This window comes from Micromonospora saelicesensis, from assembly GCF_900091575.1.
Lineage (GTDB): Bacteria > Actinomycetota > Actinomycetes > Mycobacteriales > Micromonosporaceae > Micromonospora > Micromonospora saelicesensis.
Genome location: NZ_FMCR01000005.1, coordinates 457,590 through 515,260 on the forward strand (window position 1 = coordinate 457,590; position 57,671 = coordinate 515,260).

General features: G+C 68.6%; 38 protein-coding genes and 2 pseudogenes (2 of these 40 cut by a window edge). 18 read left to right on the top strand and 22 right to left on the bottom strand.

All coding sequences use genetic code 11. The annotated features are described in order from the left end of the window. The 4 genes from GA0070561_RS23300 to GA0070561_RS23315 all read left to right on the top strand — a co-directional run. Positions 1–3,004 carry the end of a Tc toxin subunit A-related protein gene (locus tag GA0070561_RS23300; RefSeq protein ID WP_208603837.1) on the top strand. The gene continues 6,395 nt to the left of window position 1, outside the view, so the window shows 3,004 of its 9,399 coding nt (coding positions 6,396–9,399); the start codon falls outside the window, past its left edge; the stop codon is at positions 3,002–3,004. A 9-nt stretch (positions 3,005–3,013) separates the two neighbouring features. Then, positions 3,014–10,666, top strand: a complete 7,653-nt coding sequence (locus GA0070561_RS33955; RefSeq protein ID WP_091404760.1) for a SpvB/TcaC N-terminal domain-containing protein — start codon at positions 3,014–3,016, stop codon at positions 10,664–10,666. Positions 10,667–10,705: 39 nt separating this feature from the next. After that, positions 10,706–11,545, top strand: coding sequence for a helix-turn-helix domain-containing protein (locus GA0070561_RS23310; protein ID WP_244166396.1), 840 nt, complete (start codon positions 10,706–10,708; stop codon positions 11,543–11,545). A gap of 67 nt (positions 11,546–11,612) precedes the next feature. Further along, complete coding sequence (locus GA0070561_RS23315) at positions 11,613–12,194, top strand: dihydrofolate reductase family protein (protein WP_091404763.1); 582 nt, start codon at positions 11,613–11,615, stop codon at positions 12,192–12,194. A 607-nt stretch (positions 12,195–12,801) separates the two neighbouring features. Here GA0070561_RS23315 and GA0070561_RS23325 read toward each other — a convergent pair. From GA0070561_RS23325 to GA0070561_RS23340, 4 genes are all read right to left on the bottom strand, one after another. Next, positions 12,802–13,725, bottom strand: a complete 924-nt coding sequence (locus GA0070561_RS23325) for an aldo/keto reductase (protein ID WP_091404768.1) — start codon at positions 13,723–13,725, stop codon at positions 12,802–12,804. A gap of 146 nt (positions 13,726–13,871) precedes the next feature. Beyond that, positions 13,872–15,395 (bottom strand): PfkB family carbohydrate kinase, encoded by a 1,524-nt coding sequence (locus GA0070561_RS23330; protein WP_091404771.1) that lies wholly within the window; start codon positions 15,393–15,395, stop codon positions 13,872–13,874. Between the two features lie 1,507 nt (positions 15,396–16,902). Continuing rightward, positions 16,903–18,087 (bottom strand): serpin family protein, encoded by a 1,185-nt coding sequence (locus tag GA0070561_RS23335; RefSeq protein WP_208603838.1) that lies wholly within the window; start codon positions 18,085–18,087, stop codon positions 16,903–16,905. Positions 18,088–18,322: 235 nt separating this feature from the next. Further along, positions 18,323–18,982, bottom strand: coding sequence for an MSMEG_1061 family FMN-dependent PPOX-type flavoprotein (locus tag GA0070561_RS23340; protein ID WP_091404778.1), 660 nt, complete (start codon positions 18,980–18,982; stop codon positions 18,323–18,325). Between the two features lie 98 nt (positions 18,983–19,080). On the opposite strand from GA0070561_RS23340, the gene GA0070561_RS23345 reads away from it, so the two are divergent. The 3 genes from GA0070561_RS23345 (at position 19,081) to GA0070561_RS23355 (ending at position 21,300) form a co-directional block, all read left to right on the top strand. Then, a complete protein-coding gene (locus tag GA0070561_RS23345) occupies positions 19,081–20,328 on the top strand; it encodes an FAD-dependent oxidoreductase (RefSeq protein ID WP_091404781.1) in 1,248 nt (415 codons plus the stop codon). Positions 20,329–20,336: 8 nt separating this feature from the next. Further along, complete coding sequence (locus tag GA0070561_RS23350; RefSeq protein WP_244166397.1) at positions 20,337–20,825, top strand: MarR family winged helix-turn-helix transcriptional regulator; 489 nt, start codon at positions 20,337–20,339, stop codon at positions 20,823–20,825. An 82-nt stretch (positions 20,826–20,907) separates the two neighbouring features. After that, entirely contained in the window at positions 20,908–21,300 is a 393-nt protein-coding gene (locus GA0070561_RS23355; protein ID WP_091405325.1) for a nuclear transport factor 2 family protein, read from the top strand. Between the two features lie 255 nt (positions 21,301–21,555). Here GA0070561_RS23355 and GA0070561_RS23360 read toward each other — a convergent pair whose 3' ends face one another. Then, positions 21,556–22,395: an NAD(P)H-binding protein gene (locus tag GA0070561_RS23360; RefSeq protein WP_091404791.1), complete on the bottom strand. Its 840-nt coding sequence runs from the start codon at positions 22,393–22,395 to the stop codon at positions 21,556–21,558. Between the two features lie 108 nt (positions 22,396–22,503). Between GA0070561_RS23360 and GA0070561_RS23365 the strand changes: the two genes are divergently transcribed. Both GA0070561_RS23365 and GA0070561_RS23370 read left to right on the top strand, forming a co-directional pair. Beyond that, positions 22,504–22,866, top strand: a complete 363-nt coding sequence (locus GA0070561_RS23365; protein WP_091404795.1) for a winged helix-turn-helix transcriptional regulator — start codon at positions 22,504–22,506, stop codon at positions 22,864–22,866. A 982-nt stretch (positions 22,867–23,848) separates the two neighbouring features. Beyond that, the gene (locus tag GA0070561_RS23370; RefSeq protein WP_091404798.1) at positions 23,849–27,034 is read left to right on the top strand and encodes a penicillin acylase family protein; all 3,186 of its coding nucleotides are present in this window, start codon (positions 23,849–23,851) and stop codon (positions 27,032–27,034) included. Positions 27,035–27,182: 148 nt separating this feature from the next. On the opposite strand, the gene nhaA is transcribed toward GA0070561_RS23370, so the two are convergent. From nhaA to msrB, 5 genes are all read right to left on the bottom strand, one after another. After that, complete coding sequence (nhaA, locus tag GA0070561_RS23375) at positions 27,183–29,099, bottom strand: Na+/H+ antiporter NhaA (RefSeq protein ID WP_091404801.1); 1,917 nt, start codon at positions 29,097–29,099, stop codon at positions 27,183–27,185. A 153-nt stretch (positions 29,100–29,252) separates the two neighbouring features. After that, the gene (locus tag GA0070561_RS23380; protein ID WP_091404805.1) at positions 29,253–29,681 is read right to left on the bottom strand and encodes an OsmC family protein; all 429 of its coding nucleotides are present in this window, start codon (positions 29,679–29,681) and stop codon (positions 29,253–29,255) included. 538 nt (positions 29,682–30,219) lie between these two features. Beyond that, positions 30,220–30,876, bottom strand: coding sequence for a TetR/AcrR family transcriptional regulator (locus tag GA0070561_RS23385; RefSeq protein ID WP_091404809.1), 657 nt, complete (start codon positions 30,874–30,876; stop codon positions 30,220–30,222). 321 nt (positions 30,877–31,197) lie between these two features. Next, the gene (gene msrA, locus GA0070561_RS23390; RefSeq protein WP_091404815.1) at positions 31,198–31,704 is read right to left on the bottom strand and encodes a peptide-methionine (S)-S-oxide reductase MsrA; all 507 of its coding nucleotides are present in this window, start codon (positions 31,702–31,704) and stop codon (positions 31,198–31,200) included. Continuing rightward, positions 31,701–32,192, bottom strand: coding sequence for a peptide-methionine (R)-S-oxide reductase MsrB (gene msrB / locus GA0070561_RS23395; RefSeq protein ID WP_091404820.1), 492 nt, complete (start codon positions 32,190–32,192; stop codon positions 31,701–31,703). Before msrB ends, msrA begins: the two co-directional genes overlap by 4 nt. Positions 32,193–32,676: 484 nt before the next feature. Between msrB and GA0070561_RS23400 the strand changes: the two genes are divergently transcribed. Beyond that, the gene (locus GA0070561_RS23400) at positions 32,677–33,594 is read left to right on the top strand and encodes an NADP-dependent oxidoreductase (protein ID WP_091404823.1); all 918 of its coding nucleotides are present in this window, start codon (positions 32,677–32,679) and stop codon (positions 33,592–33,594) included. Between the two features lie 131 nt (positions 33,595–33,725). On the opposite strand, the gene GA0070561_RS23405 is transcribed toward GA0070561_RS23400, so the two are convergent. The 3 genes from GA0070561_RS23405 to GA0070561_RS23410 all read right to left on the bottom strand — a co-directional run bounded on the left by GA0070561_RS23405 (position 33,726) and on the right by GA0070561_RS23410 (position 43,116). After that, a complete protein-coding gene (locus tag GA0070561_RS23405; RefSeq protein ID WP_091404825.1) occupies positions 33,726–39,914 on the bottom strand; it encodes a S8 family serine peptidase in 6,189 nt (2,062 codons plus the stop codon). Between the two features lie 14 nt (positions 39,915–39,928). Then, positions 39,929–40,081: a hypothetical protein gene (locus tag GA0070561_RS33730; protein ID WP_167362475.1), complete on the bottom strand. Its 153-nt coding sequence runs from the start codon at positions 40,079–40,081 to the stop codon at positions 39,929–39,931. Between the two features lie 80 nt (positions 40,082–40,161). Continuing rightward, positions 40,162–43,116 (bottom strand): ATP-binding protein, encoded by a 2,955-nt coding sequence (locus tag GA0070561_RS23410; protein WP_091404829.1) that lies wholly within the window; start codon positions 43,114–43,116, stop codon positions 40,162–40,164. A 342-nt stretch (positions 43,117–43,458) separates the two neighbouring features. Between GA0070561_RS23410 and GA0070561_RS23415 the strand changes: the two genes are divergently transcribed. From GA0070561_RS23415 to GA0070561_RS23425, 3 genes and pseudogenes are all read left to right on the top strand, one after another. After that, a complete protein-coding gene (locus GA0070561_RS23415; protein WP_091404834.1) occupies positions 43,459–44,469 on the top strand; it encodes a mechanosensitive ion channel family protein in 1,011 nt (336 codons plus the stop codon). 30 nt (positions 44,470–44,499) lie between these two features. After that, positions 44,500–44,771 (top strand): annotated as a pseudogene (locus tag GA0070561_RS34635) (DUF6766 family protein). 213 nt (positions 44,772–44,984) lie between these two features. Next, positions 44,985–45,521, top strand: coding sequence for a DUF1345 domain-containing protein (locus GA0070561_RS23425; protein ID WP_244166398.1), 537 nt, complete (start codon positions 44,985–44,987; stop codon positions 45,519–45,521). Positions 45,522–45,586: 65 nt separating this feature from the next. Here the strand turns inward: GA0070561_RS23425 and GA0070561_RS23430 are convergent, their stop codons facing one another. The 6 genes and pseudogenes from GA0070561_RS23430 to GA0070561_RS23455 form a co-directional block, all read right to left on the bottom strand. After that, a complete protein-coding gene (locus GA0070561_RS23430) occupies positions 45,587–46,309 on the bottom strand; it encodes a hypothetical protein (protein ID WP_091404841.1) in 723 nt (240 codons plus the stop codon). A gap of 61 nt (positions 46,310–46,370) precedes the next feature. Then, entirely contained in the window at positions 46,371–46,778 is a 408-nt protein-coding gene (locus GA0070561_RS23435) for a DUF2267 domain-containing protein (protein ID WP_279616378.1), read from the bottom strand. A gap of 73 nt (positions 46,779–46,851) precedes the next feature. Then, positions 46,852–47,481, bottom strand: a complete 630-nt coding sequence (locus GA0070561_RS23440; protein WP_091404847.1) for a TMEM175 family protein — start codon at positions 47,479–47,481, stop codon at positions 46,852–46,854. A gap of 198 nt (positions 47,482–47,679) precedes the next feature. After that, positions 47,680–48,854 (bottom strand): annotated as a pseudogene (locus GA0070561_RS23445) (zinc-dependent alcohol dehydrogenase). After that, complete coding sequence (locus tag GA0070561_RS34365; protein ID WP_091404850.1) at positions 48,851–49,849, bottom strand: SRPBCC family protein; 999 nt, start codon at positions 49,847–49,849, stop codon at positions 48,851–48,853. Before GA0070561_RS34365 ends, GA0070561_RS23445 begins: the two are co-directional and overlap by 4 nt. 306 nt (positions 49,850–50,155) lie before the next feature. Next, on the bottom strand, positions 50,156–50,737 hold the full coding sequence (locus tag GA0070561_RS23455; RefSeq protein ID WP_091404855.1) for a type 1 glutamine amidotransferase domain-containing protein: 582 nt from the start codon (positions 50,735–50,737) through the stop codon (positions 50,156–50,158). Between the two features lie 207 nt (positions 50,738–50,944). On the opposite strand from GA0070561_RS23455, the gene GA0070561_RS23460 reads away from it, so the two are divergent. The 3 genes from GA0070561_RS23460 to GA0070561_RS23470 all read left to right on the top strand — a co-directional run bounded on the left by GA0070561_RS23460 (position 50,945) and on the right by GA0070561_RS23470 (position 53,604). After that, positions 50,945–51,787, top strand: coding sequence for an aldo/keto reductase (locus tag GA0070561_RS23460; protein WP_091404861.1), 843 nt, complete (start codon positions 50,945–50,947; stop codon positions 51,785–51,787). Positions 51,788–51,943: 156 nt separating this feature from the next. Next, entirely contained in the window at positions 51,944–52,432 is a 489-nt protein-coding gene (locus GA0070561_RS23465) for a hypothetical protein (protein WP_091404864.1), read from the top strand. Further along, positions 52,429–53,604, top strand: a complete 1,176-nt coding sequence (locus GA0070561_RS23470) for a zinc-dependent alcohol dehydrogenase (protein WP_091404866.1) — start codon at positions 52,429–52,431, stop codon at positions 53,602–53,604. The genes GA0070561_RS23465 and GA0070561_RS23470 overlap by 4 nt, the downstream gene beginning before the upstream one ends. A gap of 26 nt (positions 53,605–53,630) precedes the next feature. Here GA0070561_RS23470 and GA0070561_RS23475 read toward each other — a convergent pair whose 3' ends face one another. Next, complete coding sequence (locus GA0070561_RS23475; RefSeq protein ID WP_091404870.1) at positions 53,631–54,758, bottom strand: hypothetical protein; 1,128 nt, start codon at positions 54,756–54,758, stop codon at positions 53,631–53,633. A gap of 382 nt (positions 54,759–55,140) precedes the next feature. On the opposite strand from GA0070561_RS23475, the gene GA0070561_RS23480 reads away from it, so the two are divergent. Continuing rightward, positions 55,141–55,410 carry a hypothetical protein gene (locus GA0070561_RS23480; protein ID WP_091404873.1) on the top strand — a complete coding sequence of 90 codons (270 nt, stop codon included), beginning with the start codon at positions 55,141–55,143 and terminating at the stop codon, positions 55,408–55,410. 201 nt (positions 55,411–55,611) lie between these two features. On the opposite strand, the gene GA0070561_RS23485 is transcribed toward GA0070561_RS23480, so the two are convergent. After that, entirely contained in the window at positions 55,612–56,373 is a 762-nt protein-coding gene (locus GA0070561_RS23485; protein ID WP_244166399.1) for a helix-turn-helix domain-containing protein, read from the bottom strand. 118 nt (positions 56,374–56,491) lie between these two features. Here GA0070561_RS23485 and GA0070561_RS23490 point away from each other — a divergent pair, with 118 nt between their 5' ends. Next, complete coding sequence (locus GA0070561_RS23490) at positions 56,492–56,908, top strand: cupin domain-containing protein (protein ID WP_091405328.1); 417 nt, start codon at positions 56,492–56,494, stop codon at positions 56,906–56,908. Positions 56,909–57,327: 419 nt separating this feature from the next. On the opposite strand, the gene GA0070561_RS23495 is transcribed toward GA0070561_RS23490, so the two are convergent. Further along, positions 57,328–57,671 carry the 3' portion of a carbohydrate-binding protein gene (locus GA0070561_RS23495; protein WP_091404879.1) on the bottom strand. Its footprint extends 985 nt past the window's final position, so the window shows 344 of its 1,329 coding nt (coding positions 986–1,329); its start codon lies beyond the right edge, outside the window; the stop codon is at positions 57,328–57,330.

Consider the following 57,671-nt stretch of genomic DNA (forward strand, 5'->3'; position numbering starts at 1 on the left):
CTACGGCACCCTGTCGTACGGGGTGAGGTTCGCGAACTTCTATCACCCGCTGCTGTGTTTCCTACGGGCCACTGTCTACCGGTCGGGCGTGCCGGCGTTGCTGAGTCGGACCACCCAGCTCACCAACACGGGGTTCGACTTCGCCGCCACCTACCAGCCGGCGCCGGTGGTCGTGTCGCCGTACCCGGTGGAGGACCTGGACTTCGCCGCGGACGGCGCGTACGCGGGATACAACTGGGAGCTGTTCTACCACCTTCCCTTCGACATCGCGCTGCGGCTCAACCGGGACCAGCGGTTCGCCGAGGCGCGGAACTGGTTCCACCACATCTTCAACCCGGTCGGCACCGCCGACGGCGCCTCCGCCCCGCAGAAATACTGGGTCACCAAGCCGTTCTTCCAGACCGGCGTGCCCGAGCTGCTCAACCAGCGGATCGGCGACATTCTCACGGCGATCGCAGCCGACCCGTCGGGGGCCAGCATCACCGACCTGAAGTTCGCTGTGGAGCAGTGGCGGGCGAAGCCGTTCAACCCGCACGTGGTGGCCCGCAGCCGGCCGGTCGCCTACCAGCTCGCCGTGGTGGTCAGCTACATCAAGAACCTGGTCGACTGGGGTGACCAGTTGTTCCGGCAGTTCACCCGGGAGTCCGTCACCCAGGCCACCCAGCTCTACATCCTGGCCGACAAACTGCTCGGACCGAAGCCGAGCGTGGTGCCGCCGCTGGTCACCCCGGCTCCGGCCACCGTCAACCAGCTCCAGGCCAAGGTGGACCTGTTCGGCAACGCGCTGCTGGACCTGGAGAACCTGATCCCCGACCTGGACCTGCTGCCGCACGGCGGGGCGGAACTGCCCAGCCCACTGAGCTACTCGGCGCTGTACTTCTGCATACCGCCCAATGAGGAGATGCTCCGGCTGTGGGACCTGATCGCCGACCGGCTGTTCAAGATCCGCAACTGCCAGAACATCGACGGGGTGGAGAGCATGCTCGCCCTGTTCTCGCCGCCGATCGATCCGGGAGCGCTGGTCCGGGCCGCCGCCGCCGGCATGTCCGTCTCGTCGTTCCTGGCCGGGCTCGGCGCGCCGCTGCCGAACTACCGGTTCCGGGTGCTGGCCCAGAAGGCCACCGAACTCGTCGGGTACGTCGGTGAGCTGGGCGGCGGGCTGCTCGCAGCCATGGAGAAGCGGGACGCCGAGCAACTCGCCCGGCTGCGCGCCGGCCAGGAGATCGCCCTGCTCGACGCGGTACGGGCGGTGAAGGTCGCCACCATCGCGGAGGCCGAGGGCAACGTCGCGGCGTTGGAACTGAGTCGCAAGGTGGTGGAGGAGCGGCAACGCTACTACGCCGGCCGGCCGTACATGAACGCCTGGGAGATCACCGCCACCGCGTTGTCCGGGGTGTCCCTGCTCGGCGAGACCGCGATCGCGGTGGGCTACATCCTGTCCGGCGGGCTGAAGCTGATTCCCAACTTCACCGCCGGCGGCGCCGGCTTCGGTGGCTCACCCACTGTGACCCTCACCCTCGGCGGGGACAAGGTCGGTGCCGCCGCCGACTCGGCGGTGATGACCCTGGAGGCGATCGCCCGGGCCCTGGACAAGGCCGCCGGGATGGCCGCCAACCAGGGCGGCTACCGCCGCCGGATGGACGACTGGGAACACCAGGCGGCGCTGGCCGGTCTCGAACTGACCCAGCTCGACCAGCAGCTCCTCACCGGGCGGCTGCACGTGGCCATGCTCACCGACGAGCTGGCGGCGCACGACCGGGAAGCCGACAACGCCCAGGCCACCGAGGAGTACCTGCGCGGCAAGTACACGAACACCGAGCTGTACCAGTGGATGGTGAGCCGGGCCAGCTCCGTCTACTTCGGGGCGTACCAGCTCGCCTTCGACGTGGCGAAGAAGGCCGAGCGGTGCTTCGCCCACGAGCTGGGCAGCGATGCCACGTTCCTGCAACCCGGCTACTGGGACAGCCTGCGCAAGGGGCTGACCGTGGCGGACGCGCTGCGCCACGACCTGAAGCGGATGGAGGTGGCCTACCTCGATCAGCACAGCCGCGAGCGGGAGCTGACCCGGCACGTCTCGCTGGCACAGCTCGACCCGGCGGCGTTGATCGAGCTGCGGGCCACCGGCAGTTGCGTGGTCAACGTGCCGGAGGCGCTGTTCGACCTGGACCACCCCGGGCACTACTTCCGCCGGCTCCGCACGGTCAGCCTGTCCATCCCGTGCGTGGCCGGCCCGTACACCCCGGTCACCGCGAAGCTCTCCCTGATCGGCAACCGGTACCGGACCGCCACCGCGGCCCGGCAGGGCGCCACCAGCGCCAAGGACAAGTACACCGAGGTGCCCGGCGACGAGCGGTTCGCGTACAACGTGGGCGGGATCGAGTCGATCTCGACCAGCAGCGGCCTCAGCGACAGCGGCATGTTCGAGCTGAACTTCGCCGACGACCGCTACCTGCCGTTCGAGGGCAAGGGCGCGATCGGCACCTGGCGGCTGGAACTGCCGACGGCAGTCCGCCAGTTCGACTACGACAGCATCAGCGACATCATCCTGCACCTGCGGTACACGGCCCGCGACGGCGGCTCGACGCTGCGCGGCCTGGTCGAGGACTCCCTGCGGGAGGTGCTCAACGAGATGCTGGTCGACGCCGGCCGGACGGGGTTGTACCAGGCATACAGCCTGCGCCACCACTTCCCGGACGAGTGGTGGCAGCTCACCCAGCAGCAGAGCACCGAGCTGACCGTCGGGCCGGAGCACCTGCCGTACCTCGCCCGCGACCACCAGCCGGTGGTGGACCAGGTGACCTGGTATGCCCGGGTGGACGGTGATCCCGGGACGTACGACCTCACGGTGGCCGGTGACCCGGTGACGTTGAACCGGGACGCCGACCTGCGGCAGTGCGTGGGTCAGTCCGATCCGCTGGTTCTCGGCACCCCGGTCACGCTGGCAGCCGACCCGGACGGCCTGACCGACCTGGTCGTCCTGCTGCACTACCGGCTCGACGGCTGAGGGGGCGCGGTGACGACCAGCTACCCGGTCGGCGGTGGATCGTGGGGGCCGGGGCCCGGCTCCCGGTGGCGCGGCTCCGCCGACCCGACCGGCGCCGGCACTCCCGGCGGAGCGGGTGGGGCATTCGGACCGGGCGGGCCGCCGACCGACGCGACCGGCGCCGCGCCGCCGCCGGCCGGTCGGGGCACGACCGGACCGGGACTCGGCGGACCGGCGATCAGCCTGCCCACCGGCGGCGGCGCGATCCGGGCCATCGGCGAGACGTTCGCCGCCCACCCGGTCACCGGGACCGGCGGCATGTCCGTTCCCATCCCGGTCAGCGGCGGCCGGTCCGGGTTCCAACCCGACCTGACGCTCAGCTACGACTCGGGAGCCGGAAACGGCCCGTTCGGCCTCGGCTGGCAGCTGCCCGTGCCGGCCATCAGCCGGCGCACCGACCGTGGCCTGCCCCGCTACGACGACACCGACACCTTCCTGCTGTCCGGAGAGGACGACCTGATCCCGGTGCCCGGCGGCACTCCGGTCGCCGGGCACACGGTGCAGCGGTTCCGGCCACGGATCGAGGGGGCGTTCGCCCGCATCGAGCGGTGGACCCGGGACTCCGACGGTGACGTGCACTGGCGCACCCTGTCCGGGTCGAACCTGCTGGCCGTGTACGGCCGCGACGGCAGTTCCCGCATCGGCCTGGGCGGGCGGGTGCACACCTGGCTGCTCTGCGAGACCCGCGACGATCGGGGCAACGGTGTCACCTACACCTACAAGGCCGAGGACGCCGTCGGCCTGGACCTGGACCGGCCGCACGAACGGCACCGCACCGACCGGAACGCCAACCGCTACCTCAAGTCGGTGCGTTACGGCAACACCGTGCCGCTGCTCGACCCCGACGGCCGACGCCCGGTGGACCTGACGCCGGCCCAGATCGCCGACGCCGGTTGGCTGTTCGAGGTGGTGCTCGACTACGGCGAGCACCACCCGGACACCCCGTCACCTGCTGACACCGGGGACTGGACCTGCCGGCCGGACCCGTTCTCCACCTACCGCGCGGGATTCGAGGTCCGCACCTATCGGCTGTGCCGCCGGATCCTGATGTTCCACCACTTCCCGGACGAGCCGGAGGTGGGCGCGGACTGCCTGGTCCGCGCGGTGGAGCTGGAATACGCCGCCGGGCCGGTGCTGTCCACCCTGGTCGAGGTGACCCAGCGCGGCTACGCCCCGGCCGCCGGTGGCGGGCACACCAGCGCCGCACTGCCCCCGGTGACCTTCGAATACACACCGGCCACCATCGCGGCGACCACCCGGGAACTGGAGCGGGGCAGCCTGGAGAACCTGCCGGCCGGCGTGGACGGGCGGACCGAGCTGTGGGTGGACCTGGACGGGGAAGGACTCGCCGGGGTGCTGACCGGGCACGAGGGCGCCCTCTACTACCGGCCGAACCTCGGCGCCGGCCGGATCGGTCCGGTCGCCGCGCTGCCCACCGTGCCGTCGCTGACCGACCTGGCCGGCGGACGCCAGCAACTGGTCGACGTGAACGGTGACGGCCGGATCGAGCTGGTCCAGCTCGGCACCGTACCGGCGGGTTTCGTCCGCCGCACCGACGACGCCGGCTGGTCCGGCTTCCAGCCGTTTCGCGAGCTGCCCGCCGTCGACTGGGCCAGCCCCGACCTGCTGTTGCTGGACCTCACCGGGGACGGCCGGGCCGACCTGCTGATCGCCGGCGACACCGTGCTGGCCTGGCACGAGTCGTTGGCCGAGGCGGGGTACGGCCCGGCGCGACCCGCGCTCTGGCCCGCGGACGAGGACCGTGGGCCGCGGCTGCTGCGCTCCGACGACCGGCAGAGCATCTTCCTCGCCGACATGTCCGGAGACGGGCTCACCGACCTGGTCCGGGTCCGCGACGGTTCCGTCTGCTACTGGCCCAACGTCGGCTACGGACGATTCGGCGCCACTGTCGAGATGGACGACGCGCCGTGGTTCGCCGGGCTGGACGAGTTCGACCCGGCCCGGGTGCTCCTCACCGACGTGGACGGCACCGGCGCGATGGACCTGTGCTACCTGGGCCGGCGGGAGATCCGGCTCTGGTACAACCAGTCCGGCAACAGCTGGTCGCCCCCCTTGGAGCTGCCCGACCTGCCGCATGTCACGCCCGATTCGACGGTGACCGTGACCGACCTGCTGGGTGCCGGCACCGGCTGCCTGGTGTGGTCGTCACCGCTGCCCGGCGACGCCGCCGGCCCGGTGCGCTACCTGAATCTGGCCGCCGACGGCAAGCCGCACCTGCTCACCCGGGTGGTGAACAACCTGGGCGGCGAGACCACCATCCGGTACGCCGCTTCCACCGCCTTCCAACTGGCCGACCGGCGAGCCGGCCAGCCGTGGGTCACCAGGCTGCCGTTCCCGGTGCAGGTCGTCGAGCGGGTGGAACAGGTGGACCGGATCACCGGGACCCGGCTGGTCACCGCCTACCGCTACCACCACGGGCACTACGACGGCGTCGAGCGGGAGTTCGCCGGCTTCGGCATGGTCGAGCAGATCGACGGCGAGTCGTTCGTGGACCACGTGTTGGGCGTCGAGGCGGTCGACGGGAACCAGGACACCTCGCCCGAGCTGTTCCAGCCACCTGTCACCACGAAGACCTGGTACCACACCGGCGCCCCGGTCGACCTGTCCGCCGAGTGGTACTCCGGCCGGCACCTGCCCACCGCGGAGCTGCCGACCGGAGTCTCCGCCACGGAGCTGCGGGAGAGCCGGCGGGCGTTGCGCGGCCTGCCGCTGCGGCAGGAGGTGTACTCGTACGACGGGAGTGCCGCGCAGGAGCACCCGTACGGGGTGGTCGAGCAGACCTACCAGGTGCAGCGGCTGGACGCGCGGGTGTTCGTCGCCGTCGAGCGGGAGGCGGTCAGCCTCTCCTACGACCGGGAGCCGGACGAGCCTCGGATCAGCCACCGGCTCAACCTGGTCCTCGGCCCGTACGGCACCGTCGTCCAGGCCGCCGCGGTGGTCTACGGCCGCACCACGCCCGACCCGGAACTGCCCGCCGAGGTGACCGCCGAACAGCGGCGCCGCCACGTCACGTACGGCGAGCAGCGGTACACCCCGGACATCGACGAGACGCTGCCGGTGCCGGCGTACCGGATCCGCGCCGCGTACGAGGCGGTCGGGCACGAACTCACCGGGCTGGCCCCGGCCGGCCCACTGTTCACCCGCGCCGAACTGCTCGCCGGGTTCACCGCGGCCACCCCGATCGGGTACGAGGTGGTGGCCGACGAGGTCAGCGCGCAGCGGCGGTTGCTGTCCCGGTCGCAGGTGCGGTTCCGGGACAACGTGCTGACGCCGCTGCCGGCCGGTCAGTGGGACAGCCTGGGGCTGGGGCACCAGACGTACCACCTTGCCTTCACCCCGGCCGCGCTGGCCGCCGGCTACGGCACGGCGGTGACGGGCGCGGACCTGACCGCCGCCGGCTACGTGCACCTCGACGGCGGCCCGGACTGGTGGATACCGTCCGGCGAGCTGCGCTATCCCGCCGATCCCGCCGCGCACTTCTACCTGTCCAACGGGGCCCGGGACGCGCTGGGAATGGCGACGGCGGTCACCTTCGACGGCTACCACCTGCTCACCGAGCGGGTGACCATCGACCAGGCGGCCTGGTCGGTCACCACCGCGGTCAACAACTACCTGGTGCTCGGCCCGAGCCTCGTCACCGACCCGAACGGGCAGCGCCGCGCGGTGCGCTACGACGAGTTGGGTCGGGTGGTGGCCTCGGCGCTGCTCGGCCGGCCCGGCGCCGGGGACGGCGACACGCTCGACGATCCGACGTTGACGTTCACCTACGACCCGTTCAACTGGATGGTCAACGGCCAGCCCGCGTACAGCCGGGGCCGGCACCGGGAACGGCACGGCCCGACCAACCCGCGCTGGCTGGAGAGCTACGAGTACAGCACCGGCACCGGTGGTGTGGCGATCACGAAGTCGCGGGTGCATCCGGGCAAGGCCCTGGAGGTGGGTGAGGACGGGGTGGCCGTCGAGGTGGACGCCGACCCGCGCTGGGTCGGCACCGGCCGTACGGTGGTCAACAACAAGGGCAACCCGGTGAAGCGGTACCAGCCCTACTTCAGCACCACCCACGAGTACGAGGACGCGGCGGCGCTGCGCGAGATCGGCGCCACCGCGATCCGCTACTACGACCCGCTGGGCCGGGCCGTGCTGACCCGCTATCCGGACGGCACCCTCAGCCGGGTCGAGTCCACGGCCTGGTCGCACCGGTTGTTCGACGCCAACGACACGGTGCTCGACAGCCAGTGGTACGCCGAGCGGGGCAGCCCGGCCATGTCCGATCCGGAACCGACCGACCCGGCCACCCGCGCCGCGTGGCTCGCCGCCGGGCACGCCGGCACGCCCTCCGTGATCCACTTCGACAGCCTGGGCCGGGCCGTCTACACGGTGGCCGACCGGGGCGCCGGTCAGCGGTTCGGCGTTCGCACCAGGGGAGACCTCACCGGCCGGTCCTCGGACGGGTACGACGCGCTGGGCCGGCACATCGCCAACGCGGTTACCGCCATGCACGGCGCGGGAGTGCGGTCGTGGAGCGCGGAGAAGGGCGAGCGGTGGGTGTTCCAGGACGTTCTCGGCGGGGTGCGCCGGATCTGGGACGAACACGGCCGGACCTTCCGCACCACGTACGACGCCCTGCACCGGCCCGTCGGCCTGTACGTCAGCGAGTCCGCCGGCGCGGAGCGCTGCGTGCAGTACGTGGTCTTCGGCGACCGGCATCCGGACGCGGTGACGCTGGGCCTGCACGGCGTGCCGTACCTGGTGTTCGACCCGGCGGGCCAGGTGCGGGTGCCCGAGGTGGACTTCAAGGGCAACCCGCGCCGCGCCGAACGGAGACTCGCCACCGATCACGTCGACGGCCCGGACTGGTCGCCGGTGGCCGCCGCGCCCGACCACGCCGCGCTGCTGGCCGCCGCGGCGCCACTGCTGGAGAGCGAGGTCTTCGGCACCGCCGCCGAGTACGACGCGGTGAACCGCCCGACAGTGGTCACCCTGCCCGACGCCACCGAGCTACGACCGACCTACCTCGAGGGCGGCATGCTGGGCCGGCTCACCGCCCGGCTGCGCGGCCAGGGCGCGGAGGTGGAGTTCCTGTCCGAGCAGGACTACGACGCGCTGGGCCGGCGGCGGTTCGCCCGGCACGGCAACGGGCTGGTCACCGAGTACTTCTACGACCCGACAACGTTCCGGTTGGAACGTCTGCTCACCGCCGGGGTGCGCGACCTGCGCTACACCTACGACCCGGTGGGCAACCTCACCCGGGTGGCCGAGCCGGGCACGCCCACCTTCTTCGGCAACGCGGCGGTGCCGGCCGCCAGCGACTACGCGTACGACCCGCTCTACCAGTTGATCCGGGCGAGTGGACGGGAGCTGGCCGGGGCGCCGAACGACGCGATCCGCGACCAGACCGACGTGCCGCCCGCCGGAAGCCTCACCGATGCCGGCGCGGTACGTGCCTACACCGAGGAGTACGAGTACGACCCGCTGGGCAACCTCACAGTGCTCCGGCACCGCTTCCGGACGCAGGCCGGGGTGGGTGCCGGCTGGACCCGGCACCACCGGTACGCGTACCAGGACGACCCGGCCGACGCCACGAACCGGCTGGCGGCCACGAGCCTGCCCGGCGACGCCGACGGCGGCCCCTACTCGGCCTTGTACGCGCACGACGCCGTCGGCAACCTGACCGTCATGCCGCACCTGCCGGCCCTGGAGTGGAACGTCCACGACCAGCTCCGCCGGGTCGACCTCGGCGGCGGTGGCGAAGCCCGGTTCGTCTACGCCGCGAGCGGGCAGCGGCTGCGCAAGGTCGTGGACCGGCCGGGCAGTGTCCAACTTGAATGGATCTTCCTGGGTGCCGTCACCGTGTTCCGGCGGCGCAACCGGGTCACCGGCACCCTCCAGCACGAACGGTGGACCACCACGATCGCCGACGACACCGGCCCGGTGGCTCAGGTGGACGTCAAGACCGTCGACGTCGGCGGCTTCGACCCGGCCAACCCGCTCGGCGTTCCGCTGATCCGTTACCAGCTCACCAACCACCTCGGCTCGGCCACGCTGGAGACCGACGCGGCCGGGGTGCTCATCTCCTACGAGGAGTACCACCCGTACGGCACTACCGCGTACCGCTACGGCCGGCCGGGCGCCGACCTCAGCCTGAAGCGGTACCGCTTCGGCGGGCACGAGGTGGACGAGGAAACCGGCTTCTGCTACGCCGGGGCCCGGTACTACGTGCCGTGGCTGGGCAGATGGGCGAGCAGCGATCCGGGCGGCTTCGCCGACGGGGGCAACCTGTTCCGGTACTGCCGCAACAATCCGGTGGGAATGGTCGACCCGTCCGGGTTCAAGCCCACCACTGTCAAGGGGCCGGAAACCCACGACATCTCCATCACGGAGTCCCACTTCACCGGGTCCGAGAACCCCACGGTGGAGGACTTTCGCCGCTATCTCAGCAGCCACGGCGCGACCCTCGATCCACGGATCAACAACAAGAACTCGGTCATCTACTACCAGGCCAACGTCACCCTCAACCTGGAGGGAGGCAACTGGTCCGAGCACCCGGGCGGCACCTGGGTGCTGCACGCCGTACTGCCGCCTCCGGCACCACCGAAGCCGAAACCGGCGCCGCCTCCGCCGCCACCGGAGCCGCCACCGGCCGAGCCGCCGCCACCCGCGCCGGCCCCGCCACCCGAACCGCCGCCGGCCGCGCCGCCGGCCGACTCCGCCGGCAAGGCGCCGGCCGCACCCGGCGCCGTCGGGGGGGCCGCCGCGCACACCGCGCCCGCCGCCGAGAAGTTCATCTGGAACTTCAAGTTCAAGGGCGGCCGGGGGACGTTCCGCGGCAACATCCTCGAATGGCTGTACGGCATGCCGTGGCGCGACAACACGGCGAACTTCGACCTGGAGACCAGCACCGCGGTCAAGCAGATCAAGTCGACCGACAGGTACGGCAAGGCCGGCGACATCGCCCGGTCGGCGACCCGGGACGCCGACCGGGCGGTCCGGGCCAACCCGAGCATGGCCGGCAAGCGATCCCAGGCCGTCATCATCACCGAGACCGACGCACCGGCCAGCGCCGGAAACGCGATCCGCACGGCGACCAACCCGGGACGCGGGCGGAAGATCCCGGCCAGTGCCACGGCACCGGAGCACGTGCGTGGACTGCCGGGCCGGACCGGCATGCTCGGCAAAGGGCTCGGCGTCGTCGGGTTCGGCCTGTCGGCGTTCGCCCTGTGGGGCGACTACCAGCACGGCGACTGGGAGATGGGCGTCGGTGACGCGCTCGGCGCGGTCGGCGGTGGCCTTGAGCTGTACGCCATCGCCGTGCCCGGTGCCACTGTCGCCACCGTCAGCGCGATGACCGCCGGACTGGTGATCGGTGGCATCGGTCTGGCCGCCGTCTCGTACGTCAGCATGAACCGGGCCGCCGAGGCCGGCGACACGCCCGGGGTGGTGGCCGGTGGCGTCGGCATCGGGGCGGGTCTGGCCATCGCCGCGGGTGCCATCGGCATCGCGGCCGGCAGCGTGGTGATCGCTCCGGTCGTGCTCGTGGTCGGCATCGTCGCCGCCATCGGCGTGGGGATCTTCCACGCAGGCCGCTACTTCGACTGGTGGTGACCCAGGTTTCCCGGGGGCCACGTCGGCGATACTGTCGGCGTGGAGTACGTGTCCAGAGTGCCGCGACCGCCGCTGGACGGGCTGATCGACGACCTTTACTACCTGGAGGGTGCGCGGCCGTACGCCCGGCTGACGCTGCCGGCAAGTCCGGCGGCGTTCCTCATCGTCAACCTCGGGGCACCGTTTCGCATTCGTGCCGGCACCGACGTCGAGACGGCCGAGTACGCCGACGGCTGCGTGGTCACCACGCCCACCCGCGCGTTCGAGTTCGGCTACCCACTCCGGACCCGGTCCGTCGGCGTGCACTTCAAGCCGTGGGGGCCGGCACCGTTCCTGCCGATGCCCGCAGCGGAGCTGTGTGACCGGCCGGTGACGGTGGAGCAGGTCTGGGGCCGACCTGCCGTTGCTGAGCTGCGAGACCGGCTGGCTACGGCCGAGGGACCTCACGAGATGCTGACGCTGCTCGAGGAGGAGCTGACGCGCCGGCTGGGCGAGGCGGCCGGCCTGGGGCTGGTCCGCCACACGAGCCGCATCATCGCCGCGACCAGCGGTGCGGTGGCGATCGACGACCTGAGGGTTTCCGCCGGTGTCAGCAGCACTCACCTGGCACAGCGGTTCAAGGAGCTCATCGGCGTCACGCCGAAGCGGTTGGCCCGCACCTACCGCTTCGCCGCCACCGTGCTCTCGATCAACCCCGCCGAACCGATCGACTGGGCCGACCTCGCCGGTAGCGCCGGCTATTTCGACCAGGCCCACTTCGGCCACGAGTTCCGGGCCTTCACCGGGCTCACACCGACCCGGTACGTCGAGATCAGGCGGCGGTTTCTGCGCGAACATCCCGGCCACGTGCTGGACGGCTGGCCGCTACCGACCGATTGATTCCTTACAAGAGCGACAGCCCACGAAACTCTAGCCTGAGGGCATCCCCAAGCAGAGGAGCGCGCCCATGGGCGAAGTAGTCCTGTACAGCTCGGTGTCGGTGGACGGCTTCATCGCGGACGAGAACGACCAGCCCGGACCGCTGTTCGACTGGTTGACCAGCGGTGACGTCCCGTTGGACGAAAGCGGCGTGTTGAAGGTGTCACAAGCGTCCTACGACCACACCCGGCCGTACTGGGACCAGATCGGGGTGACGATCGCCGGCCGCCACGTCTTCGACCTGACCGACGGCTGGGACGGGAAGCCGCCGAGCGGGGTCGACCACGTGGTCGTCGTGACGCACCGGCCGAAGCCCGAGGGCTGGGACCCCGAGGCGCCGTTTCACTTCGTCGACGGCGTCAAGGCAGCAGTGGCCAAGGCGCAGGAGCTCGCTGGTGACCGCATCGTCGAGGTCGCCGCTGGCGACGTCGGCGGACAGGTGCTTGCGGCGGGCCTGGTCGACGAGGTGCGCATGGACGTCGTACCCGTGGTGTTCGGGTCCGGCAAGCGCTACTTCGGGTCGGTCCACGCCCAGCACCTGTTGGAGGATCCTGACGTGGTGATTCAGGGCCACCGGGTGCTTCACCTGCGCTATCGGGTGCGCCGTTGACCGATCTGAGCGGGCTGGCGGGTCGCGCGGTGGGGAAGAGTCCGAAGTGACGCTCCTGCCTACTCCTGCCCCGACCTGACCACCCAACCCGCCTGGAGGGCCTCGGCCTGGAGGTCGCGGGCCGGCTGATCGAGTCCGATGGGCTGTGCCAAGCGTCCGTTAGCCGCGGGTGCGCCTTGTGATGCGGGTCTGGGCGGCGAGGCTGATGAGCGTGAGGAGGACCGTCAACGCGGTGTAGCAGACGACTGCCGGCACCTCGCCGAGAGGGCCTACGAGCTGCCCCTCGATGACGATTGGTAGCCCGAAGCGGCTCCTACGCGCATTCGGCGTCGGCGGCGTCAGTGGCGAGACCGACAGGTGCCGCAATCTTGCTTTTTTACCGGTTCAAAGCCGTCGACCGTCACCGCCTGCTCACAAGGGACGTGGCAACGGGTGCAACTCCAAGCTTGACCCTGGGTGCTGTGAAGCAGAACCTCTATCCTGGTGGATCACGTGTAGACAGCGCTTGGCCTCACCGTATTCACTTGCTTCTGGCGCAGGCGTCGATGGAATTCGTCACAACGGTCAGGATCTTCGCTCCAAAGTCAAGAACGAAATAGACAAGACATCAGGAACTCCCCAGATACTCTATATGCTCCAGGTTTTCAACAAGTTCCGCCGCACTTCGATGCCCCACGATTGCACTCGATACGCCTGATTTAGAAACAACGAATTGTAGCGCCCGCGCCCGGAGATCGGCCGCTGCCGGCACATCTTTCGCCATCGTTGCTACTTGCTGCAAAGTGGCTGCTACTTTGCGAGGATTGCGGCGAACGTTCCAGCTCCAATAGTCATCCTCCATGGGTAAATCTTCGAGCGACCGGTACCGCCCTGTAAGGTAACCACGTTTGTACGGCCCGCCGACAAGCACACCTATGCCGCGTTCCTGGGCTCGATCTATCGCCTCCCCACATTGCGAATCCAAGATATTGTACTGAAGCATGATTACGTCGATCGGCTGGTCAAGTGCGTTCATTACGTGACAGGGTTCGTTTTCGAAGCTGTACCCAACTGCTCGGATCCAGCCGATTGCCTGAAGGGTTCTCAGCACCTCGATGGCTAGCCCTCTGCGTACTTCTGAGAGTGAAGGGGCATGCACGAGGCAAATGTCTAGGACATCAGTGCGAAGCCGCCGCAGCGACTGCCGCACTTGCTCAACGAGCCGTTCAGCGCCGAAATTACCTCGATGCGAAAGCTCGTCATACTGGCCGACTTTAGTGCAGATGAAAATATCATCTGCCATCGGTCCGAACGCCTTGCCAAGTAGTTCCTGAGATCGACTCTGGCAGTACCCTCTTGCATCCGCGTACTGTCCATAAACGACAGCAGCATCGAAGATGTTAACGCCAGCATCACGAGCTGTCCGAAGCGTCCGCAGCGCCTCTTCTTCTCCACTCGTAGCCCAACGGCCTCCTCCAATTTGCCACGTACCGAAGCCGAGCACCGATACGTCAAATCCAGTGCTCCCGAGCTTTCGATAAGATGGGTACACGTCCCTCTCATTTCCCCGTTCGGGAGCGCCGTCTCCGGCCTTGTTATCTTCATCGCCGTAGGGTTAGCGTCCCAAGTTTAGTGAATAATGGCGACCGAGCTGCCCTGCCGGGCTCATCGATTTCTCTGTAGCAGTCTTAGTGAAGCTCATTGACTCGGGCCAAGGATCCGCTCTCGCTCTAGTACACCTCGCAACTCATAAAATGCCTGCTTGATTCGCTGGCGAGGAAATCGGATTACCTGCAGTCCTGCGATGTTACTGAATGCCTCGCACGATTCCTCAAGGAGTACAGCTACTTTCTGAAAACCCAGCCGCCCCTGCATGAGACCCATCTCATGGATGACATTTGGCCGCGGACTTGATTGTCCGGTGGTGGACGCGTCCTCCGCGGTAGCGACGATGACGGCAAAGCTGCTGTTCAGTGCCTGCGACGCCAGAATGTCATTGACAGAATGGCCCGCGACCGGAGTTGACTCGAAATATGAGGGACGAAGCCCAAGTCTTTCTAAAAAGTCCTTTACCTCAAGCCATTGGCGGTCATGTCCGTGAGCGATAAATATTCTTGGTGGGGAGGGCTCCAGGGTTAGGCGTCTGGACTGATCTACCACGTTAGCAAGGAAGTCTCGAAAGTCATTCTGGAAGAGCGCCGGCTCAAGCATTCCTTCAAATTTTAGCTTCCGTCTCGCCATGCGTAGCCCAAGATCGATGGCATCGTGGAACTCCATCCCAGGCAGCAAAAGCGCGGATAGCACCCCACCCGCAAAGACGTCGCCCGCCCCGGTATCGTCGACTACGTCCTGCGGCTCAAGAACTTCACTATTCGAGTAAAGTTTAACTAATAGTTCGCGCGCTACAAGCGAAAACAATCCAACGCGATCGTAGCGTTTCAGCACGAACATTGCATGCTTGGCCCCGTACCGCTGCATCGCATAACGCCCAGCATCTGCGTCGGACATGTTTGGAAGACGCATTGCAAGCGTGTCAAACTCTCTGGCGTTGAGAAAAACGATGTCGCTCATGCGCAAGATCTTTTCCGCCGACTCGGGGCGGTCAGGCCTCGCCCATATTGCACCAGGATCGCATGAAATGGTTATTGCGGGGCACCGCTCTTTTAGCTCGCGTATAAGTTCTGCCAGGCGGTCGGGTGCCACCCCATTGGCGCTGCCTGCTATATGAACAATTCGCGTGCCGCTAAGGTAGTCTAGCAACTTCGAATGACTCTGGCCGATATAGTCATCGAGTTCGCGGTTGGCTCCCGGCCAGGTAAGCATCGATCGCTCATCGTTCAATGAATAGGAAAGGCACGTACCGGGATGATCGGTTGTATAAGACACGAAGCGATCGTCGATATCAAGTAATCGGAACCAAGAACGAAAATCGAAGTCGTTTTCTTTCTCCGGCTGACCGCAGACACCGACAGCGCCGACACGTATGTTGGCGTTGGTGCTCACCGCCGCAGTCACGGCGTTCAATGCGGATCCACCCGGGCTTAGCTTGGGATGGTACGGCTGCATCTGCTCGATCGCGTATAATATCTCGTCATCGCGAGCAACACGATCTGAGCCTAGTTCGAATGCGGCAGGCAGACTCGTGCGATGGGTGGGAAGTCGCGCAATGTAATCGACGTTTATCATGCCGATGCCAATCAGTTCCGGAATTTCCTTCTGCATATCAGGGTCCTCCCCGAGAGGGTGGGCGTTCGTTCGTCCGGCACTTGGCGTCGAGGTGTGGGTTTTGGCTGAGAGGGCAGATCTGCCTCCTGGGTCGCCATCCCCCGTGGAATCGATCGACCTTGATGCATGTGGATTATACACGCGGGCATGGAAAGTTCGACATCCAGCAGGGTTCCCGAGGGGAATGTAGCGGGGATTCGCTGAGCCGTATCCGAAATTAGTGCGCCGGTCCAGCCCTGTCAATTGCCCACATTGATCGTAGGCGCAGCAGAGGTGCGCCACCCAGAGTTGCGCCGCCCCCTGCGTCCACCGGGATGACCGGGCCGGTTGGCGCGATCGACGCAACCACGCCCTGAACGACCAGGCAACCGATGCGCCCGTCACTCACTCACGTTCCCGGGCGAGCTGTTACAGGTGGTCGCGGTCTCGGAGCAGCCAACCTGCTGATTAGTCCGGCGTCACCCACCGATCCTGCTCGACCGGCCCGCTCTGGACGCGGTGAATCCCCTACTCGTCATTGTCGGGCTTAGGGCCACGGTCAGGATCACGGCCTGATCCGATAAACATTAACTGTGGAATCAGGCCGAACACCGGTAGGGCTCTACGTTCCACTGTTCGTCGAGGGCGTACTCGGTGCCCGTTTCCCGGTCGGACGGCCATGCAAGTTGCTGCTATCCGGGCGCGGGCGAGTTCTACCGCGCCGATGAACGCGGTGGTGCCGCCGGTCGCTGTCATCTCGAGGACCTTCGTGGGGTGGCGGCGGGTGCGACGAGCAGGGCGGCGGCGCCGAACGTGATTGGCGGCGCGGACCGCCTGGGCGCTGTTCGCGGCACGGGCGAGGATCCACGCGGCTAAGGTCCTCGGCGCGGCGGTAGGAGTACATGGACCCGGAGGTGCCGACGAGGACGGTCAGGCGCAGCGTCGGTTGTGCGCGGCACTGGACTCTGCCGCTGCCATGGGGCGGCGGTGGGCAGCGCGTCCCCGGCGGCGACCTGGGCCTGGGCGATGATCGCGTGGCGGGTGCCAGCCAGCACCGACCTCGTTGCCGCTCGGGAGGAACTGCGCTCCTCGGTGTGGTCGCGCGTGCTGCCCGTAGCACGCTAATCGCGTTCACTTACCTGGTGGTGGTCGCCGGCCTGTGGCCGGGTCAGCGTAAGGCGTACCGGCAAGTGATCTTCAATTCGGTGATCGTCCTGCTCGGCACCGGTCTGACCCTGTTTCAGCCGTTCCCGAGGTGGGTGCGACCGGTCAACGTCGGGAAGGAGCTCGTGGTGGTCGCGCCAGTCTTCCTGGCCGGCAAGGCCTCCGGGCACAGTAACCAGACGCGCTCGATTTGCCTCAGCTCAGACAACCCGCGCTGGACTCCGTGCACAGAGTGCAACCTCCAGTCCGCGCTGAATGTTGCCGGGACATCCGCTGATGACGCGACTCGCTCGTCATGCAGGGAGGACCCTTCCCGGCTCGTAGTACGAATCGGCCGACGATGTCGTCTGGTCCCGCCCGGTCAGGCTGGGCCGTTGACCAGCGGGTCGTGGACCCGACCGAGGAACAGCGGTACGCCGGTGAGCCGGTCGTGGATGACGTACAGGAACGGCCGGTTGACGAAGAACTGCGGCCCTTGGGGGATCGACGGCGGCCGGACGATGACGGCCGACGCGGCTGCCGCCTCGGTGCCCTTCTCGTCCACCCCGATGAACGTCTCGTGCACCACGTCGTCGATACACAGGGCCGGGTCGGTGCTCATCCCGGTGAAATCGGCCTGTGACGTGAACGCCGTGGGCATGCCGAGGCTACTCAGCGCGGCACCCAGCTCGGCCGGCAGGCGGAACGTCCACCGGGGCAGGCGCAGTTCGACGTCGGTGATCCGGAACCCGGTCAGCAACGCACCCAGCCAGGTCGCATCGAGGCTCGCCTCGACCGCGGCGAGATCGTCCCGGGTCGGCATGACGATGGCCATGGCAAGCCCGTCGCCCGCGTACGGCACGTCGACTGCGCGCCACCCGTCGCCCTCGAGGTAACCCATCCGGTCGAACGGCCCACGCATGATCGGGACGTCGACAACGGTCCCGTCGTCCCTTGTGAACGGTCCGACCGCGGTGGCCGTAGCGGTGAACGGGTACTTCCAGGCTGCCTTGAGGTAGATCGTGTTGGTCAGCATCAGGCTGGTGTTGGGGCTCACGGCGTCGGGTTGCAACAGCTCCGGAATCTTCGCGTTGGTCCGATCGGACACCCAGGTGTTGATCTCCTGGCGGGCCACCTCCGGCGCGCCGCGGAAGTCGACCGGTCGCGGCGCGGCACCGTAATAGCCGGTCAGCGCGTCCTGGAACCCGGGTCGCAGGACCAGGTCGAGTCGTGTCCACAGCGCGTTGGCCGTGGTCAGCCGAGGCTGCTTGACTCCGTCACCGTCCTGGTAGCGGCCGGCGAGCGTCTGCTCGACCGTGTTGAGCCCGCTGTCGAGCGCGCCGGGACGCGGATGCGGCGCATGGAGCACCGCGTCCATCTCGTCCGCCGTGGTCGAGCCGGCGCCCGCCCTGGTCATCGCGAGCGCGAGCCCGACCGAGTACGGCGCGCACACGACATTGCTGCCTGCCCGGGTCGCCGCCAGCGTGCCGTAGAGGTCTGCCGTGAAGCCGCGAACCGCGGTAGCGGCGGCCTGCATCGTGGCCGGGTCGGGTGGTACGCGGTCCACTGCCGTCGCGGTGGACGGCGGACCGAGCCAACGGGGAGCACCTGGGGCGGCGGTAAGGGCAGCGGCCGCAAGGGGGACCGCCCGCAATACGGATCGACGCGAGACCATGTCCCGAGGTTAGAGCAGTCCCACGGAAACTCACCAGACATAGACCTGAATTCATTGAAACTCAGCAATGCCTGTCACTCGCTCGTTGAAAAAGCGCGAGACAGCACAACGATCGCTGTGCGGCTTGCTACTCGTACCGGTACTTCAGCGAGTCTGCCTCGGCTTTTTCGATGTCAGCGATTGTCAGCTCGGGCATTCGTAGCTGGGCCAGCGTCACCTCGGCCGAGGTCGGCTGGGCGTCCGCCGGCAGCCACTGCTCGGGCTTCCAAGCCCCGCTGCGCAGCAGCGCCTTGGGGCAGTGCGGGTAGACCTCATCGATCCCCAGCACCAGTGCACTGGCCGGTGGCTTGCCCACGGCGGTCAGCTGTGACGGCAGTTCGGGGCGAGTGGAGACGCAGGCCCGGCCGTTCACCCTGAGCGTCGTGGCGCGCCCTGGGATGATGAACAGCAGCCCGGCTCGTCCGGTGGCGACGACGTTCTGCAGGCTGTCCAGGCGCTTGTTGCCGGTGGCATCCGGTATTGCCACCGTCCGTGCGTCCAGGACGGCGACGAAGCCGGCAGGGCCGCCGCGCGGGGAGACGTCGCAGTTGCCAGTGGCGTCCACGGTGGCGACCAGGACCAGCGACGAGCCGCCGATCAACCGCCGGGTCTGTTCGGTGAGTTCCGTCATCTGCTTTCGCACGGCCGCGTCACTGGGGAGTTCGTAGGCCCGGCGCAGCGCCTCCTGGTCGGGCACGGCGTCGAGGCGCAGCGAGTCGAAGGCGCTGGCGGCAAGGGCTGGCGTCATGCATCGACACTAATCCACCCCCGCCGGGCGGCTTGGCGGGCCGCGGCGTGGCATGCCGGCGGCCTTGCCCAAATCACCTTAGTCATTAAGATAACCGTGTGAGCATATCGACGGACTTCTCGGTAGCGATCGCCGGCGCCGGCCTCTCCGGCCTCTGCCTCGCCCAGTACCTGATGCGCGCCGGCATCGACGTGCACGTCTACGAGCGGGACCCGGGCCCCTTCGTCCGGCGGCAGGGCTACCGGATCATTCTCGACCGGTACGGCATCGAGGCGCTGCGCGAGAGCCTGCCGCGCTCGCTGTACAACCTGGCGCTGACCACCGGCGACGAGCCCGGCGGGCACCTGCGCTTCACCGACAGTCGGCTGCGGGACGCGTTCACCATCACCTTCAAGGACGAGCCGAATGCGACCCGCCAGGTCGACCGGCTGACCCTGCGGTCGATCCTGCAGTCCGGGCTGAACGGGCGCATCCACTACGGCAAGGACGCCGTCGCGGTGGACAGCGGTGACCCGGCAGGGCCGCGGCTGCTGTTCTCCGACGGCGGGGCCGCCTCGGCAAGCGTCGTCGTGGGCGCGGACGGCGTCGGCTCGGCGCTGCGCGCGCAGATCATGCCGGACGCGAACCCGGCGAACACCCCGATGGCGGGCATCTACGGCCGGTCACCCCTTTGGCGCAACGGCGAGAGCATCATCCCGGACGCGCTGCGTACCAGCGGGGTCCTGGCCATCGCCGACCGACCGGGCCGCGCCTTCTTCTTCACCTCCATGCGGTTCGGCGAGAGCCCGCCGGAGGCGTTCGCCCGCCTGGCCCCGGGCAGCTACGCGCCCACCGGCGACGACTACGTCATGTGGGGACTGCTGCTCCGGCAGGAGGAAGTGCCCACGGGCATCCGGGGTGACCTGCTGGCGCTGTGGAGACTGGCCTCCGGGATGAGCATGGATTTCCACCCGGTCATCCGGCGACTGGTCGGCACGGCCGAGCTGGACGCCACGGTGCTCAACCTCTTCGCCACCGGCCAGCGCCCGCGCCGGTGGGCGGTGCCCCGGGCGACGATGATGGGCGACGCCGTGCACGTCATGCCGCCGTTCGGCGCGCACGGCGGCAACACCGCGCTGCGTGACGCCGCCCTGCTCGGCCACAAGCTGGTCGAGGCCCGGGCCAGCGGCACACCGGTGGAGGAGGCGATCGCCAGCTACCAGGACGAGATGGTGCCCTACGCCTTCCATGCCGTCGACACCGCCGCCAGGCTGATGCGCCGACTCACCGGGGGAGCGGCCGCACCCCACTGGGTGCTGACCCGCGTGTTACCTCGGCTGCATCGGGTCACGGTGCCGGAGGGATGATTGCTGGCATGTCCCACGAGCCGGCCCGTGCGTCCGCGATCGCCGACCTCATGCGCGCCGGGCGGGAGATGTCGCGGCTGTCCATGGTGTTCCGGTACGCCATCGCGGAGCGGCTGGGCCTCACCGTGAGCGACCTGGAGTGCCTGGACTACCTGGCCGACGTCGGATCCGCCACCGCGGGGCAGGTCGCCGAGCGGACGAACCTCACCACCGGTGCGGTGACCAGCATGCTCCGCCGACTCCAGCAGGCGGGCTACGTGACCGCCGAGCGCGATCCGGCGGACCGGCGGCGGCTGATCGTCACCCTGCGGCCGGAGCGGTCCGCCGAGTTGAAGCAACCGTACGAGCAGTTCGCCGAAGGGGCCGAGCGACTCATCGAGGGCTACAGCGTTGAGGAGGTCCGGCTGCTGGTCCGGCACTACGACCGCATGCAGGCGATGTACCTCGCCGAGTTGGACCGCCTGCGCGGCGGCGAGACCGCACAGCGGTCTGCCTGAGCTGTTGTCGGCCTGGCGGGGCATTACTTGGCCGGGCGGCTTCACCGCGACCGTGACGCCGGACTGCCGGTACGCTGAGGTGGTGATCGACTTTCGTGCGGCGGTCGAAGCACGCGACCCTGATGCCCTTGAGGCGACCCTCGCCGACAACGTGCTGTTTCGCAGCCCGGTGGCGTTCAAGCCCTATCCGGGCAAGGCGATCACCGCAGCGATCCTGCGCGGTGTGCTGCGGGTGTTCGAGGACTTCCGGTACGTCCGGGAGCTGAGCGGCGAGGGCGGTCGCGATCACGCGCTGGTGTTCGAGGCGCGGATAGGCGGTGTCGCCGTCGAGGGTTGCGATTTCCTGCACCTCGATGAGAGCGGCTTGATCGATGAGTTCACGGTCATGGTTCGTCCGCTGTCCGCCGCGCAGGCCCTGGCCGCCGCGATGGCAGATCAATTCGAGCAGATCCAGCGTGAGGCGGCCGTCGGCTAGCGGGAGTCAGGGCGTTCACGTCTCACCGATCCCGCCGGCTACCGGCGGTCGCCAGTGAAGAGGATTGAGCCCGCACGTTGTACCACGTCACCTACGGTTCTCCGCCGCCCGCTGACGCCGCCGGGACCGCTGGGGCGGCCAGCTTCAACCGGGGCGGTCGGCGTCCGGGTGGCCGGCTGGTGGAGCCTCAACGGGTACGGCATCTGCGGGAGCTGATCCGGGGCCGGGGCCGCCGCTGGCGGCCCCGGCCGATTGTCAGCGGAAGGCGTCGATGTTGCGCGTGGCCCAGGCGGCAAAGGGGCGTGGTGATCGGCCCAGGACCTCGGAAACGTCCGGGCTGATCCGCTGTTCGGCTTCGGTCGGCGTACCGAGGATCGCCAGCGTCCCCTCGACAACCGGCGGCGGCATGAACCGCAGCATCTGCTCGCGGGCTTCGTCGGGCGTCTGGTCCACGAAGTGGATCGGCTCGCCGAGCGCGGCGGCGAGATCGGCGACCCGTTCGCGTGGCGTGCGCAGGACCGGGCCGGTCAGTTCGTAGGTACGGCCATCGTGCGAGCGGTCGAGGAGCACGGCGGCCGCCACTTCGGCGATGTCGGCCGGGTCGACCACGGGCAGACCGACGTCGCCGAACGGTGCGGCCACGGTCCGCCTGCCCCGGATCGGTTCGGTCCAGGCAAAGGAGTTGGAGGCGAAGCCGCCGGGGCGAAGGATCGTCCAGTCGAATTCGGATCGGCGGACGAGATCCTCGATGGCGCGCAGCGGCGCGTGTGACGGCGAGTCCGGTCGTGTGGCGACCGCCTGCGAGGACTGGAGCACAACGCGCTTCACGCCGCCGGCTGCGGCGACCCGCAGGATTTCGCGCATGTCGACGTGGGCTCCGGCGCCCTCCACGAGCAGGTACAGCGCCTCGGCGCCGGCGAGCACCGGGCGCAGGCTCTCCGGCTGCTCGAGGTCCGCGCGATGGTGGCGGATGCCCTCTGGTACGGCGCCCGGACGTCGCCCCCGGGACACCGCCGTCACCGCGGCACCCGAGGCCGCGAGGGTTGACGCGAGCGTACGGCCGACGTTTCCGGTTGCTCCTACCACGACAAACATGTCTGAGTCTCCAGTCCGACCGTGTCGTTCGCACGGCCGAAGAAGACGCTAATAGCGTCGATATAGTAGGTACCTAGAGGATAGTAATGCGTTTGTGACGGGGGACACATGAAGCAGTCGACAGATCCCGAGTTGGCCTGCCCGGTCGCGCCGGTTGTCGACATCGTCTTCAGCCGGTGGACCACACCGATCCTGTGGGCACTGAACGAGTACGGTCGGCAGCGCTTTGTCGAGTTGGAGCGCCGACTGACGAGCATCACGCCGAAGGTGCTCACGCAGCGGCTTCGCCAACTCGAGCGTGACGGGCTCGTGTCACGCACCTACCACGCCGAGGTGCCTCCCAGAGTCGAGTACGAGATCACCGAGTTGGGCGCCAGCCTGGGCCCGCTCTTCGCGCACCTGACCACGTGGGCCGACGCCAGCCTCGGAGAGGTCGAACGCGCACGGCGCGCCTACGACGCCCAGCGATGAGGCCGCGGAAGACATGCTGCGGGCCGGCCGCTCCGAGGCCGTCGCGCAGGGCATGCTCGACATGGCCGCGGCCATGACGCTCTTCCGTTCGGCGTGCCGATGCGGGCGGCCCGCGTCCGGCTTCGCCTGATGGCGGTCGCTCGGAGCGCGGGCCGAGGGTACGCACCCGGGCGGTCACCTCCTCCGTCGGTATCGGGCCGGTCCTGACGTTCGTTCGCGCGTCAGGAGCGACCTCGCGCGGACCGCGGCCTGATGCAGCCACGGGCGGGGCCAGCGATGCTCTCGCCCCAACGGCGGCCGACGACCCGAGGACCTGCCGGAGTGGCCCGTCACGAGGATCGGGTGCGCATTCTGGCCCGGGAAGCCGGCGCCGTAGGCGACCAGGGGTCTGTTGTGGACGATCCCGCCGTCGGCCGTGATGCGGAACGGCCGGTCGCCGATGCCGGAATCGCAGTGGACGCAGCCGAGTGCGAGCAGGGGAAGCCCGGTGCGCCCGGCGGGCCAGGGCAGCGCGGTATGTGGACGCGTAGACATGATCTCTCCAAAGACCTGACGGAAGGCATGGGAACGAACCGACGGCGACGTCGGCAACCCAGGCGCGGGAACGTGTCAGGTCTAGAGAGCAGGCGGTGTCACGCGGGTGAGGTCCTCTCGTGAATGCGTCGGAGATGGATACCTCGTTGCACGGTAGGTCGGATCGGGTCGGCGAGGCCATTCATTTCGGTGCGGTGTCGGTGCAGTCGCCGGACACCACCAAAGCCGTGATCCGGGAAGTCGGTGAGGGCAAATCGGCGAAACGTCGGCATTGGCGCGTGGTGAACGACGGGTATCCCGGGCGGGGGTCCTGCGTCGATCATTGCCCGAGGATAGATGCGAGTCACTCTCACCTCCTGGTGGAACGCCCGGGCGCGGAGGGCGAGACGTCGGCACCGGAAGCCGGGCGTGACCGAACGGCCCGACTCCGCGTCCCCGGAGGATCGCCATGCCCCGTCCCGCTGTCCGTAACCAGCTCGCGGCGTTCACCGCCGCCGTCCTGACCGCGAGCGTCCTGACGGTGACCCCGCCGTCACCGGCGCTTGCCGCCACAACGTTCGCCGCCAACGACTACTGCCTCGGCCAGTGCGCCGACATCCTGCCCCCTGGGCAGAACGGCAACGCCACGCTGGTCGCCATCCTGGCGCACCAGGCGCTCGGCACCCGCCCGGCGCACTCCAGCGACCAGCTCGACGAGTACGCGAACCTGGTCTACAACTACGCCGGGCTGACCGACGAGCAGATCGCCCACTTCTACAACGACGCCTCGTTCGGTGTCCCGGCCGCACAGGTGGAGAGCACCGTCTCGCCGCGATCGGACGTCACCATCGTGCGGGACAAGGCCACCGGCGTCCCGCACGTCACCGGCACCACCCGCGCCGGCACCATGTTCGGCGCCGGCTACGCCGGAGCCCAGGACCGGCTCTGGGTGATGGATCTGCTGCGGCACGTCGGTCGTGGCAACGTCACCTCGTTCGCAGGCGGCGCGCCGGGCAACCGGGAGCTGGAGCAGAGCGTCTGGGCCAACTCGCCCTACACCGAGGCGGACCTCCAGGCCCAGGTGGACGCGCTGCGCCTCAAGGGCGCCCGGGGTCAGCAGCTCTACACCGACGTGGTCGACTACATCGCCGGCATCAACGCCTACATCGACAAGTCGATCGCCGACGACAACTACCCGGGCGAGTATGTGCTCGCGGGCGCGGGTAAGCCGAAGCACTTCACCATGACCGACCTCATCGCCACCGCCGGCGTGATCGGCGGGCTCTTCGGCGGGGGCGGCGGCAGCGAGATCCAGTCCGCGCTGGTCCGGGTGGCCGCCCGCGCCAAGTACGGCGCCACCGAGGGCGACCGGGTGTGGGCGGCGTTCCGCTCGCAGAACGACCCGGAGAGCGTGCTCACCCTGCACGACGGACAGAGCTTCCCGTACGGGGCCACGCCGCCCGGCGCGAGCAGCGCGGTGCTCCCCGACGCCGGCTCGGTGGTCGCCGAACCCTTGGCGTACGACGCCACCGGCGGGGCCGCCGCCCGCACCGGCGCCAGCACCGCTACGAAGGAGCTGCTCGGCGGCCTGGCCAATCTGCGCGCCCACGGCATGTCCAACGCGGTAGTGGTCTCCGGACGGCACACCACCACCGGCAACCCGGTGGCCGTGTTCGGGCCACAGACCGGCTACTTCGCGCCGCAGTTGCTGATGCTCCAGGAGTTGCAGGGGCCCGGCATCAGCGCGCGCGGCGCCGCGTTCGCCGGGCTGAACCTCTACGTGCTGCTCGGCCGGGGCCAGGACTACGCGTGGAGCGCGACCTCCGCCTCGCAGGACCTCACCGACACGTACGCGGTGCCGCTGTGCACCACCGACGGCAGCGCCCCGACGCTGCGCACCAACCGCTACCTCTACCACGGGCAGTGCCTCGCCATGGAGGCGCTGGAGCAGCGCAACTCCTGGTCCCCGACGCTGGCCGACTCCACCCCGGCCGGCTCGTACACCCTGCGCGCGCTGCGCACCAAGTACGGGCTGGTTTCCTACCGGGGCCTGGTGAACGGGCAGCCGACCGCGTTCACCAAGCTGCGCTCGACCTACCGGCACGAGGCCGACTCGGCGATCGGCTTCCAGGCCTTCAACGACCCGTCCGCGATGGGCAGCGCCGTGGCCTTCCAGGCCTCCGCGGCCACCGTCGGGTACGCGTTCAACTGGTTCTACGTCAACTCGACCGAGGCGGCGTACTTCAACTCCGGCTCGAACCCGGTCCGTCCGGCCACCGCCGACCCGAACCTGCCCACGAAGGCCGAACCGGCGTACGAGTGGGCCGGCTGGAACCCGGACACCAACGACGCCACCTACACCCCGGCGTCGGCGCATCCGCAGTCGGTCAACCAGGACTACTACGTCAGCTGGAACAACAAGCAGGCGCGGGACTTCGGGGCGGCGGACGGCAACTTCAGCTTCGGCTCCGTACACCGGGCTCAGTTGCTCGACGGCCCGGTGCGCGCCGCGATCGCCCAGCGCAAGCTCGGCCGCGCCGACGTCGTCAAGATCATGGCGGATGCGGCGGTGACCGACCTGCGCGGCCAGCAGGTTCTCGGTGACCTGCTGCGGGTGCTGGACAGCACGCCGGTCACGGATCCGGCGCTGGCCGACGCGGTGGGCAAGCTGCGCGCCTGGCAGCAGGCCGGGGCCCGCCGGGTGGAGACGTCCCCCGGCTCCAAGGTCTACCAGCACGCCGACGCCATCCGGATCTTCGACGCCTGGTGGCCGCTGCTGGCCTCGGCACAGTTCCGCCCCGGCCTCGGGCCGGACCTCTACGCCGCGCTGGTCGACGCCATCGAGGTCAACGAGGCGCCGTCGGGCGGCCAGAACGGCGGACGCGACGGCGCCGCGAGCTGGGCGTTGCAGGGGCAGGCGCACAAGGGCTCGTCGTTCCAGCACGGCTGGTGGGGCTACGTCGACAAGGACCTGCGGACCGTACTCGGCGACCCGGTGGCGGGTGGGCTGGGCCGCTCGTACTGCGGCAACGGCAACCTCGGTGCGTGCCGGCAGGCCCTGCTCGACGCGCTCGGCCAGGCCGCCGCGGTGCCGGCCACCACTGTCTACCCCGGAGACAAGTCCTGCGGGGCCGGCGACCAGTGGTGTGCCGACTCGATCGCCCAGTCCGGGCTCGGCGGCATCACCCACCCGGTGATCGCCTGGCAGAACCGCCCCACCTACCAGCAGGTCGTCTCGTTCCCGGCGCGCCGGGGCGACGACGTCACCAACCTGGCGCAGGGCCGTCCGGCCACCGCGTCGAGCACCCAGTTCCTGACCAGCCACACGCCGGACAAGGCGGTCGACGGCAGCCTCGGCAGCCGGTGGGCCAGCAGTTACAACGACAACCAGTGGCTCAGGGTCGACCTCGGGGCGCCCCGCAGCGTCAGCCGGGCCGTGCTGCGCTGGGAAGCCGCGCACGGCACCTCGTACCGGATCGAGGTCTCCGGCGACGGCACCTCCTGGACGCCGGTGTTCGCCACCACCACCGGCAACGGCGGCGTCGACAACGCCACCTTCGCCCCGGTCACCGCCCGCTACGTGCGGGTGTACGGGGTCAAGCGGGCCACCTCGTACGGGTTCTCGCTCTACGAATTCGAGCTGTACGGAAAGTGACAGTGCCCGGAGGGGTCAGTGGAATCACTCGCCGGCCCCTCCGGACGTGCGCAGCGCCGGGTATCACCTCACACAGCAGGCGCCGTCGTGGGCATGGCATCCTCGGCGAGCGTGAGTCGCGTGTCGACTGTGACGTCGGAGGCCCGGGTCAACGCCTCGGCGTAGGCCAGGCCGGCTTGCTCCTCTTCGCTGGTGCGTCGTGGCCGAGGCGGGCGCGGGCTCGGGCCATGCGAATGGCCGCGGTCAAGGCCGTGATGTCGTAGGCGCCGTAGTGGCGGCGGCCGTTGATGAAGAACGTCGGGGTGCCGGACACTCCGCTGTTGTCGGCGGAGTCGATATCACTGTCGATGCGGGCGGCATGGGCCTGGCTGGTCAGATCGTCGTGGAATCGTCTCTGATCCAGACCGAGGTCGTCGGCGTACTTGATCAGAGCGGTGATGTCCAGTTCGCCCTGGTGGTCGAGCAACAGGTCATGCATCTGCCAGAATTTTCCCTGAACGGCAGCTGCTTCGGCGGCCTCGGCTGCCAGTCGGGCCTGCGGATGCACGTCCGACAGAGGCAGGTGACGCCACACGAAGCGCAGGTCGGCGTCGCCCAGCAGCTGCCGGACGACTGGTTCGGCCTTCCCGCAGTACGGGCACTGGAAGTCGCCGTACTGCACCAGCGTTACCGATGCACCGGCTGGGCCGCGGACGTGGTCCTGCTTCTCGTCGACCGCCGGGGTGAGGTCGATCAGCTCCGTCATGTCGCCGAAGAGGGCCCGGACGCGCTTGTCCTGGGGAAGCGTGTTGGTGACGCGGAACGCGACCCAGGTCAGTGCTGAGGATACGATCGCGGCGCTGAGCACCCCGACTTTGGCCTCGGCCAGTTGGTCGCCGGTGAAGGCCAGGCTGGCGACCAGCAGCGAGACCGTGAAGCTGACACCGGCGATCGTGCCGCTGCCGAGCACGCCCGCCCAGCCCACGGCCGGACGGATACGCCCGTGGGAGAGCCAGGTGAGCCCGGCGGAGGTGCCGATCACGGCGAGCGGCTTGCCGACGACATACCCGAGCAGCACGCCCCAGGTGACAGGCGACGCGAACGCCTGGGCCAGGAACGGACGGTCGATGCTGATGCCGGCGTTGGCCAGGCCGAACAGTGGCACGATGACGTAGCTGGACCATGGGTGGTAAATGCGCTGAAGGCGGTCGTTGGGCGACAGCGTGTTCGCCAAGCCGATCGAGGCCGTACGCGCGAGCGTGGGCGTCGGCTGCTCACGGAACGACCGGAACAGCCCGGTGACCTTTTCGAGGTCAGATCGGCCGGGAGAGTAGGCAAACGCGGTCAATCCGATGGTCAGGCCGGTCACCACAGGGTCGACTCCGCTGACCAGCAGCGCGCCCCACATCACGACGGCGACCGGCACGTACGCCCAGCCCCGTCGGACGCCGCCTGCGTGGATGGCCAACATGACCGCGAATGCGACCACGGCCACCACGATGGGCGGCACCCTGATGTCCTCGCTGTAGACCAGGGCGATGACAATGAGTGCGATCACATCGTCGACCACGAACACGGTGAGCAGGAAGATCCGGACCCGGTCGGGCACACCTCGGCCGAGCAGTGCCAGCAGACCCAACGCGAGGGCCGTGTCGGTCGACATGGCCACGCCCCAACCATGCGCACCCGGCCCACCGTGGTTGATCCCCAGGAAGATCAGTACCGGGATCAGCATGCCAATCAGGCCGGCCACGCTGGGCAGCACGAAACGTCGCCGGTCGCGGAGGTCGCCGAGGTCGAACTCGCGCCGCGCCTCAAGGCCGATGACAAGGAAGAACAGCGTCATCAAGCCACTGTTGATCCAGGTGTGCAGGTCGCGGGAGAGTTCGAGGTGCCCGAGGCGCAGGGACAACTGGGTGCGCCATACGGCTTCGTAGGAGCCGACGTCGATGTTGGCCCAGAGCAGTGCGGCGACGATGGCGGCCACGAGTATGCCGGCGCTGCCGGACTCGATTCGCAAGAATGCCCGCAGCGGTGACGCCAGGTTCGGCTTCCAGATCGTTCGGCCGCTCTTGGTTTCGGTCACACGTCACCCTTCGACGTGCTGGCCAGGCCAGCACGGATAGCCAGACCACGTGGCGCAATGAGGCACGCGACCCCGGGACCCGGCGCTGCTGGCCGCCGCTCAGGCAACCGTCTGCTGCACGGCCGTGATCGCCGAGCAGCAGACGGTCTGTTCTCAGCGCGGCCCGACGAACGCGGTCCGCACGCTCCATGCGAACTGAATCAGCAGGGTCACCGGGGACCTCTCGGCAATGTCGTGCATCACCTTCAGGTCGTCGGGGTCGGGCTCCTCGCTGAGCGTGATCGTGCGCTGCAGGTAGCGCTCTGCGCCTTCCTGCTCGGGTTCGTGGTAGTCGATCTCGACGGTGATGTCGCCGGCGGTGTCGTACTTGTAGTCGACGTACTGCCGCAGCGTCTGGGCAGTGCACGACGCGAGCGCCATCAACAGGTACTCCGTCGGCGTCGGGCCGTCACCGAGTGCGCCCCTGTGCGGTTCATCGGCGATGAACGTGAAGCCGCGGGTCGTCATGTCCGTGCGCCGGCGCTCAGTGGCCGGAAGGACAACTCGGGCCGATGCGACGACGTGATCCTGATCGGTTTTCATCAGCCGCGCCTTCCTGTGGATCCAGTGGGTGAGGGTCCAGGGATACGGACCCAGTAGCAGCCGAGCCCGCAGTCCGAGCGGAGGCTGTGGCCAGGCGTATCACCCTGGGCCGGTACCTCCGCAGGCTAGCCCGCGTGGACTGAATCGTCCAACTGACCGTTCGCTGCCGGAGTCGTCTGCCCTGATGGTCCTGAGCGGTGTGGTGGCCCAGGCTGCACTGAGAGGCGGCCGGGCTCAACATTCCCGGACCAGGACCGATCACTTCCAGATCATAGAATGGACCGAACAGTCCCTCGTTGGCGCGTTGGCCCGGAAAATCGATGCGGATGTCAAGCAGCGTTGCTCGAACAGTAAGGCGCCGACGTGCCGGCACTGGTGCGCGCGCGACGTTGGGGTAGGTGGGCGACGGCGGGACATCGGATCGTGGTTCGACTGCGGCCTCACCTGGAGAGCGCCAGCTCTCACGATCTCGCTCTCATCGGCCTCCGGGCTGCTCGGCACCCGCCGTGAGCAGCCTGATCACGACCAATGGGCCCAATTAACGGGTCGGCTCACCGGACGGCTGCGCGAGGAACGATCTGATGTGTTCCAGCGCCATGTCCAGAGCGACTTCCATGGGTGCGATGTTGTGCGAGGCGTTCGCGAGCAAGTAGCCGCCTTGCAAAGCGGCCATCAACCCCGTGGCCAACTTCTCCGGGTCGGCGTCCTGGCGCAGCAGACCGCTGTCCTGCATCCGGTGCAGGCCATCACTGATCAGCTTTTCCCATGCCGCGAACGTCTCCGACAGAGACGATCGAGCCTGCTCATCTTGATCGGACAGCTCGAGAGCCATCGACCCGAGGCCACACCCGTATTTGCCGTTGTTCAGCGAATTGGCCTGGACCAGGGCGTTGCGCCACCGGACCAGCCCTGAGAATGATCTCAGTCGTTCGAGCCCTGCCCGCTCACGTTGAAGCACAAGCGCGCCTCGATACTTGACCAAGGCGCGCACGAGTTCCTGCTTGTCGGCGAAGTGGTGGTAGAGCTGAGACTTGCTCGTCTGGCTTGCCTCGCGGATGTCGTCAAGGGTCGTCGCGTTCACTCCGCGCACGAGCATCAGCCGGTTCGCTGCCTCAAGGATCCGGTCTCGCGTCGCGATGCCCCGTTGACTGATCCTCCGCCTATTCGTCGGCGCAGCCACCTGCTCGTCGCTCATCTGTCAAGTGTATCCAGCGCGCCAGATAATCGAGGGAAAATGGGACCCTGGAGTCCATCCGATGTCATGTCGCATTCACGCGACGGTGAAGGGCGGGCCTGCGCGCCGTTGGCTGGATGAACGGGGCCGCCACCGCTAGATCATCGTTAGCAGGGGGTTTCCTGGACTGCTTGGTCCTATTTCGGGAAGTCTTCGCTTGCTGGCCAGGCACCGTGAGTGGCTCTCTGGCGAAAGCCCGCACCCATCCGGCGGACTCCTTGTCCGGGCCGACCGCCTCGGCCCGGACCGGCGCGCGGACCCGGGGTCCGCGCGCCGGAGGGGTCAGGCCGTCGCCCGCTTCGGAAGCTTCCACCCGGGGCGGGGGAAGTGGCAGGTGTATCCGTCGGGGTAGGTCTGCAGATAGTTCTGGTGCTCCGGCTCGGCTTCCCAGAAGTCGCCTGCCGCGGTGACCTCGGTGACGACCTTGCCGGGCCACAGACCCGAGGCGTCGACGTCGGCGATGGTGTCCTCGGCGACCCGCTTCTGCTCGTCGCTGGTGTAGAAGATCGCCGAGCGATAGCTGACGCCGATGTCGTTACCCTGGCGGTTCTTCGTCGAAGGGTCGTGGATCTGGAAGAAGAACTCGAGCAGCGCGCGGAAGTCGGTCTTGTCGGTGTCGTAGACGACCTCGATGGACTCCGCGTGGGTGCCATGGTTGCGGTAGGTGGCGTTCGGGACGTCGCCGCCGCTGTAGCCGACGCGCGTGGACACGACGCCGGGCTGGCGGCGGAACAGCTCCTCCATGCCCCAGAAGCAGCCGCCGGCGAGGATTGCCTTTTCGGTGTTCACACCGTCTCCTTGTCTGTCGTCGTGCCAGTGTTGGTGGCACTCGTGAACAGGGTGCGATATTCGCCGTACCCTGCGTCCTGCAGGTCGTCGAGGCGGATGAACCGCAGCGATGCCGAGTTGATGCAGTAGCGGAGTCCACCCTTTTCGGGCGGACCGTCGTTGAAGACGTGACCGAGGTGGCTGTCCCCGTGCAGCGAGCGGGCCTCAATCCGGATCATTCCGTGGCTGGAGTCTTCGCGCTCGACGACGTTCGTCTTGGCGATCGGCTTGGTGAAGCTCGGCCAGCCGGAGTTGCTGTCGTACTTGTCGACCGATGCGAACAGCGGCTCGCCGGACACCACATCGACGTAGATGCCGGGCTCATGGTTGTCCCAGTAGGCGTTGGCGAACGGTCGCTCGGTGCCGTCCTGCTGGGTCACGCGGTACTGCTCCGGGTTGAGTCCCGAAACGGCCTCCGGGTTCTTGCGATACTCGGTCTGCTGGGGCACAGCTCTCCCTTCACGGCCTTGCGACGCACGACTGCGGCGCCAGGTGGAGTGCGCCTGGACGCGCAAGTACAGACGCTCTCCGGGGCGGTGGTATTCCCACAGCCTCCACAATCCCTGGACGGCAAGGTCCAGAAACCGATTTCGATCGACGTCAGACGTTTCCGTCTTGACTGAGCTTGAGCTGGTACTTTCCACAGTCACAGCAACAACCACGTGCCCCAATAGTGGACTTGACAGACCAGTTTTACCGCGACTAGGTTCGGGACGTCCGACGGGGCACTCCGGTAGTGACGAGCTGCCCGACTTGCCCGCTGGCGTCGGGTTCGGCGGACATCCCCACCACTTACGGCGAATCCTCGCGCCCCAACCACGCCCGACCACCGTGGCGTGGTGCGGCGCCGAGGCTTGGCGCCGTCATTGCTGGGAAACGGAAAGGTGCTCCTCGTGGCAGTGCAGACGAGGGCTGGATACGAGGAGGTATCTGATGAAGGCGATCGTGGTGACGGACCAGGCTGCGGGAACGGCCGGGATGACGCTGATGGAGCGGCCTGACCCGGAACCGGCCCTCAACGACGTCGTCGTCCAGGTTCATGCGTCGGGGTTCGTCCCGACCGAGTTGGCGTGGCCCTCGACCTGGACCGATCGCCTCGGGCGTGACCGGACGCCGTCGATCCCTGGGCACGAGTTGGCCGGAGTGGTCAGCGCCCTCGGGTATGGCACGACGGGGCTGTCGCTGGGGCAGCGGGTGTTCGGCCTCACGGACTGGACCCGCGACGGCACCCTGGCGGAGTACGTGGCTGTCGAGGCGCGCAACCTTGCGCCGCTGCCCGGCGACGTCGACTTCGCGGTGGGCGCGAGCCTGCCGATCTCTGGCCTGACCGCCTGGCAGGGACTGTTCGAGCACGGCCGCCTTCGGACGGGGCAGAGCGTCCTCGTGCACGGCGCGGCCGGGGCAGTCGGGTCGATGGTGACACAGCTCGCACGTGAGTTCGGCGCCTACGTCATCGGCACCGGACGCGCTGCCGACCGTCAGACCGCGCTCGACTTCGGCGCACACGAGTTCGTCGACCTCGGCAGCGAGGCCCTGGAAGACGTCGGCGGAGTGGATCTGGTTTTCGACGTCATCGGCGGTGACATCGGGAAGCGGTCGGCAGGCCTGATTCGAGCCGGAGGGACACTGGTTTCCGTTGTCGGGCCGTCTGAGGCGCGGCCCGCGGACGGCCTGGCGATCGATTTCGTCGTGATGCCTGACCGTGCCCAACTGGATGAAATCGTCCAGAGGGTGCGAGGCGGGCGACTGCGGACGAACATCGGCAACGTCGCAGACCTCGACGACGCCGTCGCCGCTCTCAACCCAACCAAGCGGATCACCGGAAAGACGATCATCCGCGCTCGCTCCTGAGGATCCGGGGGCAGCCACCAGGTGCGTGAGTACGGTCTGAAACCACGAACCTGGACAGCAGTGGTCAGAGCCTCCACGGCGAAACTTTCCGTGGAGGCTCTGACCACTTGTTGGCGAATCGGTTGGCTAGCTCAGAGGCGTGGGTCCTGCTGGACCTTCAGGGCGTTGAGAATCGGGTCGCTCTCACCCTTCTCGCGGAGAAGCTCGATCTTCAGATCGCCACCGGTGTGCTCGACCGTGACCGCGTTCAGGTCCGCGGTCAGCGCACCCACCTTCGCCCGCACGTCGTGGTCGTAGAGCACGACCTTGCCGTCGACCAGCACATCGAAGGCACGCTTGCCGGCCTTGACCTTCTCGATCTCGGCGAAGTCGAGGCCGATCCGGTACTTACCGGCGGGGGCGTTCTTGAACACGTAGCTGAACGTCTGGCCGGACCGCTGGGTGCGGAACAGCGCGTCGTCCTCGGTGCCGGCGATGTCGGCAGTGGTGGCACGCGCCTTGCCGCCGACGTAACCCCACGGCCGCGAGCCGAGCCCCTGGTCGGGTGACCAGAAGAAGCCGTCGGCACCGACGTACCCGGATCCGCCTACGTCGACGCCCTTCCAGTAGGCCGAGGTCGCCAGACGGACCGGCTTGAGCTGGGCTTCGCCCTTGCCGGCGTTCGATGCCACCAGCACGTCCCCGACGAGTACGCCGGGCTCGACCCCGGCGTTGTCGGCCGTCACCGTGACGGTGGTGGACGTGCCGGCGGCGAGCGTGACAGTGCCGGTTGCTGCCGCGCCCGTGAGGGTCAGCCAGGCAAGGTCGGCGGCCTCGTGCCCACCGTCGCTGGTGCGCTTCTGCTCGCTGACCCGCACCTCCAGCGGGGCGGACCCGCTGTTGGTCACAGTCACGTCGGCCGTCGCCTTCTGGCCCTTGTCGAGGAGCCAGTCGAAGTCACCTCCGGTGACGGTGGCGACGCCCGTGGTCAACGCCGTGTCGACCACCTCGGCCTGATCCTTCCTGGTGATGGTCACCGGGTGGCTGGCGGTGACGTAGTTCGGCGCCTCGACCTGCACGGTGTTCTCGCCGACCAGCGCCTGAGCCTTCCACCGGCCCTTAGCGTCGGCGGTGATGACCCGCTCACCGGCCGGCCCCTTGAGCGTGACGATCGCGCCCTCGATCGGCTTGCCGTCGTTCTTGTCGGTGACCGTACCCTCGATCGTGCCCGCGCCCGGGAGGGTGTACTCCAACCCCAGACCGGCCTTCAGGACGGGCTGGTTGAAGGAGTACTGGCTCGCGGGGTTGCGTGTCAGGCTCTCCACGCCGACCGTCGCCGACGACCCGCGGGTGAGGGGGTTGTCGCCGCCGACGCCGTCGCCGTACCCGATCTGGATCCGTCCGTCCGCGATCAGGGTGACCGAGAAGCTCACGCGTGCCGTCCGGTCACTGTAGAAGGCAACGTTGCGCCACTCGACGACCTGCGCCGCCAACCCGTCCACCTCGGTCTTGCCGAAGTAAATACCCGCCTCGTCGTCGACCATGAGGTCGTCCCAGAGCGGATAGATCGCGTCGATCGGGTACGGCGACGGCAGTGCCGTGTTGCTCCCCGACGTGCTGGCGCGGTCGAAGGTCAGCGCGCCGTTCGTCGTCACGCACACGCCGTCCCAGGCCGTGTCGTAGAACGGTTGCAGGAAGTTGGAGTCGAACCACAGCACGCCGCACAGGTCGTCGCCGTGCCACCCGGACTCCTCCGTGCCCTGACGGTAGAGCCCGTCGGTCACCTTCATGGAGTACGAGCGACCGGCGGGGGCCACCGGCACCGGGCCCGGCTCCGGCTGCTCGGGCTCGGGCTCCGGCTCCACCGTGTCCGCGCGCGGGTCGAGCGTCACCCGCAGCGCGGCGATCGTCGGGGCCTTCAGGCCCTTCGAGCCCCGCAGCTCCACAGTCAGCGGACCGCCCGCGTGTTTCACGACGGCGGTGCGCCAGTCGGCGGCGTTCGGCCCCACCGCCGCGGCCGGGTCGTACGCGTACTCCGTCAGTGTTCCGTCCACGAGGACGTCGAACACCCGCTTGCCCTTGGCCACGTTCTCGATCTCGGCGAATCCGAAGTCGATCGCGTAGGTGCCAGTGGGCGCGTCGGGGAAGCGGTAGAACAACTGCTTGTCCGGCGTGGTGCGCTGCGACTGGAACAGGGTGTCGTCGGTCGTACCGGCGATCGCGGTCGTCGTGGCGGCGACCTTCGTCTTCCCCTCGTAGCCCCACACCTTCTTGCCGGCGGCCTGGTCGGCGAGCCAGGTGTAGCCGGAGCCGTCGGTGAACTTTGCGCCGCCGGCGTTGAGGCCGACCTGGTACTTCGTGGTCGTGAGCGTCACCGGGACGTAGGTCTTGGACTGGCGTCCGGAGTCGGACCTCACCACGATGTTCGCGCCGAGGACCCCTGGCTTGGTGCCCTTCGAGGAGATCGAGACCTTGACTGTCGTCGACTGGCCCGGGGCGAGGGTGCCGCCGGTCGAGGAGAGCGACAGCCACGGCAGGTCGGTGAGCAGGTCGTCCTCGACATCGACAAGCACGACGTCGTCGGCGACCTGGTCCGCCGCCCACAGCGCACCGGTCGAGTCGGTCTCGAGGCCGCCGCCCTGGCCCGCCTTTTGGCCAGGGAACCACCACGCGTTCACCAGCGAGCAGTCGTCGGGGTCGACCTGCAGCAGGCGGGTGGGCCGGTTCGAGGTGAGGTCGGTGTACCAGATGGTGTCGGACGCCTGGTTGTAGGCCAGGCCCATCACCTCGGGCAGCGGCGGGGAGCAGAAGGACAGCAGCGCACCCGGGTTGTCGTGCGACGTCCCGGCGACGGTGCCGATCATGCCGTTGGCCCGGCCGCCGACGTAGAACACGTCAGCGGTCGGGTTGTAGGCGAGGCCGGTCAGCTGCAGAGTCGACCAGTCACCCTTGATCTGCCGGGTCTCCTTCCCGGTCTGCCGGTCGAAGCAGTGGATGTAGCTGGCCGGGCTGTCCTCCATCTGGCACATGTCACCGGTCCTGGTGTCGAGCGCCATGTCGAACGCCCGGTACGCCGGGTTCCACGACGCGTCGAAGACCTTCCCAGTCGGCTTGCCCGCCACCGTCCAGGCGGTGTTGGTCCGCGCGTTGTAGTCGTGGACCCAGACGTCGCCGTCGTACCCGACGCCGGACGGCTCCTTGTCCTCGATCTTGCCCGGGATGGCGATCCGGGTGATGACGTCGCCGCCGGAGGTCGCGCCGACCTTGCCGGCCGCCTGTGCTTCCGCGGCGGGTGCCGTCGCGGCCTTGCCGTCGACGTTCGACGGCTTCATGCCGCTCGCACCGGCCTTCCACGCGGCGAGGTCGATCGTGCTGGCCGCACCCGTGCCGGTGCGCCCGGTGGTGCCGGCGGCGTCGAGTTCGGGGTGGCGGGCGGCCTCGCCCAGGTCGTACGTGAGTGGGGCCGAACCGTTGTTGGTCAGCGTCAGCGAGCCCACGCCGTTCTGGTCGGCACCCAGCAGCGCGTCGAGACCGTCGCCCTTCAGACCGGCGGCACCCGTGGTCAGGCGCGCGTCGATCTTGGCATTCGCGTAGAGCTTGTCGAGCGAGAAGGGGTACGCCGCGGTCGTGTAGTTCGGCGCGTCGACAGTCATCGTGTAGTCGCCGACCGGGAGCTGGCGATGCACCACGCCGGTCCCGTTGGTCGTGACGGCCTCGACGAGCCCGGACTTGTTCGTGAACGAGACCTTGGCTCCGGCCACCGGCAACCCGTCGTTCTGGTCGACCACTGTCGCGTCCAGGTACCCGAAGTCAGGCATGTCGTAGGTGACGATCATCCCGTCGCGCAGCACCGGGGCGTTGTCGGAGAACCGGATGCCGTCGACGCCGGCCCAGCCCTGGATGCCGGTGATGGCGTGCGCGCCGGCGGTCACCGGGTCGCCGGTCCCGATGCCTGCGCCGTACCCGAAGATGACGGTGCCCGAGCGGGTGAGCGTGGCCGAGTAGCTGACCGGCTCCGTGTACTCCGACCGGTCCGGGTAGGCCCAGAGCTTCGCGTCGCGGAACTCGACGACGAACGCGTCCTCGCCGTTGACCTTGGTGGCTGCCGTGAAGACACCTCCGCCGGGGGCGAACTCGACGGGGGTCTGGACGGAGAACGGGAAGATGCCCGCGCCGCCGCTGCCGGGTCCGGTGCTGGTGTCCGGGGAGATCACGCCGCGCAGGCCGATGCCGAGGGTGTCGTGGCTGCCGTTGTACAGCGCGATCGGGAACGGCAGCTTCACCGTCGCCCACACGCCACTGGTGAACGCCACCGGATCGGTGCCGCGCAGGTACGCGCCTTCGGAGACGGCGCAGCTGTAGCCGCCCTTGTCGACGACGAGCCCGACTTGGATCTCGCGCGACTCGTTCTGCGTGCCGACGGTCAGCGGGACGGACGTGGGGGAGAAGCAGGCGTTGGGCTTGACGCCCAGCGTGTACCCGCCCTCGGGGACAGCGGTGATCGTGAACGCGCCGTTGGCGTCCGTGCGTACCGGCTTCAGCGGCGTGTCCTTGACGGAGACGTCGGCGTTCGGGACGGGCCGCTTCTTGTCATCGACGACAGTGCCGCTGATGTCGTGCCGCACGGCGGCGGTGAGCGGCAGCTTGACGGAGGTGTCCTGGCCGAGGGTGATCGTGACGTTGGCGGTCGCGGTCAGGTAGCCGAAGACCTTGGTGCTGAGCTGGTAGTCGCCGACCGGAAGGTTCGTCGTGAACCGGCCGTCCTTGTCGGTTCCGATCGACCGGCTGAACGGTCCGCTGATCGTCACGTCGGCAGCGGGGACCGGGGCGCCGTTGGCGGTGACGACACCGGTGAGGGTGCCGCCCTGTCGGGGCGCGAGCTCGAGCAGGCGGACGAGGTCGAGCCGGCCCTCGCCGTACTTGTTGTTGACCTCGGCGGTGCCGCCGCACTCGCTGTCGTCGACGTCGACGGCCGACTCGGCGAGCAGGCGGCGGGTTGCCTCGACCTGCCCGATGAGGGTCGGGTCGTAGCTCCACAGCGCCGCGACGGCACCGGCGACGTGGGGTGCCGCCATCGAGGTGCCGGACATCTCGGTGTAGCTGTTGCCCGGGTAGGACGAACGGACGCCGTCGCCCGGAGCGGAGATCTCGGGCTTGATCCGGCCACCCTCACCCTCGCCCTTGCGGGAGAACGACGCGAGCGTGCCGTCGGATGAGTATGCGCCGACGGAGTAGGCGCTCTCGGCGGAGCCGGGCGAGGAGACGGTGTCGCAGGCCGCGTACGGCGTGGTGTTGCCCGAGGACCAGACGCTGAAGATACCGGCGGCGGTCCACGCCTCGTCGATGGCCTGGAAGAAGTCGTCGAAGCTGTGCTCGACGGTCTGGCCCCACGAGTTGTTGACGACGTGGGGGCGCTTGGACGGGTCGGGGTTGTTTCCCTGGACGTCGGTCGGGGCGAGCAGCCACCAGCCGGACCGCAGCAGCGACTCGACGCCGGTGCTGTCGCAGCAGCCGTTCGTCGCGATCCACTGCGCGTCCGGGGCGACGCCGACGTGGTTGGTGCCGTCGTCGCCGACCATGGTGCCCATGGTGTGCGTGCCGTGTCCGTTGTCGTCGCACGGTGTGCCAGTGCACGTGCCCCGGGCGCCCATCCAGTTGTAGTTGTGGTCGACGGTGCCGTCGGGCTTCGTGCCGCGGTACTGGTGCACCAGGGCGGGGTGGTCGAACTGAACGCCCGAGTCGAGGTTGGACACCGTGATGCCCGCACCGGTGGCGCCCATGGCCCACGCCTGCGGGGCGTGGATGGCGTCCAGACCCCACGAGACGGTGCCGGCCTCGGCGGCGGCCTTCGGGGCGGCGGGGCGGGCAGCCTGGTCAGTGGGGATCTTCTCGTCCACGGGCTCGACCAGCGCGACCTGCGGCGTCGCGTGGATCTCGGCGACCTGCACCTTGGAGGCCACGTCGAGGGCGAGCTTCTCGGTGCCTGCCTTGACGAGCACGGCGTTGGCGATCGGGTAGGAGGTGTACTTGACGCCCGCCCGGTCGAGATCGGTGGAGACGGATGCCAGGGAGTCCTTCGTCGCTGCGGTCAGCGCGTCGTAGACGAATTGCCCACGAGCGGTCCAATCGGTGAGCTTCTTCGCTGGCCCGAGGTCGGCAGTGGTCTCGAACCTGATCCAGAAGTCGGAAGCCGGAGACGTGCGGAAGCGGTCCTTCAGGCTCGGGGCGATCTTGTTGACGGCGGCGCCGGGATCCGGCTCAGCGGCAGACGCCGGTGGAGCCTGGATCATGCTCAGGCCGACCGCTGCGGCAAGCGTTGCCGCGAGGGCTTTGAGTCTCATGAGAATCCTTCGACCTACAGGGGTTGGTAGGGGTCGTGGTTCTTGTGGTCGTCGGCACCGTCAACGTCACGGGCGTCGGGGGCGCCGACGTCCGGCTCGCGGGGCAGCTCGGGTGGTGGCAGGTGCTCGACGGCGGCGTCGTCACCTGCGACAGGTCGCTCAGGCATGCATCGCCAAACGGCTATGAATCATGAAGTCATGCTCGGCGGGACGAGTGACAGTCGCTATCCAGCGGATACGTCAATCTTCACGACGCGTCGTGGAGGGAGTCCTCTTCTGCGAACACTCCGGCCTCCACCGCCTTGACCGCGAGCGCGGTCCGGGAGCTCACCTTCAACTTGCGCATCGCGGCACGCAGTTGCTGATCCACTGTGGCCGGTGACTTGGCCAGGATCCGGCTGATCTCCCGGTTCGTCTTGCCGGCGACGACCAGTTGGACCACGTCGAGCTCGCGAGGGGAGAGCTGGTCGCCGTACCCGCGTCGGCCGCCGCGCCACAGTCGCGGGACCTCGGCGCCGTGTTCGCGAAGCCGCTGTGCGACCCGGTCCGCATCGCCGCGGGCCCCGAGCCTGAACAGCTGCTCGTACTGTGCCGCCAGCAACTCTCGGCCCTGCTCGACCTGACCCTGCGCGATGAGCGCCTCGGCTTGGCGCTCGCGGGCGAGCATGGCGTCGTACGGTCGCGGCAACGCGCTCCAGGCGCTCGCCGCCCGACCGTATGCCGTAGCCGCGCGGGCGTGGTCTCCGGCTGCGGCGAGCAGCAGGGCACGGCAGACGGTGAGCGCGGCGCGAGGCGCAGGCGCCGTACGGCCACGCAGCCCTCTGGCGAACTGGTCGGCCAGACGGGTCGCGGCCTTCAGATCCCCCGCGACGAGGTGCGCCTCGACCCGGGCCGGAACGAGGTCCGTCGCCCAGACCCAGATGCCCTTCCTTCGGACGGTGTCCATCGGCTCATTCGTGATCTGCAATGCCCGGCCGCTGTTTCCGTCCGTCAGCCACAGCCTGGCCAACGCGGCGGCGGCCTCCATCGTGTCGTCGGCTGCGCCGAGGCGGGCGGACTCCTCGAGGACCAGCCGGAACTGCTCCTCCGCCGCGCGCCGCCGGCCGGCTGCGGCTGCCAGCCGGGCAGCGAGGCGAATGCTGCCGAGGTAGTGCGCCGGCCGGTCCCGGTCGGCATCGGCGAGTGCCGTGCTTCGCTCCGCGAGACCCTCCCACCGGCCGGTGAGCCACGCCAGATTGGCCTGTTCGAGTCCGACGTTGTGGTGCAACCGGGACGCCTGCTCGGCCTCGGCAAGGCGCATGGCCACGGCGAGGTGTTCCTCCGCGTCGGCGTACCGACCCCAGATCAGTGCGCCGGTCCCGACGTTTGCGTGGATGCGGGCCACGTCGAGACGCTCCGCCGGCGTCGCGCCGTCGACGGGCAGGTCGGCGACGACGTCCCAGGCCTCCTCTTCGCCGAGCATGAGCAACGCCGCGGCCCGGTTGCCGGCCAGGTTCAGCCGCTCCGCGGGAGAGTCGAAGTCGGCGGTGAGTTCAGCGGCGCGATCCAGCCAACGCCGATGGGTCGACGCCGGCCACGGTCCCGCATAGGCCCAGCCAAGGTAGGTCATTGCCCGAGCCGCCTCGACCGGGTCATGGTCGAGGTTGGCAACCGCCTGCTCCAGCTCGCTGAGTGCGGCCTGCGCCTCACCCCCGGTGATCAGGAGCCGACCCAGGGGGTTGCGGATCTCGGCCTGCTGGCGGGCGGAGAGACCGGGGGTCTCCAGCACCGAGCGCAAGGTACGAATCACGCGGTGGTAGACCTCGTCGACCGGTTCACGACGGCCCAGTGCGGCGACTCCGGCGATGCGCGCCACCCGTGCCCGGTCCACCGGCGCCAGCACGGCCCACGTCAACAGGTCGACCAGCAGGTCGACCGCCTTGGTGTGGTCGCCCGAGGCCATGGCCAGCTCGGCACTCTGCTCGGCGTACCGTGCCCAGGACTGCGTCTCGCCCGCCTCGCGGAAGTGGTGGGCAAGCTGTGCCACCGGCGGCGGATGGATGTGCTCCACGGCCCGGCCGGCCCGCAGGTGGAAGTGCCTGCGGTCGGTCAGCGGGATCGCTTCGTAGACAGCCGTGGCGGCCAGCACATGACGGAATCGCCACCGGCCGCGGTCGTCTCCGTCCAGCACACCGGCGCCGGCCGCCTCCGCGACAGCGCCTCGGCACGCGGCTGGTGACAGACCGGCGGTCATCGCGATCGTTTCGATCAATGACCGCTCAGCCAACGTCGCCGCGGCCCGCAACACCTGCTGCGCCGTCGGCGACAGACGGCCCACCCGCTCCCGGGTGGAGTCGCGCACCGTTGGCGGCACCTGTAGCTCGCGCAACTTCAGCCGGACCCACTGCCCGTCGCGGAAGACGAGGTCGGCGCGGTCGCACATGAGGCGAACCGACTCCTCCACGGCCAGCGGAACACCGCCGGTCCGCTCGTGCATGAATGTCGTGAACTCCTGGGATATCGGGTTGCCGTCCAGCATCGAGGACACCAGCGCTGCCGTGTCGTCGGGTCGCATGGGCGCCAGGGCGATCCTCAGCTGGGTCACGCCAGCAGGCAACCGGGACGTCAGCCGCAACAACAGCGAACCGTCGTCCACCTCCTCCGGCCGATAGGAGATCACGAGGCTGGGCCCTTGCGACTGCTGTCGGGAGGTGACGAACAGCAGGAACTCCAGGGTCACCTCGTCGGCCCAGTGCGCGTCCTCGAGCACGAGAACATCGACACGCAGAGCCCGCAGCAGCTCCTCCAGGGCGCGGAACAGGCGATGCCGTGCCGCCTTCGCATCGTCCAGGGGCTGCAACGCGGGCGGCAGGTCCGTGGACCACTCGGGGAACAGGGGCCGTAACGCACCCGCAAGCTCGGTGAGCCGCAATCGCGACACCGGACGGTCGATCCCACGGAACGCGTCGACGATCGGCCCCAACGTCAGCGACTCGCGAAGCGGTGGGCACACGGACACCAGGGCAGTGCGCTGGTCCGGTGCGGCCAGCCACTCTCGCAGCAGTCGGCTCTTCCCGATCCCCGCCTCGCCCTCGACCAGCACGATCGCCGGTGGCCGGGCCAAGGCACCCCGAAGCGCCGCCAGCTCCCGATCACGACCCATGAAATGCGGAGTGGAGACGGTCGGTGAGGTCCCGTCGTCCTCGGGCGAGGGGTCGAGCATGCGTGATGATCTCGCTTTTCGCTGCCCGGACACAAGTACCCCCTCGTGGCGACTCGCGTCATGGGATCCTTCTCGCAGCACGCCGGGGACTGATCGGCGAGGGGCTGCCGCACTGGTCTTCGCCGCATGGGTTTGCATCCGGACCAGTTCAATGACCACGCCGTACGACTGCAGGTCCTCGGTACTGCTCCGGGAAAGCGACTCGGGCGACTGACGCAGGCGTGGTCAGCGGTTGTTCGCCGATGTTGGCCGCCTGCCACTGGACGGGGTGGCACCCTGAGCAGGTGAACTGGGCAGTGAGCCGGGGGAAGCTGGCATCGGGACTACGGTGAGCGGCCTCTGATGCGTACCGCGTTGATCGTAGTAGCCGCGCTGGTGACGGCGGTGGTCGTGGACCTGATCACTGGCATGGTCGTCCGCCGCATAGCCCGTGGCCGTTACCAGTGGCTGTTGGAGCCGCTGCGGCATGCCTGCCGCCGCCCGGCGGCAGCGGTCCTGCTGGCCGGGGCCTTGTACTACGCGCTGCCCCTGGGACCGGTCGGGTGGCAGCCTCAGCTGCGGCACGTCGCCCGGGTGGCGCTGGTGATATCCGGTGCATGGTTGGTGAACAAGGCGTTGCACGTCGCCGAGGCGGTCGCGTTCAGTCGACTGCCTGGCGACGCGGTCGCCAGCCGGCGGGTCCGACGGGCCCGGACGCAGATTCGCCCCGTGCGGCGGCTCACCGTCGCCGTGGTCACCATCGTCGCGATCGGCCTGATCCTGATCACCTTTCGGCCGGTACGCCTCTTCGGCGTCTCCGTGTTGACGTCGGCGGGGGTGATCGGCGCGTTGATCGGCCTGTCGGCCCGTACCGCGCTCGGCAACGCGTTCGCCGGTGTCCAGGTAGCTTTCGCCGACGGCCTGCACGTCGGCGACGTGCTGGTGGTGGACGGCGAATGGGGCCGGGTTGAGGAGGTGAAGCTGACCAACGTGGTGATCCGGCTCTGGGACGAGCGGATGCTCATCCTACCGACCACGTACTTCACCGAGCGGCCGTTTCAAAACTGGACCCGGAACGAGTCCAGGGTTGTCGGCAAGATCCAGATTCATGTCGACCACACCGCCGACCTGGACGACCTACGACGGGAAACGCGCCGGCTGGTCGAGTCCTCACCGCTGTGGGATCGCCACCAGTGGGTGCTCCAGATGGTCGACTCCACCCCCCAGACAGCGGTCATCCAGGTTCAGGCCTCGGCCGCCGACGGCGCCAGCGCCTGGGACCTGCGCTGCGACCTGCGCGAGGGACTGGTGCGCTACCTGCGCGACCGCCATCCCCAGTGGTTGCCCCGCACCCGCAGTCAGTATCAGCCCTGAATGGGCGGGCCCTGAGCTCACATCCGCTCGATGACGACCCCGTTCAGCCCGCATCTCTTGAGGGCAACCCGTCAATGGCGCCACTGCGGCGGGGCCTCCTCTCTCCGTTGCGAGTCCAGCGGGCGTCTTGGGGCCGGGTACCTGCTCCAGCCCGACTTCTGGAACCGCACACTGGAGAACTGGCAGTCGGAACTACTGGCCGTCTCCCGATGGTCGTTCTTTCGATCTACCTGCGACAGCGAGGGTCCTCACAATCCAAGCCGGTCGGCGTGGCGCACACCGCCACCGGAATGGAGGGCTGAGACCTCTCCACGATTCCAGGATATTCACAACCTGATCCGGTAATCGCTTCCGGTTTTTCCTACGTGATCTGCTTCAGCTGGAACGCTGACCAGGTGGAGCAGCAATCGGGACGACCGGCGCGGGGACGGCTCCTGTCGGTCAGGCGTGCCCTGTGGTCGTTAGCCGTCGGTGTCGTGGCAGGGACCGCCATCGCGTTGGTCGGGGCACCGGAGTTGACGCCGCTGGTGATCTGGACGATCGCGGCGGGCACGGTCCTCGTCTGGGTGTGGCGGGCCTGCTGGCCGGCGAGCCCACGGCGCACCGAGCAGCTTGCCGAGGCGGAGCAGCAGTCCCGTTCCACCGATGCGGCGGTCCTGATCGCGTCCGTCATCAGCCTCGTCGCCGTGGCCGAGGCGCTCATCCGCGCCTCGAACCAGCAGGACGTGGTGGCTGTCACGCTGGTGATCCTCAGCGTCGTCGCGGTGGTCCTGGCGTGGGCGCTGGTGAATACGGTCTTCGCACTCAAGTACGCGCGGCTGTACTACCGCCACGATGGCGGCATCGATTTCAAGCGGGAAGATCCACCGGCCTACGCCGACTTCGCGTACGTCGCCTTCACCGTCGGCATGTCCTACGCCCCGGGCGAGAACGAACCCACAAGCAACCGCATGCGCCGGATCGCGCTCGGGCATGCCCTGCTCTCCTACACCTTCGGAACTGGCATCCTGGCCGTCGCCGTCAACCTGGTCACCAACCTGGGCCAATCTTGACCCCCGCGGAGCATGCAGTGGCGTGACCTGGCCCGCTGCCATGTCGCCACCACGGTGGACGTCGATCAGCCCGGCGGCTGCTGCCCCTGCGGTCCTGCTAGCCGCGTCGTGACCTGCCTCAGCGGCTGACTACTGTGGACGGTTCTCTTCATCCGTCGCCACGCCGCTCGGGCCGGAGACCCGCCCAGCACGCTGCCGAGACCCTCCACACCGCCGCCAGCCGTCGTTCCGCTGGTCTGAGCCAGTTGCTGGGTGGACTGCCCGAGCTGCTGGGCGGCCTGCCCGAGTTGTTGACCGACCTGCTGGGTGGCCTGCTGCAGCGTCTGCGACAGCGGACCATTGGGCCCCAGCGCCTCCTGCGCTGTCTGCCCCACCTGGTCCACGGCCTTGTCCACCGTCTTCACCACCGACTCGATGATCTGAGGGTTGCGCTCGATCGTGCGGAGGGCGCTGTCGAGAATTCCCCGTACCTCGTCGAGCCGAACCTCGAGCATCGCCTCGGCCTCGACGCCCTTGATATCGATCTTCACCGTGCCGAGACGCGCCTGAACGCCCACGTCGAGCTGGAGCAGGCTACCCAGCCGGGCTCGCAGCGAAACAGAGGCGTCCAGATCGTCGACCTCGACGTAGATCTGTTCGACCTTGACCTGCGGAATCTGGAGGACGACGTCCGGGTCTGACATGGTCTTGCTGCTGTGCCCACCAGCCGGCTGGGGAAGGCCGTGCTCACCACTCGTCGGGGCGGGCAACTCTCGTGCGCCCGTGTCCCGGCTCTCCGGTTCGGTCATCCCGCACTCCTCGGGCCTCGCCTGACATCCGGACCGAATGGAGCCCACCTATCGGTGTGGCCTAGGTGCCGATCCGGCGAGGCTGGAGCTGTCCAGAGCCAGGCCCGGTCAACTGCCAGAACTCCTGCGGCAACTGGTCGACGAAGTCTCCGTACTCCTTCGCGCTGGCAGCCTCACGCAGGGTATCCATCACGGCCCGCGCTCCCTCCGTGGCCATCTCGCGATCGACCCCTGCCCGGGACTGCACCCGTTCCAGGAATTCGGTGAGACCGAACCGTTCCGGATCTTCGGTGGGCCTGGACACTAGGCCTCGTAGCTCCTCGGGGAGCTGGGAGGCGAGGTCCCTTGCCTGGCCACCAGTGATCCGTTTTGCCGCAGTCTCCAGCGTGGCACGGGTGATCGGTTCCGCCTGCCCCGGTGAAACCTTGGGTCGTGCTGCCACAGACTGAATGAACTCGCTGTAGTTCACCTCGGATCCCCTCTCGAAACGGATTGCGGCGGGTTCCCGCCCCCGCCCGGGTGAAACGGCGGTTCGCCCGCCCTCAGCGTGGTGGCGGAGGGCGGTGGCTGATACGCCGGGTCACCCGCAACTGGTACAGGCCGGCGCTGGTGAGGGCATAGAAGACGGGTAGGAAGGGAAAGATGACCAGGCCGATCAAGGGTTCCACCAGGTAGCCGATCACCCCCGCGAGGAGGTACAGGACGACCCCGGCAAGGGCCCGGAACCGCTCGACGTGAAAGAAGCCGCCCTTGACCTGCTCCTTCAGCAGGTCAGGGTGCCTGGCCAGGTAGTGGTAGAACGCCAGCCACGTCGCGCACAGAAACGCGCCGATGAGCGCGTAGAAGGCGATGGCCACCCGCTGGTCCGTGTTGTTGTGCTCCCGCAGCGCGTGCGACACGACAATCGTTGGAAACGGCAGCAGCGCCGTGCTGAACAGTACGAGCAGGTTCATCCAGTGCAGCCCACGATCGACCTGCCGAATGCGGTTGAACGCCGCCTTGTGGTTGAGCCAGACGACGGCCACGTACGAGTAGGACGCGAGATAGGCGACGTACGACGGCCACTGACTGAGCAAACCGGACAGGAGACGACCAGGCGGGACGTCCGGTATCCCGAGGTCCAAGACGAGCAGCGTGATGATGATGGCGAAGATCGCATCGCTGAACGCCACGGCACGGCTGGTGTCCGATCGGGTGCCTAGGTCTGTGTCTGGCCCGCTCACCGACCGCGCCTACCCAGGTTCGTCTGCGGCAAACAGCTGGGCAGCTCGGTGGCGAATGCAGGGCCGCCCGCAGATCCCCGCCTGTGGACAGACAACGCATCCGGCCACCGAGCGTGCTGCGGTGGCCGGATGCGTGGGTGATGGCGGTCAGGGCTTGAGGACGACCTTCTCGCAGTTGTCCTGCTTGTTCTTGAAGATCTCGAAGCCGCGTTCTGCCTGGTCGAGCGGCAGGGTGTGGGTGATGACCCGGGTCGGATCGATCTCCCCGCGTTCGATGCGCTGCAGCAGCGGCTTCATGTAGCGCTGCACGTGACACTGGCCGGTACGCAACGTCAGCGCCCGGTTCATCCATGCCCCGGCCGGGAACTTGTCGAGGAAGCCTCCGTACACGCCGATCACCGACACGATGCCACCGCTGCGGCACGACAGGATCGCCTGCCGGAGCGCGTGCGGTCGCTCGGTCTCCGAGCGGACGGCCTGCTTGATCCGGTCATACGCGTGCACGTGCGCGCTGCCGTGGCTGGACTCCATGCCGACGGCGTCGATGCACTTGTCCGGGCCCCGCCCACCGGTCAGTTCCAGCAGCCGCGACCGCACATCGACATCCTCGAAGTTCACGCCGTGTGGCCCGCCCGTTCGGCCATCTGCAGGCGGTACGGCTCCTTGTCGATGGCGATGACCTTCGCGGCGCCGAGTGCCCGGGCACTGTCCATCGCGAACTGGCCGACCGGACCCGCCCCCCACACCGCCACCACGTCGGTGGACTGGATGTCGCACATTTCGGCACCCATGTAGCCGGTGGGCAGGATGTCGGAGAGGAACAGGACCTGCTCGTCGGTCAGGTCCGACTCGATCTTCAGCGGGCCGACGTCGGCGAACGGCACCCGCGCGTACTGGGCCTGACCGCCGGCGAAGCCGCCGGTCAGGTGCGAATAGCCGAAGATCCCGGCGACCGGGTGGCCGAACATCTTTTCCGCGATGCCGGCGTTGGGGTTGGAGTTTTCGCAGCAGGAGTACAGCTCGGCGGCGCAGGCGCCGCACGCACCGCAGGCGATCGGGAACGGGACGACGACCCGGTCCCCGACGCGCAGCCGGCCTGGATCGACGCCCTGACCGACCTCGATCACCTCGCCCATGAACTCGTGGCCCATGACGTCGCCGTCCTGCATCGTGGGCACATACCCGTCGAGCAGGTGCAGGTCCGAGCCGCAGATCGCGGTGGAGGTGATCCTTACGATGGCATCGCGCTCGTTCAGGATCTTCGGGTCCGGCACGTCACGAACCTTGACCTTGTTGCGACCCGCCCAGGTGTTCGCCCTCACGAATCGGCCCCCTTCGCCAGCTCGGAGTCCGACAGCGGTTGCGCCGGACGCTGCGGGAACTCCTTGCGGGCCCGCTTGCCCCACGGGGCGCCCTCGGATCGGACCACCTGGCCGGTCTCCAGCACCTGCTTGAGCCGGCGCAGGTCGTCGTCGAGCTGCTGGTGCGGTTCCTCGCCGAAGTACTTGGCGACCGCCTTGCCGACCGCGCCGCCCGGGATGTCGTACGACAGAACGACGTGCACCTCGGTACTCACCCCGTCCGGGGCGGGCACGAACCGGACCGTGCCGGCGTTCGGCACGTCGGCGTTCCCGGTCGACCGCCAGGCGATCTTCTCGCCGGGTGCCTCGTCGACGATCTCCGCGTCCCACTCGACGTCCTTGCCGAACGGAGCGCTGGCGGACCAGTGGCTCGTACGATCGCCGGTGGTGCGGATCTGCTCGAGGTGGGCCATGAACGTCGGGAGGTTGCCCAGGTCGCGCCAGAACGCGTAGACCTTGGGCGGGGGTTTGCGGATCGTTGTTGTGGCTGTCAGCTCCATGGGTCCTCCTTCGCGTGAGCCTCGTGCCGTCGGCGCTGAGCCGATCTTCTTCGCCCGGGTGGCCTGCACGGCGGTCAGCAGATCCACCACAGTGATCCCGACGACGGCGCCAGTGACAGCGACGAGGCGACGCCGGCGGCGCCCGCTGCGGTGGGCAATGGCCACCCCGAGGGAGGCCAGGTCCATCGCGTCACCCACGACCCGGGTCCACGCCCACACGCTCTTTCGCCGGCTCGTCAGGAGCCCGGCCGCGTGTACCAACTCCCGCGCCCCGACCAGCGGCACCACCGCCCGGGTCGTCGGGGAGTCGTCCACTCCGCTGATCCGGCGCACCGTGTCCGGTGCCGCCAGCTGTGCCACGCCCAGGCCGAGACTCACCCAGCCGAGCCGGCGCCCTCGCCGCTGCACGTCCTCCTGCCTGGCCTTCGCTGCCTCTCGGGTTGCTAGTTGAGTCACGGGTAGCCTCCGTATCCGGTCGCACCCGGCCGCGCCTATCGGTTCACGACGGTCCGGGGCACGACCCGTAGGGCCCGGATACCCCCCGGAAACCACCTCAACCCGCCCATCGGCCGCGGTAGGGAGGCCATCCCTGTCTCGCTGCTCAGCCGACGGAGGCCGGCCCGCTGTGGGGGCCGGCTGACCGTCGCTCTGGACGGGTCCCACAGCCGCTGTTCGGCGGGAGCGGCGGAGTGTCGGGCGGCGGGGCAGCCGTCGCCACGGGCTCAGGACCGGCCTGATGCTCCCGGCCCTGAGCCCCGTCGGTCAGGCCGTCGCCATCTGGCGGACGTTCTCGCCCTGGGCGAACTCCTCGACCATCTTGGCGCAGAAGGCCGGAAGGTCGCTGGGACTGCGGCTGGTGACGAGGCCGTTGTCGACCTGCACCTGCTGGTCTACCCAGTTCCCGCCCGCGTTGCGGATGTCGGTGCGCAGGCTGGGGAACGAGGTGAGGGTCCGACCGTTGACCATGCCGGTCTCGACCAACGACCACGGGCCGTGGCAGATCGCCGCCACCGGCTTGTGCTGTTGGAAGAAGGCCCGGACGAAGTCCATCGCCTGCGCGTTCATCCGGAGCCGGTCGGGGTTGACCGTCCCGCCCGGCAGCAACAGGGCGTCGTAGTCAGCCGCATCGACGTCGTTCACGGTCCGATCCACCCGGTAGCGGTTGGCAGGGTTGATGTCCTGGTTCATCGACTGGATCTCGCCGGACTGCAACGAGATCAGGTGAACCTCGGCTCCCGCCTGCTCCGCGGCGGCTCGGGACTGGGTGTATTCCACGTCCTCCACTCCGTCGGCGGCGAGGCAAGCGACTCGCTTGCCGGTCAGTGGCTGCTGGCTCTGCGCCATCTCGGTGGCCTCCCCTTCGCGGCGCCGCCCGGTCGGCGGCGCGTCGCTGGATCGCGGTCGCCTTCCCGGTGCGGGGGACGGGCAAACAGGCCAGCAAAGCCCGCCCGATGGTGGACGAGTGCCTGTGGGAGCGGGCGCGTCGTGCGCGTGTGCTGCCTGTCGCAGCGGGTAAGGCAGACAACCCAACTGGAACCGGGAAAGGTCGACATGACCCTCGCCAGCGATGCGATCGAGATGCCGTCCGGCCAGCCCATGCCCGTGCTCGGGCAGGGAACGTGGTACCTCGGCGAGAACCCTGCAAGGCGCCAGGACGAGCTGGCTGCCCTGCGTACCGGGCTCGACCTGAACATGACCTTGATCGACACTGCCGAGATGTACGGTGACGGCGCTTCCGAGGAACTCGTCGGAGAGGCGATCGTCGGACGACGCGCCGACGTCTTTCTGGTCGACAAGGTGCTGCCGTCCAACGCCAGCCGACGGGGAACCGTGCAGGCCTGCCGCCGCAGCCTGCAACGACTCGGCGTCGACCATATCGACCTCTACCTGCTGCACTGGCGCGGCACGCATCCACTCGCGGAGACGATCGAGGCGTTCGCCGAACTTGCCGACACCGGTGACATCGGACAGTGGGGCGTGAGCAACTTTGATCTTTCGGACATGACGGACCTCTTTGAGGCGGGCGGGAGCGCCTGCGCGACGAATCAGATTCTGTACAACCTCACCCGCCGTGGTCCCGAGTACGACCTCCTACCGTGGCTACGTGAGCATCGGATTCCTGTGATGGCGTACTCGCCGATCGAGCAGGGTCGGCTGCTCGGCCACCCCCAGGTCGCGGAGGTCGCCGCCCGGCACGAGGCCACGCCCGCTCAGGTCGCGCTGGCCTGGCTGCTACGGCAGGAGATGGTCGCGGCCATCCCCCGATCATCCAAGCCGGAACACACCCGGGAGAACGCCGAAGCGCGCGACGTGCAGCTGACCGAGGAGGACGTGGTGGCACTCGACACGGCGTTTCCGCCGCCGGCAGGCCCGCAACCGCTGGAGATGTTGTAGGGCCAGCGGCCGTTCCGGCGGGAGACACCTGATCGGCAGGAACGCGTTCCATGCCAAAACCGCCGCGACGCGGTCGCCCTTTATGGAAGGGTTTGCTCCGAAGGTTGCCAGTAATTGACGGCGCCCGCACGAGCAGACCAAGCGACAGGGGCGGACATGAGGTGGCTGATCGGCGGAGCGGTCGTGGTTGCCGGCGGGATGGTCGCGCGGCGTCTGCTCGGCGGGACCGACCAGGGTGACGGCCACCGGCAACGGGGTCAGACACAGCGGCGCGGGCCGCGGTGGCACGTGGCGACGGTGAACCGGCCAGCGGGTGACGTCGCCCCGGGCGGGCAGCTCCCCGAGCCGCTGGCCGGGCTTGGGGACGCCGTCGAGGTCCAGCTCCGGCCTGCCCCCGGCGACCAAGGGACGGAGATCGCCGTACGGCTGCGCGATGGCTCCCGACTGCCTGTCGCCGCCGCCGCTCGACGAGCCACCGGCCGGGATCCGGAGCAGGCGATCCGGGCTGCGCTGCGAGAGTCGAAGCAGCTGATCGAGACCAGCGAGGTCCTGCACCCCGACTATCCACCCACCACCGAGCCGACTCCGATGAACAAGCCACTGCGGATGGCCACCCAACAGGGTCGGCGGGAGGGACGACTGTGAAGGCCCTGGTCTGGGAGGGAGCCAACGAGCTCGCAGTGCGGCAGGTTCCGGACCCGCAACTCCGCAACGAGCAGGACGCCATTGTCCGGGTCCGTAAGACGGTGACCTGCGGTTCGGACCTGCACCTGCTCGGCGGGTACATCCCGTTCATGGAACGCGGCGATGTCCTCGGGCACGAGTTCCTCGGCGAGATCGTCGAGGTCGGTCCGCAGGTACGCAACCACAAAGTAGGCGACCGGGTCGTCGTCTGTTCGTTCGTCTCCTGCGGCAAGTGCTGGTACTGCCAGCACCAACAGTTCTCGCTGTGCGACAACGGGAACACCAACCCGATGATCACCGAGAACGTCTGGGGTTCCGCGCCTGGAGGCTGCTACGGCTACTCCCACGCACTCGGCGGCTTCGCCGGCAGCCACGCCGAATACATCCGTGTCCCCTACGCCGACCAGGGCGCTTTCACCGTCCCGGACGAGGTGAGCGACGAGCGCGCGCTGTTCGCCTCCGACTCCGCGCCGACCGGCTGGATGGGCGCCGACCTCGCCGGAGTCAAGCCGGGTGATGTCGTGGCGGTCTGGGGCGCCGGTGCGGTGGGGCAGATGGCGGCCCGGGCGTCCGTGCTGCTCGGTGCCGATCGGGTGATCGTGATCGACCGGCTCGACAACCGGCTCCAGATGGCCCAGACGCATCTCGGCGTCGAGACGTTGAACTACGAGCAGCAGGACGTCAGCGGCGAGTTGCTGGAACGCAGTGGCGGTCGAGGCCCGGACGTGTGCATCGAGGCAGTCGGCATGGAATCCCACAGCAGCGGTCCGCAATTCTGGTACGACCAGGTCAAGCAGCAGTTGCGGATCGAGTCCGACCGTCCGATCGCGGCGCGAGAGGCGATTTACAACTGCCGCAAGGGCGGCAGTGTGTTCGTGCTGGGCGTGTTCGCCGGGCTGGTGGACAAGTTTCCGCTGGGGGCGGTGATGAACAAGGGGCTGACGCTGCGCGGCGCACAGCAGCACGGGCAGCGCTACATCCCCATGCTGCTGGAGCGAATGGCCCGCGGCGAGTTGGTCACGGAGCATCTCGCGACGCACACCATGCCGTTGGACGAAGCGCCGCGCGGCTACGACATGTTCAAACAGAAACTCGACGGATGCGTACGAGCCGTCTTCCAGCCAACCAGCTGACCGTCGCGACCAGGGACTACCCCCACTTACCTCCCGCTGTGGGACTGCCCGCTCTTCTCGTCCCGCCAGCCATCGGGGTGGGGATGATAGCCGTAAGCGGCAGCCCGAACCGTTTCCTCGTTTTCCAGCCCGGAGCCGATCGCGCCGCCGACGGTGGCCAGCGAGCTGGTGATCCAGGCGAGCGTCAGATAGTCGGTGAAGTGGACTGGCCGCTGCAAGATCTGCTCCAGCACGGAGGTGTCGATCAGCAGCGCCGCGACGAGCACCGTTCCCACGAACAACGCCACGTAGGACAGCACCGTGGCCAGAGTGAGGGTGAGGATCGTACCCAGGTTGAACAGCCGTGCCAGCTCAGTCGGCGTCTCGCGGCTCGGTTTCTCCCACAGGTCGTGCGCGACGATCAACCAGGCCACCAACGCTGTCAGCCCGAGCAGCATGATCACGGCGAGCCGCAGTCCGCCGAGCGCAGCGCCCATCTGCCAGATGGTGTCCGTGGTGAGTGCGAACGCGGCCGTGCCGAACGCGCCGACCAACAGCTTCGACAGGCCCAGCAGGGCACGCCCCGGACGGTTGGCTCGAACCATGCCGATCAACAGTCGTAACCGGCCGATGAGTCGCGAGGCGACGTAGCGCCGCTCACCGGCGTCGGCCTCGCCGACCACCCGGTGGACGGCGGGAATCCGGCTTGTCATCTCGGTCGATGCCCGGCCGGCCGGCGGCAACCGCTGGTTGGAAGCCTCGTTCAGCAGCCGGCTCACCAGATCCGGAACGGCGGCGCGGGCCGCTCGCAGCTGGCGCAGTCCCAGCGCGGGCAGGGACACCACAGCGACCCGACGCCGAGCGGAGGTCTGCGCGACCAGCGGCACCCGATCGGCATGCAGCGGCAGATCGGTCAGGCAGACGGCGACGTCCCACTGGTCGTCGGCACGCCGTTGGGCGAGATCATCGAGTAGCGCCTCTACGCCGCCGTCGCGGCGCGGTGCCACTTCGCCCCAACCTTCCCGGACGATCCACCGCACGTCGGCGTTCACCCGCTCGGCGAGCCCGCTGGTCAGCTCGGCGGTGAGCCGCGCGGCCACCCGGGCCGGGTGGTCCGGCGGGGTTGCCACCAGTCCGACGACGATCTCCGGGCGGTCCTGTTCACTCTGCGTCATCGGTGCTCCTCACCGGTAGCCAGGCTCGGCCGCTGACGGCGAACAAACCGGGGGCCTCAGGCGCCGTCGCCGCAGCTCCCCGTGCCGGCTGACGTAGCGGTACGGCCGAGCCGCCGAGAGGAGCACCCTGACCAGCCCGTACAGCGCCACCGCGACGCACTCGTCGAACCGGGCGCCCCGCCCACGCAGCCTAAGAGACCACCCCGATCGGTGCAGCGGATTCAGTGGAAGGTGTTCTTGTGGCTCGCCCCAGCTGGGACTGGCTCGGTGTGCGCCGCCGAAGTCGTCCGGCCGATGCTCCTCGGCATCGTCGGCGGCACCATGGAGCACACAACCGGACCTATGAGGAGCGGGCGGCCGACGGTATGCGGACAATGGGGGAATGAAGCGAGACGTGAGCCTGATGCGGTTGACCGGGGCGCGGGCCAACGGCGCGGTGGCGACAGGCGCGGCGGCTACCGGGGCGCGGGCTGCGGGAGCGGCCTCGCTCGGCGCCCTCGCCGTGGGGGCGCTGGCCGTCGGGGCCGTGGCAGTCGGGGCGCTGGTCATCGGGCGGCTGGCGATCCGCCGGGCGGTCGTGCGGGAGCTGCGCGTCGGCCGATTGGAGATCGACGAACTGGTGGTGCACAGCCGACCCGCCGCTGAGGGATGACCTCCGGCGAACTCGGCCGCTGTGCGTTCCCGCCGCAGCCCGCGTCGCCTTCTGGACGAGTCGCAGCAGCGGGCAGGATCGATGCCTGTCTCATTGGGCCCAGGCGAGTAGACCCGTCCCGCCGGGTAGTGCGACCGCCATGTGGGCAGCTGCGCTACCAGACCCGGCGTACTCCTTGGTCTTCCTTCACGAGCTTTGACGTCAGATGGACGCAGCGCGGCTACCTGTGACGGAGGCGTATCGGGCCGGTGTGGTGGAGGTGTGTCGGCGAAAGTGCCGGGTCAGGTGGGCCTGGTCGCAGAAGCCGACGGTGATCGCCACTTCGGCCGGCGGGATGCCGGCGAGGAGTAGTTTGCGGGCGGCCTCGATCCGTCGACCGATGATGTATGCGTGCGGACTGATCCCGAAAGCCTGGCCGAAGCTGCGGACCAGGTGAGGTACCGACCGGTCCAGGAGGCGAGCGGCGGCGGCAAGGCTGACAGCCTGCACAGTGTGCTCGTCGAGCAGCGCCCTCAGCGCGCGGGCGGCCTGCGGCTCCGGACGTGTGGACGTGGAAGGGGCGGCGGCCAGGTGGTCGGTGAGCCGTTGCTCGATCATGGCCAGCCTGGCTTCGGCGTTCAGCGGGTCCTCGTCGGCGTCAAGGACATGGTGGAGCCTGGCGAGGGCGCGCCGCAGTGGCCCGTCGCGGAAGGTGGTGTGGTCGACGGCGGAGCCGATCAGATTGGCGGGTAGGAAGGTGGGGTCGAGGTACAGGTTGCGTTTGCGGAAGCCGGGGGCGTTGGCGGCGGGACGGCCGTCGTGGACCACTCCGGGTGGCAGGACAGCGACATAGTCGCCGCCGCTTACCGCGCAGTGGCGGTTGTCGAGGTCGTAGCGTATGGCCCCAGCGTCGAGGATCAGCACCGTCCAGGTGTCGTGGGCATGCAGCGGGTAGGCGTAGTCGACGATCTGGGCGTGAAACACCTCGCTGATCCCTGGGACTCGTGGCCGCCAGGCCCGGACTCGGCAACCAAGCGGTCGTGTGCCGTCGGCGTCAAGAACGTCCAAGACCGGCGCGACGGCCACGGTGGAGACTCGGCTTATGTCGATCACTCCCGTCAACCTCGCCGTCGTGAACCTGTCCGAGGCGCTTGCGTCGTTCGACGACATCTACAGCCCACGGATCGTGACCCGGATAAACGATTATGACGTGCGGATCGCCCACGCCCGGGGCGAGCACGTCTGGCACGTCCACGAGGACACCGACGAGTTCTTCCTGGTCCTGGACGGCCAGTTCAATGTCGCCTACCGCGACGCCGACGGGCAGGAACACACCGTCGTCCTGCGCCAGGGCGATACGTTCGTGGTTCCCAAGGGCATCGAACACAAGCCTTCCTCGCCGGGCGGCTCGATTCTGATGTTCGAGCCAACCGGGACCTCCACCACCGGCGATCGCCACGAGGGTGAGGTTCCTGATCATGTGGACAGCACTGCGGGGCATGCCTTGGGTGACTCCTGAGAGGGTCTCCACCTGCGGACGGTGAGCACCCCGGCGGTCGCCAACAGCGTCCCTGCCAACAGGTACGTCCATCGGTCGTGGGCGGCGCCCCAGCCGTCGTCCATGCCGGCGAGTAGAGCCGCCGGGGCCGGCAGCAGCGCCACCACCGTCATCCCGAGCGTGCTGGGTGGCAGCGTTGATGGTGACTCGCTCCGGGCAGCAAGCCGCGTCGCTGCCGTACGCGGACCTGACCCGTGAGGCCACGACCGTCGCGGCGGTCGCGTTCCTCTCGTCGGCTATCGGCTGGCGATGTTCGTCGCGCGGGGTCGGCAGTCCTCGAGTACGAACGTGCCGTTCCGATGCCGACCTCCCGAAAGCGGAGCGCCGGGCCTACCGCCTGCCGGAGGACCGGCTGGCGGTAGGCCCGGCGCCGTCACCCGTCAGCGGCCCTGCAGGCGCTTCACGTTGTCGCCGAAGGTCCAGCCCTTCGACCCGTCCCAGTTCGCCGACCAGGTCATCAGGCCCTTCAGGCCGGGCACGGAGTTCCAGGCCTGCGTGACCAGTGACGTCGACATGTAGCCGCCGCCCGCCCCGGTCTGTGCCGGCAGGCCCGGGACCTGCTTGTCGTACGGCACCCGGATGGTGGTGCCCTGGATGGTGAGCCCGTTGTTCAGGCACTGTGTCTGCACCGTGAAGCCCTGCACGGTGCCGGCCGGGTACGAGTCGCCGGCGCAGCCGTACATGCTGCCGTTGTAGTACTGCATGTTCAGCCACCAGAGCCGGC

Bases quoted from the DNA above. Each gene is read 5' to 3' on its own strand.
- GA0070561_RS23330 (WP_091404771.1), bottom strand. From the start codon at position 15,395: ATGCAGAAGGAAATTCCGGAACTGATTGGCATCGGCATGATAAACGTC.
- GA0070561_RS23465 (WP_091404864.1), top strand. From the start codon at position 51,944: ATGAGGTGGCTGATCGGCGGAGCGGTCGTGGTTGCCGGCGGGATGGTC.
- GA0070561_RS33730 (WP_167362475.1), bottom strand. From the start codon at position 40,081: ATGCCTGAGCGACCTGTCGCAGGTGACGACGCCGCCGTCGAGCACCTG.
- GA0070561_RS23455 (WP_091404855.1), bottom strand. From the start codon at position 50,737: ATGGCGCAGAGCCAGCAGCCACTGACCGGCAAGCGAGTCGCTTGCCTC.
- GA0070561_RS23365 (WP_091404795.1), top strand. From the start codon at position 22,504: ATGAAGCAGTCGACAGATCCCGAGTTGGCCTGCCCGGTCGCGCCGGTT.
- GA0070561_RS23410 (WP_091404829.1), bottom strand. From the start codon at position 43,116: ATGCTCGACCCCTCGCCCGAGGACGACGGGACCTCACCGACCGTCTCC.
- GA0070561_RS23430 (WP_091404841.1), bottom strand. From the start codon at position 46,309: ATGACCGAACCGGAGAGCCGGGACACGGGCGCACGAGAGTTGCCCGCC.
- GA0070561_RS23480 (WP_091404873.1), top strand. From the start codon at position 55,141: ATGAAGCGAGACGTGAGCCTGATGCGGTTGACCGGGGCGCGGGCCAAC.
- GA0070561_RS23385 (WP_091404809.1), bottom strand. From the start codon at position 30,876: ATGAGCGACGAGCAGGTGGCTGCGCCGACGAATAGGCGGAGGATCAGT.
- GA0070561_RS23380 (WP_091404805.1), bottom strand. From the start codon at position 29,681: ATGAAAACCGATCAGGATCACGTCGTCGCATCGGCCCGAGTTGTCCTT.
- GA0070561_RS23400 (WP_091404823.1), top strand. From the start codon at position 32,677: ATGAAGGCGATCGTGGTGACGGACCAGGCTGCGGGAACGGCCGGGATG.
- GA0070561_RS23315 (WP_091404763.1), top strand. From the start codon at position 11,613: ATGGGCGAAGTAGTCCTGTACAGCTCGGTGTCGGTGGACGGCTTCATC.
- GA0070561_RS23360 (WP_091404791.1), bottom strand. From the start codon at position 22,395: ATGTTTGTCGTGGTAGGAGCAACCGGAAACGTCGGCCGTACGCTCGCG.
- GA0070561_RS23490 (WP_091405328.1), top strand. From the start codon at position 56,492: ATGTCGATCACTCCCGTCAACCTCGCCGTCGTGAACCTGTCCGAGGCG.
- GA0070561_RS23340 (WP_091404778.1), bottom strand. From the start codon at position 18,982: ATGACGCCAGCCCTTGCCGCCAGCGCCTTCGACTCGCTGCGCCTCGAC.
- GA0070561_RS23350 (WP_244166397.1), top strand. From the start codon at position 20,337: ATGTCCCACGAGCCGGCCCGTGCGTCCGCGATCGCCGACCTCATGCGC.
- GA0070561_RS23370 (WP_091404798.1), top strand. From the start codon at position 23,849: ATGCCCCGTCCCGCTGTCCGTAACCAGCTCGCGGCGTTCACCGCCGCC.
- GA0070561_RS23460 (WP_091404861.1), top strand. From the start codon at position 50,945: ATGACCCTCGCCAGCGATGCGATCGAGATGCCGTCCGGCCAGCCCATG.
- GA0070561_RS23415 (WP_091404834.1), top strand. From the start codon at position 43,459: ATGCGTACCGCGTTGATCGTAGTAGCCGCGCTGGTGACGGCGGTGGTC.
- GA0070561_RS23475 (WP_091404870.1), bottom strand. From the start codon at position 54,758: ATGACGCAGAGTGAACAGGACCGCCCGGAGATCGTCGTCGGACTGGTG.
- GA0070561_RS23405 (WP_091404825.1), bottom strand. From the start codon at position 39,914: ATGAGACTCAAAGCCCTCGCGGCAACGCTTGCCGCAGCGGTCGGCCTG.